The sequence below is a fragment of the Paraburkholderia sp. JHI869 genome (assembly GCF_038900775.1).
In the GTDB taxonomy this organism is placed as follows: domain Bacteria; phylum Pseudomonadota; class Gammaproteobacteria; order Burkholderiales; family Burkholderiaceae; genus Paraburkholderia.
The window spans coordinates 1-57,671 of sequence record NZ_JAYMSC010000006.1; the positions used below are offsets into that span (position 1 = coordinate 1).

Here is a 57,671-nt window from a genome sequence, read left to right on the forward strand (position 1 = left end):
AAGCTGGAGCCGGCCGGAATGCCGGCCTGCTCCAGCTTCGCGTAGAGCGTCATGAGCTGCTTGTCGATCGACTGCAGCACCGACTCCGGCAGCGGCCGGCGCTGGTCGTCGACCACGCGGCCGCCAATGCGCTCGGCAAGCGACTTCGCGTAGTCGCACATCAGGCGGAACGGCAGGATGTCTTCGTCGGCCACGGGCACGTCGAGAATCAGCGTAATCAGCTCACCGCCCTTGTACGTGAGGTCGTCGCGCAGGAAGTTGGTGTCGCCGAACTGAAGCATGAACACGGGGCTCTGCTTCGCGTCGAGCTTCACGAAGCGCGTGCCGTCGCGCGAGAGCAGCAGGCCGTCCTGCGCGGCCACGGCCTGCACGTAGTTCGCCGACCACGGTGCGCCGTCCGACATCACGTTGATGGAAAGCTGCGCGTCGCACTGCGCCGCGAAGCCGTCCAGTTCGCGCGCCATCGCGACCGTTTCCATCATGTCCGGAAACTCGGGCGCGGCGTCGAGCGCGTCGGCAAACTGCTGAACGCCGGTCACGAATTCCGAGAACTCGAGTTCGTTGAGCGGGCCGTTGCGGTTCGCGAGTTGGGCAGCCGCACGCAGTTCCTCATAGCGCACGCCGCTTTGGAGCAGTTCCCAGCCGTCGCCACCTTCCGGTTTGCCTTCGATATGAACCGGCTTGCTGCCCGCACGGCGCAACCGCTGCGCAAACGGAATCACTCGCTCGCCGGCCACCGGCGCGCCGAGCCGGATGGGCACGATGCAGTCGATGCGGCAGTCAACCACGGCCGGCGGCGCCGAAGAGATCGTCGTGGCGGCCGGCATGACCGGCTCGATTCGTTCGGCTTCGTCGGCGTCGTCCTTCCTGGATTCCGGAGCGGCGGCCGCGCTTACGGCCGGCGCCGCGTCAGCGCCCTCGTCCGCAATGGATTCAGCTTCCGGAAAGCCGTTAGGTGTCGTCGTTTCCGCCTGGATGTCGGCCGGTGTATCGAGCGGCGCGGCAGTTCCGAAACCCGGCTCCACGCGCTCGGCTTCCGTGCCACCCGCGAGCGAAGGCTCGCGGCGCGACGGAGCATGTGCCGGTTCGATGAACGGGCTTTGCTCCTGGAACTCGTCGCGCTGCGGCGCTTCGACTGCCTCTTCGGGCATCGGGCGCGGCATGCGCCGGCGCACCCTCGCGCCCTGCCACGCGTTGTACACCACCACGCCCCCGACTACCACGGCGCCCGCGCCGATCAACCCGAGAGTCAACTCGTCCATGCATGCTCCATCAGCAATTCTTATTCAACGGCGCGCTCGTTGTGCGCGCCGTTTCTCTGGCGAGCGCGTTGCACGCGGCGGCTGCCTGACCGATGGCGCCGCCGGCCGCGCAACGCGCGCCGTCCGTTAGACCGTATAAATCGATTAGACCGTATTCTGGGCGAAACCCGCCGCAGTTTCCATGTCGACCGCGACGATGCGCGAAACGCCCTGCTCCTGCATCGTCACGCCAATAAGCTGCTGCGCCATCTCCATGGCGATCTTGTTGTGCGAAATGAACAGGAACTGTGTTTTGTCCGACATCGCGCGAACAAGGTTCGCGAAACGCTCGGTGTTCGCGTCGTCGAGCGGCGCGTCCACTTCGTCGAGCAGACAGAACGGCGCCGGGTTGAGCTGGAACATCGCGAACACGAGGGCCGTGGCCGTGAGCGCTTTCTCACCGCCCGAGAGCAGGTGAATCGTCGAATTCTTCTTGCCGGGCGGCTGCGCCATCACCTGCACGCCCGCGTCGAGAATCTCGTCGCCGGTCATGATGAGCTTCGCCTGGCCGCCGCCGAAGAGGCGCGGGAACAACTCGCCGAAATGACGGTTCACTTCGTCGAACGTGCCCTGCAGCAGCGTGCGCGTTTCCTGGTCGATCTTGCGGATCGCGTCTTCGAGCGTTTCGATCGCGCTCGTGAGGTCGGCCGACTGCGCGTCGAGGAACGTCTTGCGCTCCTTCGCCGCGGCCAGCTCGTCGAGCGCCGCCATGTTCACGGGCCCGAGCGCCGCGATTGCATTGTTGATGCGCGTGACTTCGCCTTGCAGATACGACGGCTTCATGTCCGCCGTGAGCTTTTCCTGCAGCGCGGCTTCGTCGACACCCGCCGCCTGAAGCTGCTCGACGAACTGCTCGCCATTCAGGCGCGCCGCCTGTTCCTTCAACTGGAGCTCGGTGATGCGGTCGCGCAGCGGCTGCAGCGCACGCTCCGCGGCGAGGCGCGTTTCGTCGGCGGCGCGCAGCCTGGCTGTCAGGTCGTCGAGTTCAGCGCGCGCCGCGCGCAGCGTTTCTTCCTTCTGCGCGCGGATTTCCAGCGCGTCCTGAAGGCCCGTGTGCGCGGTCTGCTCGTTGATCGTTTCCAGCTCGGCGCGCGCGTCTTCGAGCGACGCGGCCACGCGTTCGCTCTGATCGTGCGCGACCTGAATGTTGCGCCTCAGCTCTTCGATGCGGTTCGCCATGTTGCGCGCGGCGAAGCGCGCGTCGGCGGCAGCGCGTTCGAGGTCGCGCGCCTGATTGCGCGCCGCGCCCAGCTCCTCGTCGAGGGCTTCGAATGCGAGCTGGTTGTCCTCGAAGCGCGCTTGCAGTTCGGCAAGCTCGGCGTCGTGGCGTTCGAAGTTTGCTTCCGACTCCGCTCGCAGCGCGCGCTGCTCTTCGATCTGCGTGCGAATCTCTTCCAGTTCTTCGCGGATCTGCGTGCTGCGTGCCGTGTAGCGCTCATGCGCCTGCGTGAGCTTCAGCACGTCCATCTGCAGCGCGTGCACGCGCTGCGTTGCGCGCTCGGCCTGCTGGCGCACGTCCGTGAGCACCTGAGCGGCCTGCGTGTGTGCCGCTTCCGCGCGCACGACAGCGGTGCGTGCCTCGTCGGCGAGCAGCGCCTGAGCGCGCACTTGCCGCTCGAGATTCTCGATCTCCTGCTGACGCGCGAGCATGCCGGCCTGCTCGGTGTCGGCGGCGTACAGCTGCACGCCCACGCGCGTCACCATGTGGCCGGCCTTAACGACGAACGCGCCGCTGCCCGGCAGTTGCGCGCGCTGGGCAAGCGCCTCGGCGAGATCGTTGGCAACGAAGGTCGAGCCGAGCCATTCGGTGAGCACCGCACGCAGGCCCGCGTCGTCGATACGCACCAGCGAAAGCAGCGGCGTGAGGCCCGCGGGCACGGCGCTTGTCTGTCCCGCGGCAGGCGGCGAATAGAATGCGAGCTTCGCGGGCGGCGCGTCGCTTGCGAATGCCTTCACCCAGTCGAGGTTCGACACTTCGAGCGCGGCGAGCCGCTCACGCAGCACGGCTTCGAGCGCCGTTTCCCAGCCCGCTTCGACGTGCAGCTTCTTCCACAGCCGCGGCAGCGCGCCCAGTTCGTGACGCTCGAGCCACGGCTGGATCTTGCCTTCCGTCTGCACGTTTTCCTGCAACTGCTTGAGCGCGGCGAGACGGGCTTCGAACTGGTGAATCTGCGCGTTTTCGGCCTGCACGCGATCGTGTGCGGCGCGGCGCTCCGCGTCGAGGCGCGGCACCGTTTCCTGCGCATCGGCAAGACGCGCCTGCGCCTCGTGCAGCACTTCTTCTTGCTCGGCAAGCTGCATGCGCAACTCTTCGAGCTGGGTTTCGTCCGGCGCGTCGAGACCGCCTTCCTCCGACTTCAGCCGCTCATGGCGTTGCTGAAGCTGCTGGAGCATCTGATCGGCGTTGCGCTGGTGCGCGGCTTCGAGCTTGATGGCCTGCTCGGTGCGCGCGATACCCGCGCGCTCGTCGTTCAGTTGCGCTTGCGCGTCGCGCCAGCGGTTTTCGAGTGCGGGCAGCGCTTCCTGCTTCGCCGCCGCATCTTCCTCTGCGAGCGCCGCCTTTTCTTCGGCGATCGCCAGTTGCTCTTCGGCGTCTTCGATGTCGTCCTGCGCCTTCTGCGCCTGGACTTGCCACTGCTCGCGCTGCGCGCTCAGCGCGGCGATCTGTGCCTGCACGCGGTTGCGCGACTCGACGATGAACTTGATCTCGGCTTCGAGGCGGCTCACCTCGGCGTTCGCTTCATAGAGCGAACCCTGCGCGCCCTGCATGGCGTCGCTTGCCGAGTAATGGGCCACGCGCAGCGTTTCGAGCTGTGCTTCCACTTCGCGCAGTTGCGCGGTATGGCGCTCCAGGTCGATCTGCGCCTGCTCGATCGCGCGCTGCTGGCGTTGCTGCTCGCCCGCCGCCTCGTTCTTGCGCAAGAGCCACAGAAGGCGCTGCTTTTCCTCTCCCTCGGATTGCAGCTCGCGGAATTTCGTGGCGACGACGGCCTGGCCTTCGAGTTTTTCGAGGTTGTTGGACAGCTCGCGCACGATGTCTTCGACACGCGTAAGGTTCTCGCGCGTATCGTGCAGACGGTTCTCGGTCTCGCGGCGGCGTTCCTTGTACTTCGAAACACCCGCAGCTTCTTCGAGGAACACGCGCAGTTCTTCGGGCTTCGCCTCGATGATCCGCGCGATCATGCCCTGCCCGATGATCGCGTACGCGCGCGGACCCAGGCCCGTGCCGAGGAAGATGTCCTGGATATCGCGCCGGCGCGCCGGCAGGTTGTTGATGTAGTAGCTCGAAGTGCCGTCACGCGTGAGCACGCGCTTCACAGCGATCTCGGCATACTGGCCCCACTGGCCGGCGGCGCGGCCGTCCGCGTTGTCGAACACCAGCTCGACGCTCGCGCGGCTGCCCGGCTTGCGCGCGGTGGAACCGTTGAAGATGACGTCCTGCATCGATTCGCCGCGCAGCTCGGACGCCCGGGATTCACCCAGCACCCAACGCACCGCGTCGATGATGTTGGACTTCCCACAGCCGTTAGGCCCGACCACTCCGACGAGTTGGCCCGGAACCTGGAAATGCGTGGGATCGACGAATGATTTGAAGCCAGCGAGTTTAATCGAGGTCAGACGCACGGCGATATCGCTGTTTGAATAGTGGTGAACGGGACCGCCCGTGCCGTACGTCGCTTGCCGCCGCGAATCCGGAATCGATCGCACGGCGGCGCAGTGCGCACAGGACAGGCGCCACGGCTCGCCGCACGAACGCGCATGCGCGCGAACGCTCGGCGGGAATCAGCGGCAATCATACCATCGCACGCGCGCCATTCCGCGCGCGGGAAGGCCCTGGGCCCGTGCCGCCGCCCGCGCTGCCATCGCCGTTGCCGCCGCCGTTGCTGTCATCGCCGCCTGGGCCGTTGCCGTCAGCGTCGTCCGGGTCATCGGTGCGGCTCGCGTCCGCGTGGGTCATGACGCTCGCGTCGGCGCTCACGTGCGCGCCGCCCTTGCGCGCGTCCTGCGCGCGATGCACCCAGCTCGACAGCAGCGAAGCCAGCACGATACACGCGCCGCCCGCCCATTCGCGCGGGCCCGGCGTCTCGCCGGCGAAGAGCCACGACGTGAGCGCCGTCACGACGATCTCGAACAGCATGATGATCGAGGCGCGGTTCGCCGGCACGCGGGCGAGCCCGTACTGAACGAGCATGTTGTTGGTGCCGAGCACGATGCCGAGCGCCAGCACTAGCAGCACGACGCGCGCGAGATGCTCGCCTGCCGGGGCAGCCGACATCGGCTCGAAGCAGGAGGTCAGCGCGCCGAACAGCGCCGCGCCCGCGAAGATCGTTGCAGTGCGCATCTCCGGCTTCATGTGCGGGAGCACGCGGCTCGTCTTCACGACCAGCACGTTGCTCATCGCGAACCCCATGCCCCCGATCAGCCCCGCCCATTCGGCGGCGTTGGCGGGCAGCGGCACGCCGAGCTTCGGCGACCACAGCATCAGCACGGCACCGAGGAGCGAGAGCGCCGAGAGCGCGCCGCCCGCCCAGTTCAGGCGCTCGTGCAGGATGAAGTGCGCGAAGATCGCCGTCCACGCCGGGGTCAGATAAAAGAGCAGCAGCACGCGCATCACTTCGCCGTGGATCGCGCCCCACACGAAGCCCACGTTGGTCACGCCCGCGGCAAGCCCGAGCATCGGCAGGACCCAGTGCCAGCGCACCGTCGCGAGCGAGCGCCAGCGCAGCACCAGCACGAAGAGGCAGCCGGCTGCGCTCGTCGCGGCGCTGGAGGCCGTGCCGGTGAGACCGGCGGCCGCCAGCATGCGCAGTGGATACCAGACAAAACCCCATACGGACGCGCCAATCATGATGGCGAGCGTCGGCCAGGCGGCGCGCAAGCCCGTGCTCTGGCTCATTGCTTGTGCTTCCCTTGGCGCGGCCGCGTGTTCGCAGCGCCTACGTTGCCGTTCGAAAATTCCATGCTTTTCCTTTGTTTCGTCGTCCGGCAAGCACCGGCATGGCCATGGCGGGGCCAGGCCGGTGCCCGCAGCGACAGCGGCACCACGCTATAATCGAAAGCTTGCAGCCGCGAGGCCGCGCCGCGCTTTCCGTGTTTTTCGCCCAGCCGAGCGCCGCGCAACTGGCTCGCCGGCCCGCATTGGCCGCTCCAATCCCGCGCGCCGCGCCATCCGTCTTTCGCCCACGCCTGTTCGACGCCCAAGTGAATCCGCTACTCGACACCCTTCAGTCCTATCCCTTCGAAAAGCTGCGCGTCCTCTTCAAGGACGTCGCGCCGAACGCCGGCCTGCGCCACATCAGCTTCGGGATCGGCGAGCCGAAACACCCGACGCCCGCGCTGATTCGCGACGCCATCGTGGCCTCGCTCGACGGCCTCTCGTCGTACCCGGCTACGGCGGGCACGCCGGCGCTGCGCGAATCGATTGCGAACTGGGTGAAGGCGCGCTACGGGCTGCCGGCCATCGATGCGACCACGGAAGTCCTGCCCGTCTCGGGCTCGCGCGAGGCGTTGTTCGCGCTCGCGCAGGCCGTCATCGACCCGACAGCGGGCGTGAAAGACCCGGCAAAGCGGGCGATCGTACTCTGCCCGAACCCTTTCTACCAGATCTACGAAGGCGCCGCGCTGCTGGGCGGCGGCGAGCCGTACTTCGTGAATAGCGATCCGGCCCGCAACTTCGCCTGCGACTATTCGCAGGTTCCCGAAGAAGTCTGGGCGCGCACGCAGCTGCTGTACGTGTGCTCGCCGGGGAACCCCACGGGCGCCGTGATCACGCTCGATGACTGGCGCGAGCTGTTCGCCCTCTCCGACCGCTACGGCTTCGTGATCGCCTCGGACGAGTGCTACTCGGAAATCTACTTCGACGAAGCGAATCCGCCGCTGGGCGGTCTCGAGGCCGCGCACAAGCTGGGCCGCGGCTTCGAGCGCCTCGTCATGCTGTCGAGCCTTTCCAAGCGTTCGAACTCTCCGGGCATGCGCTCGGGCTTCGTGGCCGGGGACGCCGCCATCCTCAAGCAGTTCCTGCTGTACCGCACGTATCACGGCGCGGCTTTGTCGCCGGTGTGGCAGTCCGCCAGTATCGCGGCCTGGAACGACGACGCGCACGTGCGCGAAAACCGTGCGAAATACGTGAAGAAGTTCTCGACCGTCACACCCATGCTCGCCGACGTGCTCGACGTGAAACTGCCCGACGCAGCGTTCTACCTCTGGGCCAACGTCGCGCGCACCGGCATGACGGACACCGCGTTCGCCCGGCGTCTCTACGCCGACTATAATGTGACGGTTCTGCCCGGCTCGTTCCTCGCGCGCGAGGCGCACGGCACGAATCCCGGCAAAGACTTCGTCCGCATGGCGCTCGTCGCCGACGTCGAGGAGTGCATCGAGGGCGCGCAGCGCATCGTCGAGTTCTGCCGCTCGCTCAAACCGTAAAGCCTTTGCGTGCGCGCCGGGGTCCTGCACCTCGCTGCGCGCAACACCGCTTTCCACCATCAATCTCACGAAATCACCACCATGTCGCAACAACTTCAGCAGATCATCGACACCGCCTGGGAAAACCGCGCCGACTTTTCGCCCAAGTCGGCCCCGAACGACGTGCGTGAAGCCGTCACCCACGTCATTGCCGAACTGGACCGTGGCGCGCTGCGCTGCGCCGAGAAGAAGGACGGCGACTGGGTCGTCAACCAGTGGGTGAAGAAGGCCGTGCTGCTGTCGTTCCGCCTGGAAGACAACGCACCGATGCCCGCCGGCGGCTACAGCCAGTTCTACGACAAGGTGCCCTCGAAGTTCGCGAACTACACGGCCGAAGACTTCGCCGCGGGCGGCTTCCGCGTCGTGCCGCCGGCCATCGCGCGCCGCGGCTCGTTCATCGCGAAGAACGTCGTGCTGATGCCCTCGTACACCAACATCGGCGCGTATGTCGATGAAGGCACGATGGTCGACACGTGGGCCACGGTCGGTTCCTGCGCGCAGATCGGCAAGAACGTGCACCTTTCGGGCGGCGTGGGTATCGGCGGCGTGCTGGAGCCGCTGCAGGCCAACCCGGTCATCATCGAAGACAACTGCTTCATCGGCGCGCGCTCGGAAGTCGTGGAAGGCGTGATCGTCGAAGAAAACTCGGTCATCTCGATGGGCGTGTACCTCGGCCAGTCGACCAAGATTTACGACCGCGAAACCGGCGAAGTCACGTACGGCCGCATTCCGGCGGGCTCGGTCGTGGTCGCGGGCAACCTGCCCTCGAAGGACGGCTCGCACAGCCTGTACTGCGCCGTGATCGTCAAGAAGGTCGACGCCAAGACGCGCGCCAAGGTCGGCCTGAACGAGCTGCTGCGAGGCGACTGATGGCGAAGTCCGCCAAGACCGTTGTCTACGGCATTCCGAACTGCGACACCGTGAAGAAGGCCCGCGTGTGGCTCGAAGAGCACGGCGTCGAGTTCGAGTTTCACGACTTCAAGAAGGCTGGCGTCTCGAATGCGCTCGTCCAGGACTGGCTCAAGGACGTGTCGCTCGATCAGCTCATCAACAAGCGCGGCACCACCTGGCGCGGCCTTTCGGACGTGCACAAGGCCGAAGCCGACACGACCGCCGGCGCGATCGCGCTGATGATCCACAAGCCGTCGATCATCAAGCGGCCCGTGGTCGTGGTGAACGGCCGCGTGAAGACGCTCGGTTTTTCCGCCGACCAGTATGCGGAGCTGTTCGCTTGAGCGCCGCATGAGACCCGTGCGCCCGATCTGCTTCTTGGCAGGTCGTGCGCACATGGTCATGACAAGTTGTTGCCGGCCCCTGCTCCATCAGCGGCGCCGGCATTTTTATTGAAAGTGGTCTTTTTATGTCCGCCACCCTCGCCCTTACCGAAGCCCTGATCGCGCGCGCGTCCGTCACGCCCGACGACCAGCACTGCCAGCGCATCATGACCGAACGCCTCAGTGCGCTCGGCTTCACGTGCGAAACGATCGAATCCAACGGCGTGACGAACCTGTGGGCCGTGAAGCGCGGCACCGCGGGTGCGCAAGGCCCGTTGCTGGCCTTCGCGGGCCACACGGACGTCGTGCCCACCGGCCCCATCGAACAATGGAGCTCGCCGCCGTTTCAGCCCTCGCACCGCGACGGCGTTCTCTACGGCCGCGGCGCCGCCGACATGAAGACCTCGCTCGCGGCCTTCGTGGTGGCGAGCGAAGAGTTCGTGGCGGCCCAGCCGAAGCATCGCGGCGCCATCGCGTTCCTCATCACGAGCGACGAAGAAGGCCCGGCCACGGACGGCACCGTGAAGGTCGTCGAAGCGCTGCAGGCGCGCGGCGAGAAGATGGATTACTGCATCGTGGGCGAGCCGACTTCGACGAATACGCTCGGCGACTGCGTGAAGAACGGCCGCCGCGGCTCGATGTCGGGCAAGCTCGTTGTGAAGGGCGTGCAGGGGCATATCGCCTATCCGCATCTCGCGAAGAACCCGGTGCATCTGCTGGCTCCTGCGCTCGCCGAACTCGTCGCAGAGAAGTGGGACGACGGCAATGAATACTTCCCGCCCACCACGTGGCAGGTGTCGAACATGCACAGCGGCACGGGCGCGAGCAACGTGATTCCGGGCCATGCCGACGTGATGTTCAACTTCCGCTTCTCGACTGCGAGCACGGTGGAAGGTTTGCAAAAACGCGTGCACGCGATCCTCGACAAGCACGGCCTCGAATACGACCTGCACTGGAGCGTGAGCGGCCTGCCCTTCCTCACGCCGCGCGGCTCGCTCTCGAACGCACTCGAAAAGGCGATCCACGACGAAACCGGCGTGAAAACCGAACTCTCGACCACGGGCGGCACGTCCGACGGCCGCTTCATCGCGCGCATGTGCGAGCAGGTGGTGGAGTTCGGGCCGCCCAACGCCAGCATCCACAAGATCGATGAGCATATCGAAGTGAAATTCATCGATCCGCTCAAGAATGTATATCGCCGCGTGCTCGAACAGCTGATCGCCTGACCGGCCAACCGAACACGCTCTGGAGTCCAGAACATGACCCATCCGCTAGCCGCTACCTTCGTCACCGTTCGCGACCTGCTGCGCTACGGTGTCTCGCGCTTTTCGGCCGCGCAACTCGCATTCGGCCACGGCTCGAGCAACGCCTACGACGAGGCCGCGTACCTGATCCTGCATACGCTGCATTTGCCGCTCGACCTGCTCGACCCGTTTCTCGACGCGCGCCTGACGGCCGAGGAAATCGACAAGGTGCTCGGCGTGATCGAGCGCCGCGCGACCGACCGCGTGCCCGCCGCCTACATCACGCAGGAAGCGTGGATGCACGGCCTGCGCTTCTACGTGGATGAGCGCGTCATCGTGCCGCGCTCGTTCATCGGCGAGCTGCTCGCAGACGGCCTGCAACCCTACGTGGAAGACCCCGAGCAGGTGACTGCGGTGCTGGAACTGTGCACCGGTTCGGCAAGCCTCGCGATTCTCGCGGCGCACGCATTCCCGAACGCCGATATCGACGCCGTCGACCTTTCCGCGCCCGCGCTCGAAGTCGCGAAGCGCAACGTGCACGAACACGATCTCGACGAGCGCATCGCCCTTTTCGAAGGCGACCTGTATGCGCCGCTGCCCGAGCGCCGCTACGACGTGATCATCACGAACCCGCCGTACGTGAACGCCGATTCGATGGTGGCGCTGCCGCCCGAGTACAAGCACGAGCCCGAAATGGCGCTCGCGGGCGGCGCGGACGGCATGGACATCGTGCGCCGCATCGTCAAGGACGCGCGCAACTGGCTCACCGACGACGGCGTGCTGGTGATCGAGATCGGCAACGAGCGCGAGAACGTGGAAGCGGCGTTCGGCGGCCTCGACCTCGTCTGGCTCTCGACGAGCGCCGGCGACGACCAGGTCTTCCTGATTCAGGCCTGCGACCTGCCGGTCTGATTGTCCTGCGCGAGCGAGCCGCGGTGCCCGTGCGCCGTTTTTTGACGCAGGTCGCCGCATGCAGGACAGGGACGATAGCCGTCGTCGCAGCGGGTTCGGTAAGATTGAGCCCTCCGGCCGTGCGCTTCCCGGCGCGCGCCGGCCCTGCGTCCGGCTGAAGGAGCGTCCCACGCATTTATGCGATTCGACTGGTCACACCTCGGCACGCTGCTAGCGATCATCCACCTGCTTGGACTGATCGCAGCGTGCCACGCCATTCTCAATACGCGCACTTCGCAAGGCGCGATCGCCTGGGCCGTCTCGCTCGCGACGATGCCCTACCTCACGCTCGTCCCGTATCTCTTTCTCGGCCGCAGCAAGTTCGCGGGCTATGCCGACGCGAGGCGCCTGCGCAACGAAACCTTGCGCTCTCGCGCCCACGCGCCCGAGTGGGACAAACTCGTCTCCGCGGGCGAATGGCCGTCCGACGAACTGGGCGTACGCGTGATCCGCACATTCGCTCGGCTGGGCGGCATGCCGCTCGTGCCCGGCAACGCCGTGCGCACGCTCGTGAATGGCGAAGCGACCTTCTCCGCCATCTTCGATGCAATCGAGCAAGCCCGGCACTACGTGATCGTGCAGTTCTTCATCGTGCGCGCCGACGCGCTCGGCGACATGCTCAAGGACGTGCTGCTCGACTGCAGGAAACGTGGCGTGCGCGTGTACTTCCTGTACGACAGCATCGGCTCGTTCGACCTGCCCGCGAGCTACGTGCACGAGTTGCAGGACGGCGGCGTGGAAGTCCACCCGTTCTCCACGAAGCGCCACTTCGTCAACCGCTTCCAGCTCAACTTCCGCAACCACCGCAAGATCGTCGTGGTGGACGGCCAGCACGCGTTCGTGGGCGGCCATAACGTGGGTATCGAATACCTCGGTGCGAATGCGCGGCTCTCGCCCTGGCGCGACACGCATATCGAATTGCGCGGACCGGCGGTTGCCAATGTACAGTTCGCCTTCACCGAAGACTGGTACTGGGCCACCCAGCAGCTTCCCGGCTGCGAGCCGCCCACGGTCGTGCCGCAGGACGGCGACGACATGTACTGCCTCGTCTTGCCCACGGGCCCGGCCGACCGCCAGGAGACCTGCTCACTCTTCTTCGTCGAGGCGATCAACGCCGCGAAAAAGCGCCTGTGGATCACCACGCCCTACCTCGTGCCCGACGAAGCCGTGTTCTCGGCACTGCGCCTCGCGGCGCTGCGCGGCGTGGACGTGCGCATCATGATCCCGAGCCGGCGCGACCATTACGTGGTGTTCGAGGCGTCCATGCTGTACGCCTTCGACGCGGTGCGCGCGGGCATCCGCATCTTCCGCTACAAGCCGGGCTTTTTGCACCAGAAGGTCGTGCTGATCGACGACGTGGCCGCGGCCATCGGCAGCGCGAATCTCGACAACCGGTCGTTTCGCCTGAACTTCGAGATCATGGTGCTGACCGTGCATCGCGGCTTCGCAGCCGAGGTCGAAGCGATGCTGCTGCGCGACTTCGCGCAGACGTTCGAGATCGACCGCAGTGAGTACCGCGACGCGCCCGCGTGGCGCAAGATCACCATGCACCTCGCGCGGCTCTTTGCGCCGATTCTCTAGCGCGCCTCTGCCACCCAGCGGCGCTCACAGCTGCTTTTCGATGTCCGCCGCAATGGCCTCAGGCTTCGTCACGGGCGCGTAGCGCTTGATTACGCTGCCGTTGCGGTCGACCAGAAACTTCGTGAAATTCCACTTGATGCCTTCGAGCCCGAGGAGCCCCGGCGCCTCGCCCGTGAGCCAACGATACAGCGGGTGCGCGTTCGCGCCGTTCACGTCGATCTTCTCGAACATCGGAAACGTGACGCCAAAGTTCTTCTCGCAGAAGCTGCCGATCTGTGCGGCGTCGCCGGGTTCCTGCTTGCCGAACTGGTTGCACGGAAAGCCGAGCACCGCGAGCCCGCGCGCGGCGTACTGGTCATAGAGCTTTTGCAGGCCGGCGTACTGCGGCGTGAATCCGCATTCGCTCGCGGTATTGACGATCAGGAGCACCTTGCCCGTATAGCGCTCGAGGCTCACCGGCTCGCCGCCGCCAAGCGGTTGCGCCGAAAACGAATAGATCGATGTCATCTGGCTCTCCCGTGGAAAAGCGCCAGTCTACGTGAGAAAAGGTGCAATTAGCACTCGACCAAACGGCTAGCCGTTCGGCCAATGCCGGCGAACGGCCGGCACAGTCTAAAATACCGCTTTCTTTCGTTTTCTTCCCGCCGGCGCCGTCGTGATCCGCTTCAACCAATTCAGTCTTGCCCGCGGCACCAAGCCGCTTTTCGAACAGACCTCGTTCACGCTGAACCCCGGCGAAAAGGTCGGTCTCATCGGCGCGAACGGCGCGGGCAAATCGACCCTGTTCGCCGTGCTGCGCGGCGAACTGCACGCGGACGCCGGCGACTTCTCGCTGCCGCCGTCCTGGCGCATCGCCCACGTGGCACAGGAAACCCCGGCGGTCGACCGCACCGCGCTCGACTACGCGCTGGACGGCGACGCCGCGCTGCGCGAAATCGAGGCCCGCATCGCCGCTGCCTCGGCGGCGCACGACGGCGCGGCCGAAGCCGAAGCGCACGGCGCCTTTGCCGACGCCGACGGCTACACGGCACCCGCACGCGCCGAGGCGCTGCTGCTCGGCCTCGGCTTCACGCTGGAGCAAACACGCCAGCCCGTGGCGAGCTTTTCGGGCGGCTGGCGCATGCGCCTGAACCTCGCGCAGGCGCTCATGTGCCGCTCCGACCTGTTGCTGCTCGACGAACCCACGAACCACCTGGATCTGGACGCGATCGTCTGGCTCGAAGACTGGCTGCACCGCTATCCCGGCACGCTCGTCGTGATCTCGCACGACCGCGAATTCCTCGACTCGATCTGCAATGTCACGCTGCATCTGGAGAACCAGCAGGTCAAGCGCTACGGCGGCAATTACTCGCAGTTCGAGATCCTGCGCGCGCAACAAATGGCGCTCCAGCAAAGCGCGTATGAGAAGCAGCAGCGCACCGTCGCGCACCTGCAAAGCTTCATCGACCGTTTCAAGGCCAAGGCCACCAAGGCGCGCCAGGCGCAAAGCCGCGTGAAGGCGCTGGAAAAGATGGAGCTGATCGCGCCCGCGCACGCCAGTTCGCCGTTCACGTTCGAGTTCCGCACACCCGACTCCGCGCCCAATCCCATGCTCGTCATGGAGGACGTGCGCTGCGGCTATCGGGCCGACGACGGCAGCGAAACGCCCATCGTCGAGCGCGTCACGCTCTCGATCCAGAACGGCCAGCGTATCGGCCTGCTCGGCGCGAACGGCCAGGGCAAGTCCACGCTCATCAAGACGCTCGCGGGCACGCTCGCGGCGCTCTCCGGCGAGTCGCACACGGGCAAGGGTCTGCAGATCGGCTATTTCGCGCAGCATCAACTCGAAACGCTGCGCCCCGACGACTCGCCGCTCCAGCATCTCGCCCGGCTCGCGCCCGACACGCGCGAGCAGGAACTGCGCGACTTCCTCGGCGGCTTCAACTTCCCCGGCGAGATGGCCACGGCGGCCATCGCGCCGTTTTCGGGCGGCGAGAAGGCGCGTCTCGCGCTCGCGCTCATCATCTGGCAGAAGCCCAACCTGCTGCTGCTCGACGAGCCGACCAATCACCTCGACCTCGAAACGCGCCACGCGCTCACCATGGCGCTCGCCCAGTTCGAAGGCACGCTGATCCTCGTCTCGCACGACCGGCATTTGCTGCGCGCCACGACCGATCAGTTCATGCTGGTGGCGAAACACCGTCTGCAGCCGTTCGATGGCGACCTGGACGACTACCGCGACTGGCTGCTCCAGCATGCGGCCGAACACCGGGCGGCGCTCAAGGAGGCCGCTTCCGGCACGGCGAATGCGGCGGATGGCATCAACGCTGGAGATGGCGTCAATCGCAAGGAACAGCGCCGCCAGGAAGCGGAGCAGCGCCAGAAGGTTGCGCACCTGAAAAAGCCGTTACAGGCGAAAATCGGCAAGATCGAAAAGGAAATGGATGCGCTCAACGGTGAAAAGAGCACGCTCGACGCTTTCGTCGTCGACCCGGCAAGCTACGAGCCGGAGCAGAAGAGCCGCCTGACCGAAGCGATTCGCCGCCAGGCCGAAGTCGCCTCGCGCCTCGAAACGCTCGAAGCCGAATGGCTCGATGCGCACGAGGAACTCGAGCAGATCGGCTAGCGCACCGTTTAGTCACTATCGAGCCATTAGGCGCTTTCGCCAGGTATTTTCGCCATGGAGCCACGAGTGTCGTCACCCGCCGCATTGCAGGGCCTTCGCGTACTGGATCTGACCCGCCTTCTGCCCGGGCCCGTGGCCACTTTGCGGCTCGCGGAAATGGGCGCCGACGTCCTGAAAATCGAGCCGCCCGGCGCGGGCGACGCGGCGCGCGTGATGATGCAGAGCGCGGTGGACGAAGTGGCCGCGCGGCCCGGTGCGTTCTATCGCCTCGTCAATCGAGGCAAGCGCGAAACGCGAGTCGACTTGAAGACCGAGAGCGGCCGCTCGGTATTGTTCGCGCTGGCACGTGACGCCGACGTGCTGGTCGAAAGTTTCCGGCCCGGGGTGATGGACCGCCTCGGCGTAGGCTACGAGGCATTGCGCAAGGTCAATCCGAAACTCGTCTACTGCGCAATCACCGGCTACGGCACGACCGGCCCGTTTGCCGGCCATCCGGGTCACGACATCAACTATGTCGCCTATTCGGGCGTGCTGGACCAACTGGCCGCCCGCGACGGCACGCCGGTGCTGCCCAATTTTCAGATCGCCGACCTGCTCGGCGGCGCACTCAGCGCGGTCACCCAGATTCTCGCGGCGCTCTGGCATGTGGCACGTGGTGGCGAGGGCCGTTTCGTCGATGTTTCGATGGCGCACGCGAGCTACGCGCATAACGTGGTCGCCCAGGTCGCGCTAGCCAACGACGACGCCGCGGCGCTACAGCCAGGCGGCGGCCTGCTCAACGGCGGCGTGCCCTGCTACAACCTCTATCGCACGCAAGACGGGCGGTGGCTTGCGGTCGGCGCGCTCGAACTGAAGTTCTGGCAGACGCTGTGCCAGGCCATCGGCCGCGACGACTGGGCCGAGCGCCACTGGAGCCTTGGTCAGGCGATCGGCGGTGCCGATGCCGCCGCGCTCACACGCGAACTGGCGGCCGTTATCGAGTCGGAGTCGCTGCAGACCTGGATCGACCGTCTGGAGGCGATCGACACCTGTGTTTCGCCAGTCCTCACGCCGGGCGAGGCTTCGCGCCACCCCCTCTTCAATGCCGAAGTGCTGCAAGCCATGATGGACGAAATGGCAGCGAGGCAAACTCAACAATCCGTGCCGGGTTTGCAGGCGGCGCAGTTTCAGCCCGGCGGTTCAACGCATGGCGCGCATTCCGGCCAAACAGGGCAGACGGTCCCACCCAGTCAGCCCGCCCAACCCGGCCAGGGGGCGGACACGTCGGGCGCGCCTGGCGGCAAGAAACCTTTCACCTACGGTCCCTGGGGCTAATCGCCACGGCCCGCGCCGCATCACCCGTAAGCACGATGAAAAATGGGCGCCACGAGGCGCCCATTTTTCGTTTAGCGTCGCGGCAGCGTTTGCCGCGGCAGCCGCTCGTCGTCGTACATCACATACTTGCGGCCTTCCACGTGGTGCGCGATGGTGCTGCGCACCTCCGCCGCTGTCACGTCTTCCGCTACGACGCGGCGCGAAATGCGTCCGTCACCGTCGATCCATTCGACGATGCGGCACGTGCTTCCCCAGGGTTGCATGAGCGGCTCGGAAACCCGGCAGCCGCGCACGACGATCGAACGACCGTCGAAGGACGTATCAGTCTGTTTCAAGTCGCTATCCTTTCCGCTCGACACGGGTTGAACATCGCGCCAAGGATAGGGAAATCGCAGTCTGAAATGGTTACAGCCGGAACCAGGGTTGTTACCAATCGTTACGTGCCAGTACAAGCCATCCGCACTCGCGCGCCGTGCTCAATCCAGCTCGCGAACCCGGTCGATTGCTTCCTCGAGACGCTCCACGGCAATCACCTGTAAACCTTCGATCGGCTGTTTCGGCGCATTGGCGCGGGGAATCAGCGCGCATGAAAAACCGAGCTTCGCCGCTTCCTTCAGACGGTCCTGGCCACGTGGCGAGGGTCGGATCTCGCCGGCAAGGCCGACTTCGCCAAAAACGATCAGACCCTTGGGCAACGCCTTGTTACGCATCGAAGAGTGAATGGCGAGCAGCACGGCCAGATCCGCGGCCGGTTCCGTGATCTTCACGCCGCCCACGGCGTTGAGGAACACGTCCTGATCGAAACACGCAATACCGGCATGGCGATGCAGCACCGCCAGCAGCATCGCAAGCCGGTTTTGTTCGAGACCGACGGCGAGGCGCCGCGGATTCGGCACGTGCGCCGTGTCGACGAGCGCCTGCACCTCGACGAGCAGCGGCCGCGAGCCTTCCTGGGTCACGAGCACGCAGGAGCCCGGCACGCTCTGCTCGTGCTGCGAGAGAAAGAGCGCCGAGGGATTCGCGACGCCGCGCAGGCCCTTCTCGGTCATCGCGAACACGCCCAGTTCGTTGACCGCGCCGAAGCGGTTCTTGAACGCGCGCACGAGCCGGAACGACGAATGCGTGTCGCCTTCGAAATACAGCACGGTGTCGACGATGTGCTCCAGCACGCGCGGGCCCGCGAGATTACCCTCCTTCGTCACGTGCCCGACCATGATGATCGCCGTGCCCGACTGCTTGGCGATGCGCGTGAGCTGCGCCGCGCACTCGCGCACCTGCGCGACGGAGCCGGGCGCGGAAGTCAGCGCTTCGGAGTAGATCGTCTGGATCGAGTCGATGACCGCGACGTCGGGCTTCTCGACCTCGATCGTCGCCTGGATCTTTTCGAGCTGGATCTCGGCGAGCAGTTGCAGCTCGCTCGCCATGGAGCCCGGATCGAGCAGCGCCAGTCGTTGCGCGCGCAACGCGATCTGCGCGGCCGATTCTTCACCGCTTACATATAGCGCCCGACGCTCAGCCGCGATCTGCGCAAGCGACTGCAGCAGCAACGTCGATTTGCCGATGCCCGGATCGCCGCCGATCAGCACCACACCGCCCGCCACGAGACCGCCGCCCAGCACGCGGTCGAACTCGCCCACGCCGGTCGTGAAGCGCGGCACGTCGGACGCCTCGATATCGGCGAGACGCCGCACTGGGGCGCTCTTCGCGAGCGACTGGAAGCGGTGGCTGCTCGCCGTTTCGGCAACGCCTTCCACGAGCGTGTTCCACGCGCCGCATGCGGGGCACTGGCCTTGCCACTTGGGCGCCTGCCCGCCGCATTCGGTGCACGTATACAGTGTCTTGACCTTCGCCATGCTCTTTGCCATGGCGTTATTCGGCCCGCACGGGAACACGCGGCGCAACAGCGCACATCAGCTCGTAGCCGATCGTGCCACAGGCTTTCGCGACGTCGTCGATGGGCAAGTTGTTGCCCCACAGTTCCACGCGCGCGCCCACACCCGCGCTATGGACGGGCGTGAGGTCGACGGTGAGCATGTCCATGGAGACGCGGCCCACCACATGCGTGAGCACGCCGTCGACGATGATTGGCGTACCTTCGGGCGCGACGCGCGGATAGCCGTCGGCATAACCGCACGCCACCACGCCGATGCGCATGGGCTTGCGCGCCGTGAAGATCGAGCCGTAGCCAACGGTCTGCCCTTCGGCGACATGCTGCGTGGCGATGAGTTCAGAAGCGAGCGTCATGGCCGGCTGCAAGCCCACGCCTTCGAGCGCCGAGGAGAAGCCCGAAGGCGATGCGCCATAAAGGATGATGCCTGGGCGCACCCAGTCGAAGTGCGTAGAAGGATGCCAGAGCGTGGCCGCCGAATTGGCGAGACTGCGCGCGCCCGCAATGCCTTGCGCGCCGCGCTCGAACGTCGCCATCTGCTCGCTGACGCCACGCGGCGTGTCGGCGTCCGCGAAGTGCGTCATCAGCGTGATCTGGCCGATGCCCGCGCAAGCGCGCGCACGCTCCCATGCGGCGCGGTACTTCTCGGGCGTGTAGCCGAGCCGGTTCATGCCGCTGTTCATCTTGAGCTGAACGTTGACCGGCTTCGAGAGCCGCGCCATTTCGAGCATGCGCATCTGCTCGTCGCTATGCACGACGGTCGTGAGGCTGTAGCGGTCGATCACATCGATGTCGGTGGGCCGGAAAAAGCCTTCGAGCAGCAGGATCGGCCCTGCCCAGCCGAGTTCGCGCAGCTTCACGGCCTCCTCGAGGTCGAGCAGGCCGAAACCGTCGGTTGCGCGCAAGCCGGGAAACGCGCGCGCAAGCCCGTGCCCATAGGCGTTGGCCTTCACCACGGCCCAGATTTTCGACTTTGGCGCGTACTTGCGGACGACGGCGAGGTTGTTGGCGAGAGCGGCGGTGTGGATCGTTGCTGAGAGGGGGCGCGGCATGGGATATTTTTTCGCAAAGACGCTTTCGAATCAGGAGCTTACAGGGTGTTTTCAAAACCCCGCAGGCCCGCCCGACGGGCGCTCAAGGATTGTGCTAGTCCGGATGCACCTATTTTCGTGATATAAAGCCCTGCGCACAACCCATTTCGAACGTAATAAGCCCGGATGCCTCCCACCCGTCCGGGGCGGACGGACCGCAGCGAGGAAAGCATCGCATCAGATGAAAAAAGGCTTTTACACCATCATGGCCGCGCAGTTTTTTTCGTCGTTGGCCGACAATGCGCTCCTCATCGCCGCGATTGCACTGCTTAAAGATCTCAACGCCCCGAACTGGATGACGCCGCTGCTCAAGCTGTTCTTCGTCCTCTCCTACGTCGTTCTTGCCGCCTTCGTCGGCGCCTTCGCAGATTCCCGCCCCAAGGGCCGCGTGATGTTCATCACGAACACGATCAAGGTCGTGGGCTGCGCCATGATGCTGGCCGGCACCCACCCCTTGTTAGCCTATGGCGTAGTGGGTTTCGGCGCAGCGGCCTATTCGCCCGCCAAATACGGCATCCTCACCGAGCTGCTGCCGCCTGAGCGCCTCGTCGCCGCCAACGGCTGGATCGAAGGCACGACAGTCGGCTCGATCATTCTCGGCACCGTGCTCGGCGGCGCGTTGATCAGCCCCCACATCGCCTCGCACGTGCTGCGCCATACGCCCGCCGCGATCAGCACGCCCGCTGAAGCCGCGATGGTCGTAATCATGGTGATCTACGTCATCGCCGCCCTCTTCAACCTTCGCATTCCCGACACCGGCGCGCGCTACCCGCGCCAGCAGCACGGTGTCATCCGCCTCATCACCGATTTCGCCGACTGTTTCAACACGCTCTGGCGCGACAAGCTCGGCCAGATCTCGCTCGCGGTCACGACGCTCTTCTGGGGCGCGGGCGCGACGCTGCAATTCATCGTGCTCAAGTGGGCTGAAGTCTCGCTCGGCATGTCGCTCTCCGAAGGCGCGGTGCTCCAGGCCGTGGTGGCCGTGGGCGTGGCGGCCGGCGCCATGATCGCGGCCGCGCGCGTGCCGCTCAAGAAGTCGCTCTCGGTGCTGCCGGTCGGCATCATCATGGGTCTTGCCGTCATGCTCATGGCGTTCTACACGCGCCATCTCTTTCCGCCGCATTGGGGCCTGCATATCGGCCATATGCGCATTCCCGGCTACCTGATTTTTGCGTACATCTTCCTGATGGTCGTGGGCGGCCTCTCAGGCTTCTTCGTCGTGCCGATGAACGCGCTGCTCCAGCACCGCGGCCACGTGCTGCTCTCGGCCGGCCACTCCATCGCCGTACAGAATTTCAACGAGAATCTTTCGGTGCTCGTGATGCTGTGCCTCTACGCCGTGCTCGTCTGGCTCGACGTGCCGGTGACCATCGTGATCGTGCTGTTCGGCACGTTCGTCTGTCTGATGATGTGGTTTGTGATGCGCCGTCATCAGGCGAATCAACGCTCGTTCGACTCGGTCGCGCTGATCGGCGAAAATCACAGGCATTGATGGGCGCCGGTCCGGAGGCAATCCGGCCGCCACGTCTGCTGAATCGATCCTTTCTCGCGCACGCGCGGCGGGGCTGTTCAACCCAGCCGCGCGCGACGCGCACCTGACGCTGCCATGACTTCACCGATTTTCAACGTTCTCACGATCGCCGGCTCCGACTCGGGCGGCGGTGCGGGCATTCAGGCCGACCTCAAGGCGTTCTCCGCGCTCGGCGCTTACGGCGCGAGCGTCATCACCGCGCTCACCGCGCAGAACACACGCGGCGTCACCGCGATCCACGCGCCCGACGCGGCTTTTGTCACCGCGCAGCTCGACGCTGTGTTCGACGACATCCGCATCGACGCCGTGAAGATCGGCATGCTCGCCAACGCGCAGATCGTGCGCGCCGTCGCCGATGCGCTGCGTCGCCACAAACCGGCGCGCGTCGTGCTAGACACCGTGATGATCTCGAAGAGCAACCATGCGCTGCTGGCGCCCGAAGCGGTCGCCGCACTGCGCGAGGAACTACTGCCGCTAGCGGGCGTCGTCACGCCGAATCTGCCCGAAGCCGCGGCGCTGCTCGGTGTACCACCTGCTGCCGATGAAGCCGCCATGGTCGAGCAAGGCGAAGCGCTGCGCGCGCTCGGTGCGCAGGCGGTGCTGATGAAAGGCGGGCATCTGGGCAGCGCGGACAGCCCGGACTGGCTCATCGAAGCCGGCGGCACGCTGCGCCTCGCCGGCCCGCGCGTGCCGGTCACGAATACGCACGGCACGGGCTGCACGCTCTCTTCCGCGATTGCCGCATTGTGGCCGCAGCACGGCGCACTTGCGCCCGCCGTTGGCGAAGCCAAGCAATATCTGACGGCGGCGCTGGAGGCCAGTGAACGGCTCGACGTCGGTCATGGCGTCGGGCCCGTGCATCACTTCTGGCGCTGGTGGTGAGCGTGCTTTCGCACGCTCATCGACGGGCAACTCATTGACGTGAAAATGCCGCGGCGCGCGCGGGCCAGTCGTCGGGAACGATGAAGCCGCGCGAGCGTTCGCGGTAGCCGCCTGTGCTGTCGGCGGTGAATGCCGCGACCAGCACGGGATCGTCTGGCCTGGCTAGTGCGGCGACCAGCGCGTCGGGGTCGACTGGTGGCGCGACGGCCATGTGTGCGTTGATTTGCACAGCGTCCAGGTTTCGCGGCGCGAGCCACGCGAGTCTCGGCAACGCACTCCACCCATCGGCAGCCTGCTGCCGCGCGAATGCCTGCCAATCCGAGCGCGTCACCCACCAGCCGCGCCCATGATCGGCGGCAAGCTCAACAGCGTCTTCCACCTGAGACGGCGCCGCCTCTCCCACCCGGTAGAAAAGCCAGCCCTTCACAAACATCTGCGCGAGCCACTGGCCTTCGTAACCGAGCGAGGCAAATTCTTCACGCGCGCTTAAACGCAGTTGACGATCGCGCAGATGCGTCAGCTTGAGATCGAAGCGATCGCGCAAATTCGGGCCGACAAATTCGGCGAGCGATGCGCGTGTGCCGCCGCCCGGTCCTGCGTGCAGGTAGCACTTCACCGCCAGTTCCCAATGCAGGCGCTCACCGGCACGCGTTCGCACGAGAAAATCGCACTCGCCGAGCGTTAATCCCTCGCTCCGCAGCGGCACATTCTGTGCGACGAGCTGCGCCGCGGGTCCATTCGCGAGAAACCATCCCAGCAGATTTTCGGCGTAGCGCCCGAGGCGATGCGTCGGCGCGGCCATGAGCGCTTCATGCAAACGCGCCGGGTCGCGATCGAGTTGCGCGAGCCAGTCGCGCGTGGCTTGGTCTTCGTCGGCGTCGGCGCACCATTGCGCCAGCGGAGCGAGCGGTGGTTGCGAGCGCAACAGATCGGCGCTGAAGAGCAGCCACGCGAGATCGCGCACGGCAGGATCGGTAAGGCGATCGATTACGTCTTGGTTTGCGCAAGTGCCGGGCACGCGCTCCGACCCGGCATCATGCCGCGGCCCGCCGTCGCCCCCGGCACAGTTGGCGCCGGATACGTCCGCGGGCCGCGCGGCGTTCATCGCTCGCCGCCGGATGCCGCGCGCCACGTGTCGCGCGCGAGACAGAGGTCGGTCCAGGCCTTCGCCTTGTCCTGCAGGCTGCGCAGCAGATACGCGGGGTGGTAAGTGACGATGACGGGCACACCCTCGTACTCGTGAACGCGTCCGCGCAGCGACGCGATGCTGCCGTCGGTCTTCAGCAGGCTCTGCGCCGCGAAGCGCCCGAGCGCGACGATGATCTTCGGCTTCACGAGCGCCACCTGACGCTGCAGATACGGCTCGCAGCGCGCAACTTCGTCGGGCTCCGGATTGCGGTTGCCAGGCGGGCGGCACTTGATGACGTTCGCGATATAGACGTTCTCGCCGCGCGCGAGCGAGAGCGCGCGCAGCATGTTGTCGAGCAGCTTGCCGGCCTGCCCGACGAAGGGCTCGCCCTGGCGGTCTTCGTTCTCGCCGGGCGCCTCGCCGATCAGCATCCAGTCGGCCTCGCGATCGCCTACGCCGAACACGGTGTTGGTGCGTTTCTCGCAGAGACGGCAGTGTGTGCATGAGGCCACGCGCTCGGCAAGCGTTTCCCAGTCGAGCGTCGCGACGTCGCTGCGCGGTGCGCCGCTCGCCTGAGCGAGTTCGGCGTCGGGTGGCAAAACCGGCTGGGCCACTGAGTCGAACCAGGCGAAATCGTCGTCGGTCGGGGGCGGCGGTTCGTCGGATGAATGCGGTGCGGGCTTCGCGGGCGAAGCGGCGCGCGCGGCGGGTTGCGGTGCTGGCGACAGCTCTGCGGCGGCCGGACGGGCCGCCTCGACTGCGGGCGGCACAGGCGCCTCGGTTTCGGCGCGCGCCACGGCGGGCGACAGCGCAACGGCCTCATCTTCACGAGCCGCGTCGAGCGGCGCTCCTGCGCTTGCCCCTTTGCGCACCCAGCGCGGCGCGAGCCCAAGCTCCTCCAGCGCGATTTCATCGAGCGACATCCGCGCCCTCCCCTGCAAAAGAAAAACGCATCACGAGTGCGTCCTCGCGGCTGTGATGCCGGGCCGGATAGTAGTTCTTGCGGCGGCCGATCGTGACGAAGCCGAACTGTTCGTAGAGCCGGATTGCCCGGTGATTCGAAGGCCGGACTTCGAGCAGCAAGCCTTCGAGGCCTTGCGTGTGCGCAATGCGTACCGCTTCGCGCAGCATCGCGAGCCCCGCGCCCGCGCCCTGCGCCAGAGGCGCAACGCACAGATTCAGCAGGTGCATCTCGTCGACCACGGGCATCAGCACGCAATAGCCGATCAGCGTGCCGGTGACGTGGCGCATGCACAGACCGTAGTAGCCGTTGCGCAGCGAGTCCTCGAAGTTGCCGCGCGACCACGGGAACTCATACGCCGAGCGCTCGACGATCGCAACTTCGTCCAGGTCGCTTTCGGTCATCGGCGACAGGTAGCGGTCGGTCATGAGCACGCCGCTCATCGCGTGCCCTCGCCACCCGCGCCACCCTGGGCGGCGGCCTTCGCGGCGAGCCGCTCGGCCGTAGTCTGCGCGACCTTGTTGCGCACGTATTCAGGCGCGGCCTGATCGGCGGGTTGCGTGCGGCCCGCGCGATACGCGCGCAACGCCGCATGCGCGAGCGGCAGCGCGTGCGGGAGCGCCTCGGCGTCGATCGTGCGCGCGGCGGCAGCGGCGGCGAGGCGAGCGCCGAAAGCGGCAGCGGCATTGCCCGCCAGCGTGAACGGCGCACCGGGCGCGGCGATGTGCTCCGGCGCGTCGAGCGATGCCGCCTGCAGCGTGCGCCAGTCGCCCCCCGCGGCGTCCCATTCGTAATCGGCCCAGTAGGCTTCGTCCATGCGCGCGTCGAGCGCGGCCAGCACGCGGGTGACAGCGGGATCGCGCAGCCGCGCGCTCTCCGCGCACACGAGCAGCGTGCCCACCGGCACCACGGGGATATCGAGGCCGAACGCGAGCCCCTGAGCCACGCCCGTCGCCGTGCGCAGCCCCGTAAAGGAACCCGGGCCCGCTCCAAACGCAATCGCGTCGCAGTCGGCAAGCGAAAGACCCGCTTCGTCGAACAATTCGCCGATTGCCGGCAGAAGGCGCGTACTGGAGACGGCGCCGGTGGCTTCGTGGCGCACCCAGACGCTGACTTCCGAGCGCGATCCGGAAGCGCTCTCGCCGCCAGTGGAGGGAGAACGATCTGCGCCGCCAGGGGCGACGCGAAGCAGCGCGACCGAACAGTATTCGGTCGAAGTATCGAGGGCAAGCAGCACAGTTTCGGTCATGAGCGCTATTGTAATGCCCCGCCCCCCACGCGGGCCCACGGCTCTCGCCATCGGGCGCATCCGCGGGCGTCACGGCCTCTTTTGGCGCATCCGTGCCCGGCACAAGTGGAGGAATCGCTCCAGCTTTTCCGGGGTTCGCGCTGCTACCATCGGCGCGCTGACCTGAACCAACATGCGGAGGAAACAACGATGAGCGACGTGAACACGCAGTTCGCCCAAGCCCAGCAAGACGTGCAGCTATTGCCCGAGCGCCCCGGCAACCTGACGCTGCTGCGCCTCTATGCACTCTTCAAGCAGGCCACCGAAGGCGACGTGCACGGCGACAAGCCCGGCTTCACCGACATCGTCGGCAAGTACAAGTACGAAGCGTGGGCCGCGCTGCAGGGCACGGCGCAGGACGCTGCCAAACAGCAGTATGTCGAGCTCGTCGAATCGCTCAAGAGCGGCGCCACGAACTGAGCCCGCGCGATTGAAAATGCGCGCGTGACGAGCCAGCGCTCCCCGGTCTGCTGCGTCACGCTGCCGCGCCCGCAGCTTTGCGGTGCGTCGCTCTGGCGCGCCGCAACAAAACGAGATATACTGCGTGCTGCGTTGCGCTCCGGTCGCTCGTTCGATCAGCACAACGCCTCGTAGCGTTAAGCTCCAATCCAGTTTAGAACCTGTCCCCTCCTGCCGTGGCCCTGTTTTCGGGCCGTCAAGTATCAGGCTGGCGACTGGCCAATCCCGGCCAAAGTCGCACCCAAAACAGCTTCTAACGAAAAAAATCCGCCCTTACGTGGTGCGGATTGCCCCCGTTTTTCGATTTGTTCGCAAAATCCGACGACTTGGGTATGCCGATTGGCGCCGACGTTCTATTTCCTGTGTAACAAGGATTTTCATGACTTCGAGCAATACCCAAAGCCCCCTGGACGCAATCGCCGATCAGGCCCTCGGTCTTCCCGCCGCCGCCGACGCTTCCGCTGAAGCCCCCGCGCAGGCCGCCGATGCTACCGACGGTTCGGCATTCGCGTCGCTCGGTCTGTCGCCGGAGATCGTCTCCGCGCTGATCGCAGCGGGCTACAAGGCCCCGACGCCCGTACAGGAACGCGCCATTCCTGTCGCCATCGCCGGCCGCGACCTGCTGGTCTCGAGCCCGACCGGTTCGGGCAAGACCGCGGCATTCATGCTGCCCGCCATCGAGCGCTTCGCGCAGATCCAGAAGGCCCAGGCTGCCCAGCCGCGCGAGCCGCGCCCGCAAGGTGCGAACGGCTCGCAAGGCGATCGCCGCCAGCGCCGTCCGCAGCCCGTGGCACGCCCCGGTCTCCTCGTCCTCACGCCCACGCGTGAGCTCGCGATGCAGGTGACCACGGCCGCTTCGACGTACGGCCAGCACCTGCGCCGTCTGCGCACGGTGAGCATTCTCGGCGGCGTGGCCTACGGTCAGCAGCTGATGCTGCTTGCGAAGAACCCCGAGATTCTCGTGGCGACGCCGGGCCGTCTGCTCGATCACCTCGAGCGCGGCCGTATCGACCTGTCCGAACTCAAGATGCTCGTGCTCGACGAAGCCGACCGCATGCTCGACATGGGCTTCATCGACGACATCGACACGATCGTCGCCGCTACGCCGGAAACGCGTCAGACGATGCTGTTCTCGGCCACGCTCGACGGCAAGATCGCTTCGATCACCGGCCGTCTGCTGAAGGACCCGGAGCGTATCGAGATCGTGCGCAAGGTCGAAGCGAACTCGAACATCGCGCAAACCGTGCACTACGTGGACGACCGCGATCACAAGGATCGTCTGCTGGACCACCTGCTGCGTGCCGAGAGCCTCGACCAGGCCATCGTGTTCACCGCAACGAAGATGGACGCCGACCAGCTCGCCGGCAAGCTTGCCGACGCTGGCTTCGAAAGCGCCGCGCTGCACGGCGACCTGCCGCAAGGCGCGCGTAACCGCACGATCCGTGCGCTGCGCGAGCGCCGCGTGCGCGTGCTCGTCGCGACCGACGTCGCGGCGCGCGGCATCGACATCCCCGGCATTACGCACGTGTTCAACTACGACCTGCCGAAGTTCGCCGAAGACTACGTGCACCGTATCGGCCGTACCGGCCGTGCAGGCCGCTCGGGTGTGGCGGTGAGCCTCGTGCATCACGCCGAGCAAGGCGCGCTCAAGCGCATCGAGCGCTTCGTGCGCTCGCCGCTGCCCGTGAACGTCGTGGAAGGCTTCGAGCCGCGCAAGGCGCCGCCGGCTAACCGCGGCTTTGGCGGCCGCGGCCGTCCGGGCGGTGGCAACGGCGGTGGCCGTCGCTTCGGCAACGGTGGCGGCAATGGCAAGCCGGGTGGCTACGGCGCCCGTGGCGGCAATGGTGGCAACAACGGCGGCGGCGATCGCAACGGCAACAGCTGGGGCAACAAGCCGGAAGGCTCGCGCGGCGGCTACGGCGCCCGCGAAGGCGGCTACGGTTCGCGTGAAGGCGGCTTTGGCGGCGGCTCGCGCAATGGCGAAGGCAACCGCGGCGGCTACGGCCAGCAACGCGAAGGCTACGGCCGCTCGCGCGAAGGCGGTGGCGGCTACGGCGCGCGCCGTAACGACGGCCCGCGTGGCGCACGTCGCGACAGCTAAATAGTCGATTAGCGGCGCATGGCGCGGCCTTTGAGCCGCCCCACCGCCGCAGCGAAATGCTCAGGACCGGTGCTCAGGCACCGGTCTTTTTTTATCTTCGCGCAAATTTCACGATATGAAAAATTTTTTTGCTTCGTAAAAAATCGTGCTGCGTGGCACAAAGGGACCTATTGCAAGATGGAAAATAGTTTTTCACATCGCAAAACACGTCATATAACGCGATGATTTTATTGAAATAAAAAACGCCGAAAAAGCCTGTTGGCTGTCTGTTGCCGGCCGACCGATTTGCCTAGACTCTTATATAAGAGTTCGCGAAACGAAGCACCCTAAAGTCAGCACCCGGCGCCTTCGTTTCACGAGATTCAGCGGTTCAGGAGTTTCGTTTCAGCGATCCACTTATCAGGCAAACGAAGGAGCACACCATGTCGACTCGTCAACAGCAGGCCCAGCAGCTCCAACAGCAATGGGAAACCGATCCGCGCTGGAAGGGCATCAAGCGCAACTACACCGCTGATGACGTGGTGCGCCTGCGCGGCTCGATCCAGCCCGAGCACACGCTTGCGAAGCACGGCGCCGAAAAGCTCTGGCAAGGCGTGAACAACGAGCCGTTCATCAACGCACTGGGCGCGCTCACGGGCAACCAGGCCATGCAGCAGGTCAAGGCCGGCCTCAAGGCGATCTACCTCTCGGGCTGGCAAGTCGCCGGCGACGCCAACCTCGCCGGCGAAATGTACCCGGACCAGTCGCTCTACCCCGCCAACTCGGTGCCGCAAGTGGTCAAGCGTATCAACAACACGCTCACCCGCGCCGACCAGATCCAGTGGTCCGAAGGCAAGAACCCGGGCGACGAAGGCTACACCGACTTCTTCCAGCCGATCGTGGCCGACGCTGAAGCGGGCTTCGGCGGCGTGCTCAACGCGTTCGAACTGATGAAGGCGATGATCGAAGCGGGTGCTGCCGGCGTCCACTTCGAAGACCAGCTCGCCTCGGTGAAGAAGTGCGGCCACATGGGCGGCAAGGTGCTCGTGCCGACGCGCGAGAACATCGCCAAGCTCACGGCCGCGCGTCTGGCTGCCGACGTCTGCGGCGTGCCGACCGTGCTGCTCGCCCGCACCGACGCGGAAGCCGCGGACCTCGTCACATCCGACATCGACGAGAACGACCGCCCGTTCCTGACCGGCGAGCGCACCGTGGAAGGCTTCTTCCGCACGAAGAACGGCCTCGAGCAGGCCATCTCACGCGGTCTCGCCTACGCGCCGTACGCCGACATGATCTGGTGCGAAACGGGCAAGCCGGATCTGGAGTTCGCGAAGAAGTTCGCCGAAGCGATCCACAAGCAGTTCCCGGGCAAGCTCCTCTCGTACAACTGCTCGCCGTCGTTCAACTGGAAGAAGAACCTCGACGACGCGACGATCGCCAGGTTCCAGCGCGAGCTGGGCGCGATGGGCTACAAGTTCCAGTTCATCACGCTCGCGGGCTTCCACTCGCTCAACTACTCGATGTTCAACCTCGCGCACGGCTATGCACGCCAGAACATGAGCGCGTTCGTCGAACTCCAGCAGGCCGAGTTTGCCGCCGCCGAAAAGGGCTTCACCGCGGTGAAGCATCAGCGCGAAGTGGGCACCGGCTACTTCGACGCGGTGACGCAGACGGTCGAGCGCGACGCCTCGACCACGGCGCTGCACGGTTCGACCGAAGACGAGCAGTTCTTCGACAAGAAGGTGGCATAAGACCACCGGCAGCAACGGCAGTATCGCCAGGATCGGCACGACCGGCGGCGCAAGCCGCCGCGCCCGGACCGGCAGCCGGCACGCGTACCTTGGCGGGGCGCGCCGGCCGCCTGCCGGCGCGCGTGCCGCGAGGCGTTTCAGGGAGGAAGCGGTAGAGGACACAGGCCTCGCGTGCTGGACAGAATCCGGCCCGTGGCTCGCCCAGCCAACGCACCGGGCGGGCATGGCCTTGTGCTTCTTCGCGAATCTATCGGAAAGCGCCCGCCTTGACTGGCGCCTGAAATCCGTAACACCCGCATCACACAAGCCTAGCGATACACGATCACCGGAATCTTCGTATGGGTGAGCACGCGCTGCGTCTCGCTGCCGATCAGCAGGCTGCCAAGCCCGCGACGCCCGTGCGAGGCCATGAAGATGACATCGCAGCCGCCGGATTCGGCGGCTTCGATAATGCCGAGATACGGCGATGGATGCACGCTCGTACGGCTGTCGCACGCGACGCCCGCGTTGCGCGCCGCCGCCTCGATTTCGTCCAGATGCACGCGCGCCTCTCGCTCACTGCGCGTCTGGAAGTCGCCGGGCGGCTCGATCACCACGTCGGCATAAGGCGAGTACGGATATTGCGGCAGACACGCGTAGGCCGTGACGCGCGCACCCACCGTGCGTGCGAGGTCGATCGCGCCGTCGATCGCTTTCTTGGACAACTCCGAACCGTCGGTCGGAACGAGGATGTGCTTGAACATGGCGCCCTCCGTGGTCTGTCGGAATACGGGCAAGTCAGGAGTCAAAGCCACGGGTCAAAACGCGGGGCAATCACTCAGAGCCGGCGTCTCGCGCGGGCGAGCGCCTCGACCCTCAGGTCGATTGTAGTGCGCGAAAAATCGACGCAAGCCGTGCGTGCGGGTCAACCCGCATATCGGAAACGCGCACCCCTATCCCCAGTAACCGGGTTGGCCGTAGGTATGCTTGAGATAGTCGAGAAAGAGGCGCACGCGCAGCGGCAAATGGCGGCGCTGCGGAAACACGGCATGAATGCCGATCGGCGGCGCGGCGAATGCGTCGAGCACGGTCGCGAGCCGGCCCGCCGCAATGTCCCCGCCGACTTCCCACCACGAGCGCCACGCCAGACCGTGGCCCGCGAGACACCACTCGTGCAGCACCGCGCCGTCGGAGCATTCCATCGTGCCCGCCACGCGAATCGACACCACCTTGCCGTCCTGCTGAAACGCCCAGCCGCGCTGCTGGTTCAGGCTCGCGCCAAAGGCGAGGCAGTTGTGGCGCGCAAGGTCGGCGGGCGTTTCGGGCTCGCCGCGGCGCGACAGATACGCGGGCGCCGCCACGCACACGCGCCGGTTCTCGCCGAGCTTGAGCGACACGAGGGACGAGTCGGGCAATTCGCCCAGGCGCACGGCGCAATCGAAGCCTTCGTTGACCAGATCGACGAGCCGGTCCGACAGATCGAGTGCGATGCTCACGTCCGGATGCGCGACCGTGAAATCGGGCACGAGCGGCGCGACGTGCCGCCGCCCGAAGCCTGCCGGCGCGGACACGCGCAGGTGCCCGCTCGCTTTCACCCCGCCCTCGGACACGCTCGCCTCGGCGTTCTGCATGTCGTGGATGATGCGCTGGCAGTCCTCGAGGAACGCCGACCCTTCGAACGTGAGCGTGATGCGCCGCGTAGTGCGCACGAGCAGCTTCACGCCGAGGCGCTCCTCGAGCGCATCGATGCGCCGTCCGATGATGGCGGGCGCCACGCCCTCGGCCTGGGCGGCGGCGGAAAGGCTGCCCTTGGCGGCGACGGTAACGAAGGTCTCGATCTGCTTGAAGCGGTCCATCGGCGGGCCCTGCACGCATTGGGCGACAGAAACAGTGGAAAAGAGAAGGCAAGCCGACAGATTAGGTGGGTAAAAGTAAAAGATCAAGTGATCAATCCCGCCTTTTTCAGTGATACGACTCATGAATACAATCGACCTCGACCTCTGAAGACGGAGTGCAAGGCTATGTCGGCCACAACGACACCATCGACAACACGATTTCCCAAGGCAGTGATCTTCGACGCGTACGGCACGCTCTTCGACGTGCATTCGGTCGTCGCTGCCGCCGAGCAGATGTTCCCCGGCCAGGGCGAAGCGCTCTCGCAGCTCTGGCGTCTGAAGCAGATCGAATACACGCAGCTGCGCACGCTCTCCGACCCGGCCGGCGCACGCTACCGCCCGTTCTGGGACATCACGCTCGACGCGCTGCGTTACGCCGCGCGCCGCCTGAACCTGCCGCTCACGGGCGCGGGCGAAAAACGTCTCATGGACGAATACGCCTGCCTCTCGGCGTTCCCCGACGTGCTGCCCGTGCTGCGCCGCCTGCGCGAGCCCCGCGAAGACGGCACACGCATGGGCCTTGCGATCCTCTCGAACGGCAATCCGCAGATGCTCGACATCGCGGTGAAGAGCGCCGGCATGAGCGGCCTCTTCGACCACGTGCTTTCGGTCGATGCCGTGCGCGCCTATAAGCCGGCCGCCGCCGCGTATTCGCTCGGCACGGCCGCCTTCGACGCCGCGCCGCACGACATGGTGTTCGTGTCGTCGAACGGCTGGGACGCCGCGGGCGCCGGCTGGTTCGGCTACACCACGTTCTGGATCAACCGCCAGCGACTGCCTGCCGAAGAGCTCGGCGTGGCGCCGCACGGCACTGGCGGCGGCTTGGCAGAACTCGCCGCCTTTCTCGAAACCGCTGCGCCCGAAAAGCCAAGCCGCCCTCGCCTCAGCCCAGGCGCGTGACGGACAACCCGCTCGACGCAGCTACAACAACCACACATTCACCATCTGACCGACCAAGGAGCTAGAAAATGACGACCACGTTGCAACTGCCGCAAGGCATGCAGATTACGGCTGAGATCCAGCCCGGCTTCGAAACGATCCTCACGCCCGAAGCGCTCGAACTCGTCGCGAAGCTGCACCGCGCGTTCGAGCCGCGCCGCCAGGAACTGCTGAAGGCACGCGTCGAGCGCACGAAGCGCCTCGACGCCGGCGAGCGCCCCGACTTTCTTGCCGACACGAAATCGATCCGCGAAGGCGACTGGAAGATCGCGGCGCTGCCGAAGGATCTCGAATGCCGCCGCGTGGAAATCACGGGCCCGGTCGAGCGCAAGATGATCATCAACGCGCTGAACTCGGGCGCGGACGCGTACATGACCGACTTCGAGGACTCGAACTCGCCGAACTGGGAAAACCAGATCGTCGGCCAGCTCAACCTGAAGGACGCAGTGCGCCGCACGATCTCGCTCGAGCAGAACGGCAAGACCTACAAGCTCAACGACAAGACCGCCACGCTGATCGTGCGTCCGCGCGGCTGGCACCTCGACGAAAAGCACGTGACGGTCGACGGTCAGCGTGTGTCGGGCGGCATCTTCGACTTCGCGCTTTACCTCTTCCACGACGCGAAGGAGCTGATTTCGCGCGGCAGCGGCCCGTACTTCTATCTGCCGAAGATGGAAAGCCACCTTGAAGCGCGTCTGTGGAACGACATCTTCGTCGCTGCGCAGGAAGGCGTGGGCATCCCGCGCGGCACGATTCGCGCCACGGTGCTGGTCGAGACGATCCTCGCCGCGTTCGAGATGGACGAGATCCTCTATGAACTGCGCGAGCACAGCTCGGGCCTCAACGCCGGCCGCTGGGACTACATCTTCTCGGCGATCAAGAAGTTCAAGAACGACAAGGACTTCTGTCTGGCCGACCGCTCGCAGATCACGATGACCGTGCCGTTCATGCGCGCCTACGCGCTCGAACTGCTCAAGACCTGCCACAAGCGCAACGCGCCGGCGATCGGCGGCATGAGCGCGCTCATCCCGATCAAGAACGACGCGGCCGCGAACGACAAAGCCATGGGCGGCGTGCGCTCGGACAAGGCGCGTGACGCAACGGACGGTTACGACGGCGGCTGGGTCGCGCACCCGGGCCTCGTGCCGATCGCAATGGAAGAGTTCGTGAAGGTGCTCGGCGACAAGCCGAACCAGATCGGCAAGCAGCGCCCGGACGTGAACGTTGCCGGCAAGGATCTGCTCGACTTCCGTCCGGAAGCGCCGATCACCGAAACGGGCCTGCGCAACAACATCAACGTGGGGATCCACTACCTCGGTTCGTGGCTCGCGGGCAATGGCTGCGTGCCGATCCACAATCTGATGGAAGATGCCGCGACCGCCGAAATCTCGCGCTCGCAGGTGTGGCAGTGGATCCGCTCGCCCAAGGGCAAGCTCGAAGACGGCCGCAAGGTCACGGCTGAACTCGTGCGCGATCTGATCCCGCAGGAACTGGACAAGGTGAAGGCATCGGTCGGCGGCGACACGAAGCCGTACGAGCGCGCCGCGCAGATCTTCGAGCAGATGTCGACGTCGGAAGACTTCGTCGAGTTCCTGACGCTGCCGCTGTACGAAGAGATCTAATCGATCGGCAGATCTAACGGCTAGCCAGCGAAAAAGGCCCGGCGGATGCGAATCCGCCGGGCCTTCGTGTTTTCATGCAATGCGCAGCGCGTGCACGATGCGCTGCATGCCGCGTGCTAAATGATCCGTGCGCGCCGATGCGCGACCCAGTCGCCGCCTTCGATCTCGGAGCGTCCTGCAACGGCGGCAGGCGCGACCGGATAGTAGAGGCAAGCGATGCGTTCGCCCTGCACCTCGATATCCACTTCCTCCGAAACGAAGAGATCGTCGACGCCCGGATAAACCTGCTCGATTTCGTCGAGCACGGCGAGCAGCGCGTCATCGATTTCGTAGACGTCGCCGACGACCGTCGACTGCGCATCCGCCGACTCGGCCACCATGCCGGGATAGGTGCCGAAGTCGAAGAGCCGGCCGGCGAGCGTGGTGAGACCGAGGTGACGCGGGCGCGCGATCCCGTTGCTATCCGCCGCGAGGTTGATGTCGTTGATCTCGCCCGCGCGAAGCGTGCCGTAGACGAACATGTATTTCATGGCTTTTCTCTCCTTCAAGACGGCTCGCGCCACACGAGCTTGCTGTCGATTCGTCCACATTATGCCCGGCCACAAATGCGTGCGGCCCAATCCCTCGAGCACGAGGCGTCTACAATGAGTGCGCCAAACCCGCTCGCCCCGCCCCTCATGCCCGTGGATCCGCTCAACACCGCACGCAACCAGGCGCTGCCGCGCGCCGAACTCATCGATATCCCGCCCGAGTTCGCGCCTACGCCCACGCATCCTATCCGCGTGCGCTCGCGGCCCATGCCGGCCGGGGTGTGCATTGCGCAGCACACGCACGCGTGGGCGCAACTCGCCTACTCGTCGCGCGGCGTGCTGCGCATGGCCACGCCCGGCACGACGTGGATGGTGCCGCCCTCACGCGCGATCTGGGTGCCGCCTCACATCACACACGAGGTCGCAATCGTCGAAGATGCGTACCTGCGCACGCTCTACGTGGACGAATCGGTGATTCCACCCGGTCTCGACGCGTGCCGCGTGGTCGAGGTGTCAGGCCTGCTGCGAGAAACGATCGCCGCACTCGACGAGCGCGGCATTCCCACCGCTCGCGAGCGCCTGCTAGGCGCCCTGGCGCTCGACGAGATCACGCGCTCGGCGCCGCTGCCGCTTGCTGTGCCGATGCCCGAGGAAAAGCGCCTGCGCGCGCTGTGCGAAGCGCTCATCGCCGACCCGGCCGGACCTGGCTCGCTCGAATACTGGGCCGCGCACGTGGGCGCGAGCACGCGCACGATCGCGCGGCTCTTTCGTCAGGAGCTTGGGGTGAGCTTTTCGCAGTGGCGTCAGCAGGCGATTCTCGCGCGCGCGATCCCGCTGCTCAATCAGGGGCGTCCAATGGCCGTCGTGGCGCAGGAACTCGGCTATCAGAGCCAGAGCGCGTTTTCGGCAATGTTTCGCCGCGCCTTCGGCGAAAGCCCACGCGCTTTCATTGCGCGCGGCACGGGCGACCGCGATGCAGACGAACCCGAAGACTCCGTGGCCGCCGAACGCGACGACAACGAGCGTTGAGAGGAAGAGCGGCCAGGTTCAGACAAGCCGCGTCATGTGGCGAATCGAGCCGAGGCGCGCAAGCCTCGGACCCGCCACGCGATAACCCATACGCAGATAAAGACGCGCAGCCGGGTTATCGACGAACACACGCAGTTGCAGCTCGCGCAGGCCGCGCTCGCGGGCCCATTGGTGCGATATGTCGAGCAAGAACGTGCCGGCTCCATTGCCGCGATACCCTTGGGCGATCTGCACATCTCGAATATGCAGCGAATCGCCCTCCTGCGTCACGCGCAGCACGCCGATTGCCTCGCCGTCGAGCTCGAGGATGTAATTCTCCGACTCGCGATAGCTCGCCAGAAAGAGATCGCCGCGCCAGACGAGGTGATGCCGCAGATAGTAGCCACCCATGTTGTTGCGCGTGAGCGTCTCCGCGAACTCGAAATCGTCCATGGTGGCGCGGCGCAACTGAAACGGCGACGGAATGTCGTTCGGTGCGAACATGTCGGCAAGCGGGGAAACGAAGTTTCGACAACGCTACGATAACGCGCGGCCGCCGGCAATCGCAGATTGTCCGTACGGCAAAGCGAAATGACGCGTAGGAAAAGAACGCAGATGGAAGTGGGAGAAACGTCTGCGGAAAAAGAAAAAGCCCGTTGGACGTATCCAACGGGCTTCATTCTGGCGGAGCGGACGGGACTCGAACCCGCGACCCCCGGCGTGACAGGCCGGTATTCTAACCAACTGAACTACCGCTCCAGCTTGCTGCTCACCGGCGGGCGTCGGTCGATTCCCGCTGGCGGCGTCGCCACATTGCATGCAGTGCTACTGCGCAGTGTTACTTCTTTGGCGCCGCATTTTGATTTGGCGTCCCCTAGGGGATTCGAACCCCTGTACTCACCGTGAAAGGGTGATGTCCTAGGCCTCTAGACGAAGGGGACAACACAGGCATAAGCGCAGGCTTACGCCTTGAACTACAGACCGCTCGATACTACCGAACGGCTTTGAATCTGGCGGAGCGGACGGGACTCGAACCCGCGACCCCCGGCGTGACAGGCCGGTATTCTAACCAACTGAACTACCGCTCCAACTCGACACAGTCAGATGGATGTTGATTCCATCTGATGCCTCGCCAATCTCATTGACGACGCTCATGTCTGGCGTCCCCTAGGGGATTCGAACCCCTGTACTCACCGTGAAAGGGTGATGTCCTAGGCCTCTAGACGAAGGGGACATGATCTTTTCAGATAATGCCTTTACCACACTCTACTGCCTACTGCATGTTCTGTTGGTGGAGGTAAGCGGGATCGAACCGCTGACCTCTTGCATGCCATGCAAGCGCTCTCCCAGCTGAGCTATACCCCCTTGCAGAACAGAAGCGAGATTTTAAACAGCAATTTCGCTTTCGTCAAGAGCTTTTGAATCGTTTTTTGTAGCGCTTCGAGGTTTCCTTGAAACATCGTTGCCCGATTCTGCGGCTCTTTGCGTGAGATTTGCTGCTCATTTGCAACTTTCTCGCGCCCCGTATTCAACGGAGCCCGAATACTACAAGAACGGCCGCCCGGGCGCTAGGGTCCGGGCGAAAAATTCTTTAAAAAATTTACTTTGCAGCCGAAATGCCCTTCTCGAGACGGCTCACCACCGCATCACGGCCGAACAGCACGAGCACAGCATCGACCGAAGGCGTATGCGTCGTACCCGCCACGAGCAAACGGGCCGGCATTGCGAGCTGCGGCATCTTGAGCTTGTGCGTGGCAAGCGTTGCCTTGAGCGCGGCAGAGACGCCCTCCTTCGTCCACTCCGCACCCTTGAGCGCAGCGGCGAGATCGGCGAGCGCGGGGCGCACGGCGTCCGTAATGTGCTGCGCAAGTGCTTCAGCTTCCGGCTGCGGCTCGCGGTAGAACATCATTGCGCTCTCGGCGATCTCCTTGATCGTGTTCGCACGGTCCTTGAAGAGCGCGACCACGCCTTCAAGCGAGGGGCCCTGGGCGAGCGCCGCTTCGTCTACGCCGAGCGCAGCGAAAAACGGCTTCGAGAGCTCCGCCAAACGCGCGCTGTCCACTTCCTTCAGGTAGTGATTGTTGAGCCAGTTGAGCTTGTTGTGGTCGTACTGTGCGGGCGACTTGCCCAGATGATCGAGGTCGAACCACTCCACGAACTGCTCGCAGGTAAACACTTCAGCGTCGCCGTGCGACCAGCCCAGACGCGCGAGATAGTTGAGCACCGCTTCAGGCAGATAGCCCGCGTCGCGATAGCCCATCACGCTCATCGCGCCGTGGCGCTTGCTCATCTTCTCGCCCTGCTCGTTGAGCACGGTGGGCAGGTGCGCATAGACCGGCGGCTCGCCGCCGAGCGCGCGCAAGATGTTGATCTGGCGCGGCGTGTTGTTCACGTGGTCGTCGCCGCGAATCACGTGCGTGATCTTCATGTCGAGGTCGTCCACGACCACGCAGAAGTTGTAGGTCGGCGTGCCGTCCGGGCGCGCGATCACGAGGTCGTCGAGCTCTTCGTTCGAGATCTCCACGCGGCCTTTGACTGCGTCGTCCCATGCCACCACGCCCGTAAGCGGGTTACGGAAGCGCAGCACCGGCTGCACGCCCTCTGGCGGCGTGGGCAGCACCTTGCCCGGCTCCGGGCGCCACGTGCCGTCGTAGCGCGGCTTCTCGCCGGCGGCGCGCTGGCGCTCGCGCAGCGCGTCGAGCTCTTCGGTCGACATGTAGCACGGGTAGACGAGGCCCTGCTCCTGCATCTCCTTGAGCACTTCGCGATAACGGTCCATGCGCTGCATCTGGTAGAACGGACCTTCGTCGAAATTCAGGCCGAGCCACTCCATGCCTTCGAGGATCGCATCGACCGACTCCGACGTCGAACGTTCGAGGTCGGTGTCTTCGATCCGCAGCACGAAAACGCCCTTGTTGTGGCGCGCGAACGCCCACGGGTACAGCGCGGAACGGATGTTGCCGAGGTGGATGAAGCCGGTCGGGCTCGGCGCGAAGCGGGTACGGACGACAGAGGTAGTCATGGGCGATTACTCGAGGACGATGCCATCCGGGGCGCGGCGCAGGCGACAAATCAGTCACGGCGGCAGCCACGGCGGCGGATGGCCAGGGTTCGCGGCGCATTCGGCCCGCGCGGCAAGCGCGGGAGCGCCGGGGCGCACAAGCTCGCGCGCGAACGGGAATCCGGAAAATTAGAGACGGGATTATACCCGCCATGCACCGCTTCGGCCTGGCGGGCGAGGTCCGGCGCGCGCCTGTGAATGCCGCGCTTCTCTCGTGCAAATGGCCGCACGCTCGCAAACCGGCAAGTGCCTTGTCATCTATCGACACATCGCGTTACATGCACGCTCGCTAAACCGGCCGCGCTTTGCCTTATGATGTCGGCGCGCCGCCACCACGATCCGGCGCCGCGCGCGCAAACACAGCAACTCGACCGCCCGCGCGCGAGAGACCGGGGTACCGCGTCGTTCTTTGTCGAACACGCACGCGGACCGCATGGAGAACCTTCTTGAAGCAGTCATCGCCCTCGTTGAGCCGCCGCCACTTTTCGCTTGCGGCCGCCTCCACCGTCCTTGCCGCCTGCACGACCGCAGGCACGCAGACCGCCAGCGCTCCGCCGCCTGTCACGACCGCGCCAGCGCTACCGCCGGTCGCCAAGCCAACGCGCCCGATCCGCGTGGGACTCGCGCTCGGCGGCGGCGCGGCGCGCGGCTTCGCGCACATCGGCGTAATCAAGGCGCTCGAGGCGCGCAATGTGCAAGTCGACTTCGTTGTCGGCACGAGCGCGGGCTCGGTCGTCGCGGCGCTTTACGCCTCGGGCATGAACGGTTTCGCGCTCAACAAGCTCGCACTGACGATGGACGAAGCCTCGATCAGCGACTGGGCGATGCCGTTTCGCACGCGCGGGCTCCTGCAGGGCGTCGCGCTGCAGAACTATCTGAATACGACGCTGCACGACCGCCCCATCGAAAGAATGGCGAAGCCGCTCGGCGTCGTCGCGACCGACCTGCGCACGGGCCAGCCCATCCTGTTCCAGCGCGGCAACACGGGCATTGCCGTGCGCGCGTCGTGCAGCATTCCGTCGATTTTCGAGCCGGTGAAGATCGCGGGCCATGAATACGTGGACGGCGGCCTCGTAAGCCCCGTGCCCGCCTCGTTCGCACGCAAGATGGGCGCCGATTTCGTGATCGCCGTCGATATCTCGGCGCGCCCGGAAACGGCCGCGACGCTGAGCCAGTTCGACGTGCTGATGCAGACCTTCACGATCATGGGCCAGACGATCAAGACCTACGAGCTCGACAAGTACGCCGACGTCGTGATCCGCCCGAACCTCAACGCGATGTCGAGCAGCGACTTCACGCAGCGCAACGCGGCGATTCTCGCGGGTGAGGAAGCGGCGGCGCGGATGATGCCGGAACTCGAGCGCAAGCTTTCGGCCGCGCGCCTGACGGCCTGAGCGTCAGTCGAAGGCGCCCCCTTTTGGGGCGGCGCCTGAACGCAAAAAAGCCCGCTTTCGAAAGAAGCGGGCTTTTTGTGCTACGAGAGCGCAGCAAAACCGGCGATCAGTTGCCGCCGTTGCCGTCGAACTGTGCGCTCACGCGCTTGAGGTTTTGCTGCTGGTCCGGCGTGAACGACGTTTCGACACGGCGTGCACCCGTGAAGCGCTTTTCCCAGTAGCCGTCGTCGAGGTCGTCGACACGGATCGTGCTGCCGGTGGACGGCGAGTGCACGAACTTGTTGTCGCCAATGTAGATGCCGACGTGCGAGAACGTGCGGCGCATCGTGTTGAAGAACACGAGGTCGCCCGGCTTCAGGTTGCTCATGCTGACCTTCTCGCCCACGCGGCTCATTTCTTCGGCGCGGCGCGGCAGCGACATGCCGAGCGTGTCCTGGAACACGTAGCGCACGAAGCCGCTGCAGTCGAGGCCAGAGTCGGGCGTGTTGCCGCCCCAGCGGTAACGCACGCCAATCATGTTGAGTGCACCGACAACGACGTCGCCGGCTTTGCCGGCCATGCCGGAAAGGAACGCCTTGGCGCCGCCTTCGGTCGGGGCCGGAGCCGCCGCCGGGGTCGCCTGGTTGGCATTCTGGAGTGCGTTCTGCACCGCAGGGATGGACTGCGGATTCGCCGCGTTGCTCGGCGAAAATGAGGCATTCTGGTTAAAGCTGCTTACTTCGTCGGCGAACGCGCCGGGAGCTGCGGCCATCAGTACGCCGATGAACATCCCGGCGACGACGCGCGTGCAAGCCTGGGTCAGGTATCGGTGCTGCATTGGTCGGTAGAAATTGCCCGTAAATCAGGGAGTTAGTAGAAAAGTTTGGACGATACTAGCCAGTAAGTATTTGTGTGTCAAAACAAATAGAAAAATTCAATCGCGACATTCACCTCATTGGTGAATTTCACCGAAATTCACCCTAAAGTTCCGCCAAAGCCTAGCGATCGAATGCGGCTTTCAATAATTTTCGGGTGTAAGGATGGGCCGGTCTATCGAAGATATTCGAGACCTCGCCGGACTCGACGATCGCCCCGTTCTGCATCACCACGACGCGGTGCGCCATCGCGCCGATCACTTCCAGGTCGTGGCTGATGAACACGTAGCCCAGGTTGTACTTGCGTTGCAGATCCGTCAACAATCTCAACACCTGTTGCTGGATCGAAACGTCGAGCGCGCTGGTCGGTTCGTCGAGCACGATCACGCGCGGCTCGAGTACCAGCGTGCGCGCAATGGCGATGCGCTGGCGCTGGCCGCCCGAAAACTCGTGCGGGTATCGTTGCAAAGCCGTGCGATCGAGGCCCACTTCGCGCAGCACGCCGACAACGCGCTTGCGCCGCTCTTCGGTGGAAAGATCGTGCCGATGGAGCGCGAGCCCCTCCCCCACGATGCGCTCGATGGTCTGGCGCGGAGAAAGCGAACTGAACGGGTCCTGAAAGACAACCTGCAGATGCGAGCGCAACGAAAGACGCTCGCTCCCCTGATAGCTCGCGATCGGCCGTCCCTGGAACTCGACGACACCGCCCGCCGTGCGTTGCAACCCGAGCATCGCCATCGCAAGGGTCGTTTTGCCGGATCCGGACTCGCCGACAATACCGAGCGTCTCGCCCTGGCGCACCGCGATGTTCGCGTCGTTCACGGCGCGATAGCGCCCTTTCTGCCACCAGCCGCGAAAACCCGGCAGCTTCGTAGCGAAGTCGACGATCACGTCCTTCGCCTGCAGGAGCACCGGCGCGATCGGCAACACGGGCAGCACATGACGCTCGGGCCGGCTCGCGATGAGCCGCTGCGTGTACGGGTGTTGCGGCGCTTCGAAAATCTGCTCGACGCTGCCCGACTCCACGAGCCTGCCCTTCTCCATTACCGCCACGCGCTGCGCGAAGCGGCGCACGAGGTTCAGATCGTGCGTGATGAGCAGCACCGACATGCCGCGCCGCGCCGCCTCTTCCTGCTGCAGTTCGAGCAGCAGGTCGACGATCTGACCGCGGATCGTCACGTCGAGCGCCGTGGTCGGCTCGTCGGCGAGCAACAGGCGCGGACGGCACGCGAGCGCCATGGCGATCATCACGCGCTGGCGCTGGCCGCCCGAAAGCTGATGCGGATAGTTCGACACGCGCCGCCTCGCCTCGGCAATGCCGGTGCGCTCGAGCAACCCCACCGCCTGTTCGTAGGCCTCCTTCTTCGACACGCCGTCGTGCAGCACGATGGTTTCCGCGATCTGCTCGCCGATCGTGTAGAGCGGATTGAGCGCCGTCATCGGCTCCTGGAAGATCATCGCGACGTCGTTGCCGCGCATTCCCCGCATCGCGCGCTCGCTCTTCGCGAGCAGATCGTCGCCGTCGAGGCGGATCGTTCCGCTGATCTGCGCGTCCTGCAGGAGGCGCAGAACCGCGAGCGCCGTGACGGTCTTGCCCGAGCCCGATTCGCCGACGAGCGCCACGCGCTCGCCGCGCCCGATCGCGAGCGTGACGTCGTCGACGGCGAGCGTCTCGTGAAAGCGCACGCTCAAATGCTCGATCGAGAGAAGCGGCGCGGCGATGTCCTGAGGCACGGCGCTCACTGGTTGCCTCCGGCCTTCATGGCGTCGGAAATGCGCGTGTCGAGCGCGTTGCGCAGCGCGTCGCCGATGAACGTGAGCAGCAGCAGCGTCGCCACGAGCACGCCGAAGGTCGAGAGCGCGATCCACCACGCGTCGAGATTGCGCTTGCCCTGCGCGAGCAGTTCGCCAAGGCTAGGCGTAGGCGCGGGCACGCCAAGACCGAGAAAGTCGAGGCTCGTGAGCGCGAGAATCGCGCCGCTCATGCGAAACGGCAGGAACGTGATGACGGGCGTGAGGCTGTTGGGCAACACGTGATGCCAGATGATCTGCCAGTTCGAAAGACCCATCGCGCGCGCGGCCAGCACGTAGTCCTGGTTGCGGTTGCGCAGGAATTCGGCGCGCACGTAGTCGGACAAACCGATCCAGCCGAACAGCGAAAGCAGCACGATCAGCAGCACGAAACCGGGCTCGAAGATCGCCGCGAAGATGATCAGCAGATAAAGCTCCGGCAGCGAACTCCAGATCTCGATGAGACGCTGCCCGAAGATATCGACCTTGCCGCCGAAGTACCCCTGCACCGCGCCCGCCAGCACGCCGAGCAGCGTGCCGATGACGGTCAGCACGAGCGCGAACTCCACCGACACGCGAAAGCCGTAAAGCAATCGCGCGAACAGGTCGCGGCCGCTCTCGTCGGTACCGAGCCAGTTCTGCCGAGACGGCGGAGCGGGATTCGGCACTTTCGCGAAATAGTTGAGCGTGTCGTAGTAGTACGGATTCGGCGGATAGAGCGCGAAGTTGCCCGGCGCGTCGAAGCGGTGGCGAATGTACGGATCGAGGTAGTCGGCGGGCGTGGGGAAATCGCCGCCGAACGCGGTCTCGGGATAGTCCTTGAACAACGGGAAATACATGTGCCCCTCGTAGCGCACGACGATCGGCTTGTCGTTGCTCCAGAGCGGACCCGCGAGACTCGCCGCGAACGCGACGAGAAACACGATCAGGCTCCAGTAGCCAAGGCGCTGCTGCTTGAAGCGCAGCCACACGCGGCGCCTCGGTGTGGGCGACTTGAAGGCGCGTACGCTCTCGGTACGCAGTTCGGGCTCGGCGCCGGCGCGGACTCGGTTCAACTCAGCGCTCCAGTTGTTCGAATTGGATGCGGGGATCGACCCACACATAGCACAGATCGGAAATCAGTTTGGTTAGCAGTCCGATCAACGTGAAGAGATACAGCGTGCCGAGCACGACCGGATAATCGCGCCGCACGACCGATTCGTATGAAAGCAGCCCGAGACCGTCGAGCGAAAAAAGCGTTTCGATCAGCAGGCTGCCGGTGAAGAACGCGCCGATGAACGCCGCCGGGAAGCCCACCACGAGCGGCAGCAAGGCGTTGCGAAACACGTGCTTCCAGAGCACGGTGCGCTCCGAAAGCCCCTTGGCGCGCGCGGTCAGCACGTATTGGCGGCGGATCTCTTCGAGGAACGCGTTCTTGGTCAGCATGGTCGTGACGGCAAAGCTGCCCACCACCGAAGCCGTCACCGGCAGCGTGATGTGCCAGAGATAGTCGAGAATCTTGCCGCCGAGCGAAAGCGTGTCCCAGTTATCGGAAGTGAGATTGCGCAGCGGGAAGAGTTGCAGGAACGAGCCGCCGCCAAACAGCACGAGCAGCAGGACGCCGAGCACGAAGCCCGGAATCGCATAACCGACGAGCACGACGAGACTCGTCAGGAGGTCGAAGCGCGAGCCGTTGCGCACCGCTTTGGCGATGCCCAACGGCACCGATATCAGGTACGTGAGAAAGAAGGTCCACAGGCCAATGCTGATCGACACCGGCAGCTTGGAAATGATGAGCGACCACACGCTCTGGTGATGGAAGTAGCTCTGCCCGAGATCGAAGCGCGCGAAGCGCCCGAGCATCAGGAAATAGCGTTGCAGCGGCGGCTTGTCGAAGCCGTAGAGCTGCTTGAGCTGCGCGATCTGCTGCGCGTCCACGCCCGAATGCGCGCGCATGCCGAACGGCATGCCCTGCTCCGCGCCGCGCCGCAATTCGCGCACCGCCTGCTCGACGGGGCCGCCCGGCACGAACTGGATCACGCCGAAGGTCAGCGTAAGCACGCCGAGCAGCGTCGGGATCATCAGCAGCAGGCGTTTGACGATGTAGCTCCACATGATTCGTTGCTTCCGTCGTGTCCGTGGTTAATGACCAGCCGCTTGTTGCTCGGGCTGCGGCCCGGGTTGTGACTTCAGCCACCAGGTCGAGATGATCCAGTCGTTCGCGCCATAGTACAGCGGCAGTTTCGCTGGATACGCCAGCGTGTTCTTGTACGCCACGCGGTGCGTCCCGCTGTACCACTGCGGCACCACATAGTAGCCGTGCATCAGCACCCGGTCGAGCGCGTGCGTGGCGTCGAGCAGTTGCTGGAGCGTTTGCGCCTGCGTGAGCGCCTTGAGAATCGCATCGACGGCGGGCGACTTCAGGCCCAGCAGATTGCCGGAGCCCGGCTCGTCGGCGGCCTTGCTGCCGAAGCGGTCGACCTGTTCCGCGCCGGGCACCTGAACGTCGGGGAACTTGATGGTCGTCATGTCGAAGTCGAAGGCGTCGAGCCGCTTCTGGTAGAGCGCGAAATCGACCGAGCGATAGTTCACCTGGATGCCAAGGCGCCTGAGCGCCTGCGTGTACTGCGCCATGATCGGCGCCCACTGCGCCGAAGCGCTCGTGTCGTCGAGCACTTCGAACGTGAACGGCTCGCCCTTCGCGTTGCGCAGCGCGCCGTCGCGATAGGTCCAGCCCGCTTCGGCGAGCAGCGCGCGCGCCTTGAGCAGGTTCGCGCGCAGCGAGCCCGGCGGCGTCGTATCGGGTTGCACGGGCATCGGGCCGAACACGGCGGGGTCGAGCGAATCGCGCCACGGCTCAAGCAACGCGAGTTCGCCTGGCGACGGCAAGCCCTTCGCCTGTAGCTGCGTGTTCGCGAACCAGCTGTCGATGCGACGGTACTGGCTATAGAACAGCATGCGGTTGAGCCACTGGAAGTCGAGCGCGAGATCGAGCGCACGGCGCACGCGCGGGTCCTGGAACGCGGGCTTGCGCAGATTCATGACGAAGCCTTGCATGCCGGTGCCGTTGTGCTGCGGAAACTCTCGCTTGATGAGCTCGCCGCTGTCGAAGCGTTTGCCGACATCGCGCCGCACCCAGTTGCGAGCGACATATTCGACGAGTGCATCGTACTCACCCGCCTTGAAGGCCTCGAGGCGCGCCACGTCGTCCGAATAAAGCTTGTAGGTAATGCGTTCGAAGTTGTTGGTGCCCACGCGCACCGGCAGGTCGCGGCCCCAATAGTTAGGGTCGAGTTTGTAGGTGATCGTGCGGCCGTTCGAATAGCGGTCGATCACATACGGGCCGCTGCCGATCGGCTGCTCGAACGCGAGCTGATCGAAGGCGATGCGGCTGCCGTCTGGGCGCAGCCCCCACTTGTGCGAGAACACCGGCATACCGCCCGCGATGAGCGGCAGCTCGCGGTTCTTACTGCGGAAGTCGAAGCGGATCGTCGCGGGATCGACCACTACCGCACGCGTGATCTCGCTGAAGTACGCCTGCATGGAAGGCGCGGCCTGGCGGCTCTTGAGCGTATCGAGCGAGAACTTCACGTCTTCGGCCGTCACCGGGTCGCCGTTCGAAAACCGCGCCTTCGGATTGATGTGGAACGTCACCGAAAGCCCATCCGGCGCGATGCGGATATCGTCGGCCAGCAGCCCGTAGGCCGAGGCCACCTCGTCGAGGCTGCCCGTCGTGAGGCTCTCGAACAGCATGCCGAGTCCCGGCGCCGCGTTGCCGCGCAGTGTGAACGGGTTGAACTTGTCGAAGCTCGTGAGGCGGTCGGGATTGGCGAGGACGAGCGTGCCGCCCTTGGGCGCATCCGGATTCACGTAGTCGAAGTGCGCGAAACCCTGGCGGTATTTGGGCTCGCCATACTGTGCGATGGCGTAGACCGCGTGCGCGGAGGGCATCGCCATCAGCCCGAACGCGAGCGCCAGACATGTGGCCGCCAGCCTCCTGGCAAGCGCGGGCCGTGCCACAGGAACGATTGCTCCAAACGCGCCGAGCGCCGTCCTGTCTCGCGTTCCTGTCGTCATAGATTGGTAATTGTCCAGGCTGCCTTGTCAGTTGTGAGAGAATTCTACCCAAACCACGCGGCGCCGCCCCTACAGGCGCCTGGCGCAATGACCTGATTTAGGAGAATTCATGGGCTTCCTCGCTGGCAAACGCATTCTGTTGACCGGCCTGCTGTCGAACCGTTCGATCGCATACGGCATCGCGCAGGCATGCAAGCGCGAAGGCGCGGAACTGGCGTTCACGTACGTCGGCGACCGCTTCAAGGACCGCATCACCGAGTTCGCGCAAGAATTCGGCAGCGACCTCGTATTCCCCTGCGATGTGGCAGACGACGCGCAAATCGAAGCGCTCTTCGTCGACCTCAAGAAGCACTGGGACACGCTCGACGGCCTCGTCCACTCGATCGGCTTCGCACCGCGCGAGGCGATCGCAGGCGACTTCCTCGATGGCATGACCCGCGAAAACTTCCGCATTGCGCACGATATTTCGGCGTACAGCTTCCCGGCGCTCGCCAAGGCCGCCAAGCCGATGCTCGCCCAGAACGCTTCGCTCCTGACGCTGACCTATCTCGGCGCCGAGCGCGCCATCCCGAACTACAACACCATGGGCGTCGCGAAGGCCGCACTCGAAGCGAGCGTGCGTTATCTCGCGGTGTCGCTCGGCGCGCAAGGCGTGCGTGTGAACGGCATCTCCGCCGGCCCGATCAAGACGCTGGCTGCAAGTGGTATCAAGGGCTTTGGCAAGATTCTCGATTTCGTCGCGCAGAACGCCCCGCTGCAACGTAACGTGACCATCGAGCAGGTCGGCAATTCGGCCGCGTTCCTGCTCTCCGATCTGGCAGCCGGCGTGACCGCTGAGATCATGCACGTCGACTCGGGCTTCAACGCCGTGGTTGGCGGCATGGCCGGCCTCGAATAAGTCTCTCTTCGCGTTACACACGCCTCGTTGCGTGTGCAACGGCAAGAATGCAAAAGCCGCCCATTGGGCGGCTTTTCTTTTGGCGCGGCACGCGATGTGCGATGCGCGCCGTGTCACGCGCATCACGCCAGCAACGAGCCTCGCGGCTTAGTGCCAGTGTCCCGGAGGACCGCCGTGATCGCGGTCATAGTGGCCACGGCCCGGGCCGTCGTAGCCGCCGTGGTGGCGATACCAGTCGTCGCGGCCCCAGTAGCGGCGGCCGTCCCAATAACGGTCGCCGTGCCAGCCGATGAAGACGGCCGGCGGCGCTGCATAAACCGGAGCCGGCTGATAGACGACCGGCGGCGGGGGCGGCGGCGCGTAGACCGGCTGCGGAGCGACATAAACCGGGGCCGGAATACCGATGTTGACACCAACGCTCACGCCAGCCATAGCAGCGCTCGATGCGCCGATAGCCACGCCCCCGAGCAGCATTGCAACAACACGTGGGAACTTCATGGACTCACCTTTCGGGTTTGATGTTTTGTTGAAACCAATATAACGCACGGCTTTCGCCCGCGTATTTCAAACTTGTAAGAACTGATGCACAAACCTGGCCCGCGTTCGATGTCGTTACGTCTCGTTACACCGGCACGAAGCCTTGGGGCGCGCAACACAATGCGAATGCGCGAATCAGGCGCCTGCGTCTCGCAACCCGCTTCTTGCGATGAACGCTGCGGCGAACTACGGCGCAGCGGAGGATATCACCGCTGGCGTCAAAACGTGCGGGCCTCAGCATTCACGCGACAAATCCCATTTCATTCGCATTACGAACGACTTTCTGTGCGCCCCACTCTCCCGCGAAGCGTTGCGCACGAAACTGCCATGGAACCCCTATCGATGATCGGTTCAGCGAGACCATTCATCGCATTCCTAATCAAATGGATCAGAAAATCGCAGGCCGATAATGAAGTAAGCAGGACGACTTGAAGCGGCAATTGGCTTTTCACGTGACGCGAGCCAAAAGCGGACGCCAAAAAACAAAAACCCCGCAAGCCGAGACTTGCGGGGTTTCGCCGCCATTACTGGCGGAGACGGAGGGATTCGAACCCTCGATCCAGGTTTTGGCCCAGATGCTCCCTTAGCAGGGGAGTGCCTTCGACCTCTCGGCCACGTCTCCCGAAAACTTCGTTCGCGCCAGGGAGGCAGCGCAACGAAGCCAAGATAATAGCGGGTTAGCGCCTTTCGGTCAATTCATACGACGCTTTTTTGCAAAGTTTTTTCTGCAAGCGCACAACGAATGTCGTGCACGGCATCGCGAATCCAGATCGAACCGAAAAAACGCGTCACACCCGCGTCATACAACCTGAATAACCGCGCGATTTACGCGTGCTCGAGGTCGAACGCCTTATGCAGCGCACGCACCGCCAACTCCATGTACTTCTCGTCGATCAGCACCGAGATCTTGATTTCCGAGGTCGAGATCATCTGGATGTTGATGCCCTCTTCCGAGAGCGTGCGGAACATCTTGCTCGCCACGCCCACGTGCGAGCGCATGCCCACGCCGACCACCGAAACCTTCGACACCTTCGGGTCGCCCAGCACCTGCTCGGCGCTCACGTGACCCTTCACCGTGTTGTTGAGAACATCCATGGCGCGCTGATAATCGCCGCGCGGCACCGTGAACGTGAAGTCGGTCTTGCCGGCCACGCTCTGGTTCTGGATGATCATGTCGACGTCGATGTTCGCATCCGCCACCGGGCCGAGGATCTGATAAGCGATGCCCGGCTTGTCGGGCACGCCCATCACGGCGATGCGGGCCTCGTCGCGCTGGAACGCGATACCCGAGATGACTGCTTTTTCCATGGTCTCGTCTTCTTCAAAAGTAATCAGGGTGCCCGAGGACATTTCCTCGTCGAGGTTCATCATCGGGTCGGTCAGGCTGGAGAGCACACGCGTCTTCACCTGATACTTGCCCGCGAATTCCACCGAGCGGATCTGCAGCACTTTCGAGCCGAGGCTGGCCATTTCCAGCATCTCTTCGAACGTTATGCGGTCGAGACGGCGTGCGTCGTCGACCACACGCGGGTCGGTCGTGTAGACGCCGTCGACGTCCGTATAGATCAGGCATTCGTCGGCCTTAAGCGCCGCTGCGACTGCGACCGCCGAAGTGTCCGAGCCGCCGCGGCCGAGCGTGGTGATGTGGCCTTCCGGGTCAATGCCCTGGAAGCCCGTGATCACGACCACCTTGCCGTCGTCGAGGTCGGCCAGCACGCGCTCGCCGTCGATGTCGTTGATGCGGGCCTTGGTGAACGAGCTGTCGGTTTTGACCGGTACTTGCCAGCCGGTGTAGCTGATGGCGTCGACGCCTGCGTCCTGCAGGGCGATCGACAACAGGCCGACGCTCACCTGCTCACCGGTCGACGCAATCATGTCGAGCTCGCGCGGGCTGGGCTGCGGCGAAATTTCTTTCGCGAGACCGAGCAGACGATTGGTTTCGCCGGACATCGCCGAGGGCACGACGACCATCTTGTGGCCAGCCTTGTGCCATTTGGCGACGCGCTTGGCGACGTTCTTGATGCGCTCGACCGAGCCCATCGAGGTGCCGCCGTATTTGTGTACGATGAGTGCCATTGTCGTTCTGAACTGGAGATGTTACCGCGCTGGCGCGCTGAGAGACTGGACCGCCCGGAAGCTTATGGCCGTGGCGGCGGCTTCAGCGCGTGCAGCACGCGCGGGTTTTGCCCTCAGGGGCGCGAAGGCCGGCGCATCGGTATCGATGCGCGCTTCTGACACGTTTGTGACACCGCTGGTGACAAACCCTGTGCCTTGCACTTGCGCCCTGCCCGCATGCCGCTACGACGTCCCTGCAACCGTCGGATACCGCTCGAAGGAAAAATCGCGCCTTCATGGCACACGCCGCTTTTGACGGCGTCCGTGAACGCGAAAAAGCGGGCTGGACAAACGACTTACACTACCCGATTGACGTCAAAATTACAAGACGAAACAAGCTTGCGGAGGGCGAAAAAGGCTTGCGGGGCAAGGATTTGCGGGGGAACGATCGCAACGTTGCCGCAGACTTCAAGCGATCAGCAAATCCTCGCGCCATTCGATGCGACGCCAGGCCGCGCCCGGCTCGCTCTGCGCCGCACCGAACGCCGACCGGTTCACACCAATACGGGGCACGAACAGCAGCGTCTCACCCGCGAAAAGCAGCGGCACGTCGCGCTCCCATGCGGGCACACCGCGCGCCTGGAACAGGTTCTTGAGCGTGCGGCTCACGTTCGCGGCTTCATCGCGCAAGCGCTCGCCGCCGCTGCGCTCGCGCGCGATGAGCGGCGCGCTCGCGAGCACGTGCTCGGGAACGGCATCGGCATCGTCGGGGGTGGCGGGCGCGAAAACGTAGGTCCCGCGCCATGACGGCAGACGCCAAACTTCTTCACCGCGCCAGGCCAACGTCACGGGCGCACGAGTAAGCGGAGCGCCCTCGCCTGCGCGTTCTTCACGCGCACGTACGGCTTCCCACGAGACGATTCCGCGATACGACCGCAAGCGGTGTCCCGCGTGATCGACGCGCAATGCGTGAGCGCTCACGTCGTCACGCGCGACCTCGCGCAACTGCCGCAGTATATCCGCAAGCCGCGCAGCCGATGACGCCGGCAGGCCGAGCGAGCGCATCCAGTAGCGCAGCAAATTGAGTGCTCGCGCGTCGTCGAGCGCGAGCAGCGCGGTGTGTGAAAGCGTACTGTTTCCCTCGCGTCCAACCTCGCGCAAATCGACCCGCGCAAGATCGTCGAGCAAACGCTGCGAAGAAGCCGCATGCGCTGCCGTGCGTGCGAGCGCATCGCGATAACCGGGGAAATGGGCCGAGAGCGCCGGCATCACGTCGTGACGCAAGGCGTTGCGTGCGTAGCGCGTGTCGTCGTTCGATTCGTCGTCGATCCAGTGCAGAGCATGCGCGCGCGCGTAGCGCTCCAGTTGCGTGCGCAACAACGCAAGCAACGGCCGCATGCGCGCTACGCCATTCACCGGCGCGCGTGCAGGCGCCATCGCCGCGAGGCCCGCGAGACCCGCGCCGCGCAGCAACTGCAGCAGCACCGTTTCCGCCTGATCATCTGCGTGCTGCGCGAGCCAGAGCGCCTGCACGCCGTGCGCCGCGCACATCGCGTCGAGCGCGCGATAGCGGGCCTCGCGGGCGGCCGCCTCGACGCCGGCCGCATCGTCGCGCGCCAACTCGACGCGCCTTGCGTCGAACGTCACGCCGTAAGCACGTGCAGTCGCCTCGCAATGGGCAAGCCATGCGTCGGCATTCGGGCTCAGGCCGTGATGCACGTGCAGCGCGACGAGACGCGCCGCCCCAGCCGCGCGCACCGCGGCATCGAGCAGCACCGACGAGTCGAGCCCGCCGCTATACGCGATCGCGATGCGTGCGTCGTTCGGAAACGTGGAAAGCACAACGCCGAGTGCATCGAGAACGATGCGCCCGGCGTCGGATTGGGGATGGTCGGTCACGGCGCGACGGCGCTCACGCGCCGGCAGACGTTGACGTCGCGCGCCTTACGCGCCCGGCGTCGTTTCCTTGAACTTGCCGTAGGCCATCAGGCGCTCGAAACGGCGCTGCTTCAGGTCGGCGATGCTCATGCCCTGGAACTGGCGCAGCGAGTCGGCAAGCGCACGGCGCAACAGCGCGGCCATGCCCTTCGGGTCGCGATGCGCGCCGCCGAGCGGCTCGTTCACGATCTTGTCGATGAGGCCCAGCGCCTTGAGACGGTGCGCCGTGAGGCCCAGCGCTTCGGCGGCTTCAGGCGCCTTCGCGGCGCTCTTCCAGAGAATCGACGCGCAGCCTTCCGGCGAGATCACCGAGTAGGTCGAGAACTGCAGCATCATGACCGTGTCGGCCACGGCGACTGCGAGCGCGCCGCCCGAACCGCCTTCGCCGATGATCGTCGTGATGATCGGGGTCTTGAGTTCGGCCATCACATAGAGATTGCGGCCGATTGCTTCAGACTGGCCGCGCTCTTCCGCGCCAATGCCCGGGTACGCGCCCGGCGTGTCGACGAACGTGAAGATGGGCAGGCCGAACTTCTCGGCGAGGCGCATCAGGCGCTCGGCCTTGCGATAGCCTTCCGGGCGCGGCATGCCGAAGTTGCGCGCGGCGCGCTCCTTCGTGTCGCGGCCCTTCTGATGGCCGATCACCATGCAGGCCTGACCATTGAAGCGAGCGAGGCCGCCGACGACGGAAAGGTCGTCCGCGAACGAGCGGTCACCATGGAGTTCGTGAAAATCGGTAAACAGCTCGTGCACGTAATCGAGCGTGTACGGACGCTGCGGATGACGCGCGATCTGCGAAACCTGCCACGGGCTCAGGTTCGCGTAGAGGTCCTTCGTGAGTTGCTGGCTCTTCTTCGACAGCCGCTCGATTTCTTCCGAAATATCGACGGCCGAATCGTCCTGAACGAAGCGCAGTTCTTCGATCTTCGCTTCCAGTTCAGCGATCGGCTGTTCGAAATCCAGAAACGTGGTCTTCATGTGTGGGAATCCTTCACTTTGCGGCAGCGCGTATTCTAACCGCGCCAGCCCGCGCCGAAATCGGCTCAGAACTATCGATTTCTTGGATCGATAGGATTTTTCTTAATAACTGACGGCCGACGTAGGCCTCACGACGGCTCGAGGCTGCGCCACATATACCAGGTCGCGACAGTACGCCACGGCTCCCAGTTGGCGGCGACTTCGCGCGCTTCGCTGCGCGTGACCGGCTCGCCACTGAAATAGTTGACGCTGATTGCGCGGATCAGGCCGAGGTCGTCAAGCGGCAGCACATTGGGGCGCGCGAGATTGAAGATCAGGAACATTTCGGCGGTCCAGCGGCCAATACCGCGAATCGCCGTGAGCTCCGCGATCACATCTTCGTCGTCCATCGACGTCCACTTGCCGACGTGCAGCGCGCCCGAAACGAAATGCTGTGCGAGATCGAGAATGTATTCCGTCTTGCGTTTCGAGAGTCCGCACGCGGCGAGCTTTTCGTGACCGAGTTTCAGAAACTGCTGCGGCACGAGTTTCGGACACGCGGCTTCCACACGCTGCCAGAGCGCTTGCGCCGCCGCCGTCGAAATCTGCTGGCCGACCACCGAGCGCGCGAGCGTGACGAACGGATCGTCGCGGCTCAGCAAATGTACGGGGCCGAACTTCGGAATCAGCTTCTTGAGAATACGGTCGCGCTTGACGAGGTCCGCGCAGGCCTTGTCCCAATAGTCGGGACGCTGCACTTCGAATTCGAGATCGCCCAGCGCATTCGCCGCGGGCTCCACGGCTTCGAGCGCCGCCGGACCATTGGCGAGCGCGGCATCGATTGCCGCGCCGTCGAGTGCCTCGTGCGATGCCGACGCGCCGTTGGTCTTTCCACGCGCCGCCTTCGCAGCCGGTTTTGTCGCAGCCTTGCCGCCCGCTCCATTGAGCGCACGCTTTGCACCTGCGGGCGCGCCCGCAGTTCCGCCCGTTAGCGACGCAGACCGCCTGGTCTGCGTCTTCGTGGCCGTTGCCATCCTGCCTCCTGCCTCGCGAATCGATCAGTGGAAACTGGACAGCCCGCTTACACGCGGCGCCACTCGGTCAACCCGCCCGGTTTGTCTTCGAGCGCGACACCGGATTCGAGCAGTTCGGCCCGAATCCGGTCCGCCTCCGCATATTGCTTCGCCTGCTTGGCCGCCGTGCGCGCCGCGATCTTCGCTTCGATCGCGTCCACGTCGAGCGCACCTGCATCCTGTGCACCCGCGGCTTGCTGCAGGAACACGCGCGGCTCGCGCACGAGCAGCCCGATCACACGTGCGAGGCGCTGCAACTGACGCGCGAGCACGGCGTCGCGCGTGCGGTTCACCTCGCTCGCGAGTTCGAACAGCACGGCGATCGCCACCGGCGTGTTGAAGTCGTCGTTCATTGCCGCGCGAAAACGTTGCGCGTACGGTTCATTCCAGTCAAGCTCGCCCGCGTCCGGCGTCACGTCCTTCAACGCCGTGTAAAGACGCGTGAGCGCGTTGCGTGCGTCGTCGAGATGCACGTCGCTGTAATTCAGCGGCGAGCGGTAATGCGCGCGCGCCATGAAGAAGCGCACCACTTCGGCATCGTACTTCGCCAGCACTTCGCGGATCGTGAAGAAGTTGCCGAGCGACTTCGACATCTTCTCGTTGTCGATATTCACGAAGCCGTTATGCATCCACGTATTGACGAACGTCTTGCCGGTTGCGCCTTCGCTCTGTGCGATCTCGTTCTCGTGGTGCGGAAACTGCAGGTCCTGGCCGCCGCCATGAATGTCGAAGTGCTCGCCGAGCAGCGTGCAGCCCATGGCCGAGCATTCGATATGCCAGCCCGGACGCCCACGGCCATACTTCGAGTCCCAGCTCGTGTCGGCCGGCTCCTGCGGTTTTGCCTGTTTCCACAGCACGAAGTCAAGCGGATCCTGCTTGGCATCGTTCGTCGCCACACGTTCGCCCGCGCGCAGGTCTTCAATCGATTTGCCCGAGAGTGCGCCATAGTTCGCGAACTTGCGCACCGCGTAGTTCACGTCGCCGTCCGTACCCTGGTACGCGTAGCCGTTGCGCTCGAGCTTGCCGATCATGTCGAGCATCTGCGGGATGAACTGCGTCGCTCGCGGCTCGAGATCGGGACGCTCGATGCCGAGCGCGTCCGCGTCTTCGTGAAGCGCTGCGATGAAACGGTCGGTGAGCTGCTTGATCGTCTCGCCGTTTTCTACCGCGCGACGAATGATCTTGTCGTCGATATCGGTAATGTTGCGCACGTAGGTCACGTTGTAGCCAATCGCGCGCAGCCAGCGTTGCACGATATCGAACACCACCATCACACGCGCATGCCCGACGTGACAATAGTCGTACACCGTCATCCCGCAGACGTACATACGCACGACGCCGGGCTCGAGTGGCACGAAATTTTGCTTGTCACGCGCGAGCGTGTTGTAGATGCGCAGTGATTCCATAAAGGCGATGGATACGTGGGTCGAAAGAAATCCGCGGCAGCGCCGACCGCAGCCAGCGGGTGGTGGCCCGCATTGCTCAGGCTGCTGCTTGTCGGCGTCCGGACTGCAAACAGGTTGCTATCTGGGCGGAGACGACCACGAGTGGCGTTGGAAAGCCCGGCGACTCGCGCAAGCACCCGTAATGCAAACGAAACGGGCGAGGGACAAAGCGCGCGACGAAAACGCACAGACCTTTTGTTAGAATGGCTCGGAGTATAACACCGCGACCTCACCCTATGAAACCTTCCAGCGGCCGCGCGCCCCGTGCTGCGACCCTTGCCGCGTCGGCTCTCTCGAGCGTCGCGATCGTGCTGTGCAGCGTGAGCATTGCGCATGCCGCGCCCCCCGCAACGTCCGACGCGACGCCAGGCGCCGACGCCGCGATCAGCCAGCACGACTGGGCTGGCGCGCTCAGCCAGCTCGACGCACGCATCAAGACCAACCCGCGCGACGTGCAGGCGAAGTTCAAGCGCGCGACGATTCTCGCGCGCCTGAACCGCGACGACGACGCGATCGAGGCGTTCACCGAACTCACGCAGCTCTACCCCGAATTGCCCGAGCCTTACAACAATCTCGCGGCGCTCTACGCAAAGCATGGCCGCTACGACGAGGCGCGCGTCGCGCTCGAAACCGCGGTGAAGGCGAACCCGTCGTACACGCTCGCGTGGGAAAATCTCGGCGACCTGTACCTGCGCCTGGCCGATACGTCTTACCGCCACGCGCAATCGCTCGGTCACACGAGCGGCGCAACGTCGCAGCGCCTCGCCGACATCGCGAAGATCATCTCGCCGCCGCCCGCGCCGAAGAAAGCGGGCACCGCAGCGGCAGCGTCAGAAGCCGCGTCGGCCGCAACCCCGACGGCCGTCGTGCCCGCGTTCACGAACCCCGCGTACCAGTTTGGCGGCTCGACGGGCTCGCTCGCGATGCCGCCTTTCGTGGCGCCGTCGAACTAACCTATGGCGCGCTGCCCGCGCGCCGCAACACGTTTTTCCCGCACTTCCGAGGATACTCATGAAATGGTTGATGTTGGCGCTCGGCAGCGCCGCTCTGATCGCGAACGCACCCGCCTTTGCGCAAAACGGCCAGCCGGCCGCCGCGCACCCGCAAGTGCTCTTCAAGACCAGTGAAGGCGACATTCGCGTCGAGCTCTATCCGGAGAAAGCGCCGAAGACCGTCGACAATTTCCTGCAGTACGTGAAGGCTGGCCAATACAACGGCACGATCTTTCATCGCGTGATTCGCGGCTTCATGATCCAGGGCGGCGGCTACACGCAAAGCTTCGTCGAGAAGCCCACGCGCGCCCCTATCGCACTTGAAAGCAAGAATGGCCTGAAGAACCTCACGGGCACGATCGCGATGGCGCGCACGAGCGACCCGAATTCGGCCACCGCACAGTTCTTCATCAACACCGTCGACAACGCCGGCCTCGACTACCCGAACCCGGACGGCAACGGCTATGCCGTGTTCGGCAAGGTCACGCAGGGCATGGACGTCGTGAAGAAGATCGAAGCGGCACCCACCACCTCGCGCGGCCCGATGGCCGATGTGCCGCAAAAGGAAATCGTGATCGAGTCGGCGACCGTCGTCGGCAAGTAAAGCGCCGGCAACACGCCAGTTAATCATCGACTAACCGGGCGGCAGCGCCGCCCTCACCCGTCGCACGTCGCGGCGCCGGCACACGCGTTGGGCACCACGCCCCGCCTCTTGCCGATGCAGCGACGTTCACTCCCCCAGCCACAGGCAAAGGATCCCATCATGGTCGAACTGCACACGAACCACGGCGTCATCAAGCTCGAACTGAACGCCGAGAAGGCCCCGAAGACGGTCGCCAACTTCCTCAACTA

General features: G+C 65.0%; 48 protein-coding genes and 6 tRNA genes (1 of these 54 running past the window's edge). 21 read left to right on the forward strand and 33 right to left on the reverse strand.

Annotated features, from left to right (window positions below):
* From VSR72_RS12815 to VSR72_RS12825, 3 genes are all read right to left on the reverse strand, one after another.
* A partial coding sequence (locus VSR72_RS12815; protein WP_342952739.1) for a cell division protein ZipA C-terminal FtsZ-binding domain-containing protein occupies positions 1-1,262 on the reverse strand: 1,262 nt, incomplete at its 3' end.
* A 144-nt stretch (positions 1,263-1,406) separates the two neighbouring features.
* On the reverse strand, positions 1,407-4,925 hold the full coding sequence (gene smc, locus VSR72_RS12820; RefSeq protein WP_342952968.1) for a chromosome segregation protein SMC: 3,519 nt from the start codon (positions 4,923-4,925) through the stop codon (positions 1,407-1,409).
* Between the two features lie 169 nt (positions 4,926-5,094).
* Positions 5,095-6,198, reverse strand: a complete 1,104-nt coding sequence (locus VSR72_RS12825; protein WP_342952740.1) for a DMT family transporter — start codon at positions 6,196-6,198, stop codon at positions 5,095-5,097.
* 290 nt (positions 6,199-6,488) lie between these two features.
* On the opposite strand from VSR72_RS12825, the gene dapC reads away from it, so the two are divergent.
* The 6 genes from dapC (at position 6,489) to cls (ending at position 12,816) form a co-directional block, all read left to right on the forward strand.
* Entirely contained in the window at positions 6,489-7,727 is a 1,239-nt protein-coding gene (gene dapC, locus VSR72_RS12830) for a succinyldiaminopimelate transaminase (protein WP_342952969.1), read from the forward strand.
* An 81-nt stretch (positions 7,728-7,808) separates the two neighbouring features.
* Entirely contained in the window at positions 7,809-8,636 is an 828-nt protein-coding gene (gene dapD, locus VSR72_RS12835; protein ID WP_342952741.1) for a 2,3,4,5-tetrahydropyridine-2,6-dicarboxylate N-succinyltransferase, read from the forward strand.
* A complete protein-coding gene (locus VSR72_RS12840; RefSeq protein WP_028204073.1) occupies positions 8,636-9,001 on the forward strand; it encodes an ArsC family reductase in 366 nt (121 codons plus the stop codon). Before dapD ends, VSR72_RS12840 begins: the two co-directional genes overlap by 1 nt.
* A gap of 125 nt (positions 9,002-9,126) precedes the next feature.
* Positions 9,127-10,266 carry a succinyl-diaminopimelate desuccinylase gene (gene dapE / locus VSR72_RS12845; RefSeq protein ID WP_342952742.1) on the forward strand — a complete coding sequence of 380 codons (1,140 nt, stop codon included), beginning with the start codon at positions 9,127-9,129 and terminating at the stop codon, positions 10,264-10,266.
* Positions 10,267-10,299: 33 nt separating this feature from the next.
* Complete coding sequence (gene prmB, locus VSR72_RS12850) at positions 10,300-11,196, forward strand: 50S ribosomal protein L3 N(5)-glutamine methyltransferase (protein ID WP_342952743.1); 897 nt, start codon at positions 10,300-10,302, stop codon at positions 11,194-11,196.
* Positions 11,197-11,373: 177 nt separating this feature from the next.
* A complete protein-coding gene (gene cls, locus VSR72_RS12855; protein ID WP_342952744.1) occupies positions 11,374-12,816 on the forward strand; it encodes a cardiolipin synthase in 1,443 nt (480 codons plus the stop codon).
* 24 nt (positions 12,817-12,840) lie between these two features.
* Here cls and VSR72_RS12860 read toward each other — a convergent pair whose 3' ends face one another.
* Positions 12,841-13,323 carry a glutathione peroxidase gene (locus tag VSR72_RS12860; protein WP_342952745.1) on the reverse strand — a complete coding sequence of 161 codons (483 nt, stop codon included), beginning with the start codon at positions 13,321-13,323 and terminating at the stop codon, positions 12,841-12,843.
* 148 nt (positions 13,324-13,471) lie between these two features.
* On the opposite strand from VSR72_RS12860, the gene VSR72_RS12865 reads away from it, so the two are divergent.
* Both VSR72_RS12865 and VSR72_RS12870 read left to right on the forward strand, forming a co-directional pair.
* The gene (locus VSR72_RS12865; protein ID WP_342952746.1) at positions 13,472-15,421 is read left to right on the forward strand and encodes an ATP-binding cassette domain-containing protein; all 1,950 of its coding nucleotides are present in this window, start codon (positions 13,472-13,474) and stop codon (positions 15,419-15,421) included.
* 66 nt (positions 15,422-15,487) lie between these two features.
* Positions 15,488-16,735, forward strand: a complete 1,248-nt coding sequence (locus VSR72_RS12870) for a CaiB/BaiF CoA-transferase family protein (RefSeq protein ID WP_342952747.1) — start codon at positions 15,488-15,490, stop codon at positions 16,733-16,735.
* Positions 16,736-16,806: 71 nt separating this feature from the next.
* Here VSR72_RS12870 and VSR72_RS12875 read toward each other — a convergent pair whose 3' ends face one another.
* The 3 genes from VSR72_RS12875 to alr form a co-directional block, all read right to left on the reverse strand.
* Positions 16,807-17,070 (reverse strand): DUF2866 domain-containing protein, encoded by a 264-nt coding sequence (locus VSR72_RS12875; protein ID WP_201697171.1) that lies wholly within the window; start codon positions 17,068-17,070, stop codon positions 16,807-16,809.
* Between the two features lie 141 nt (positions 17,071-17,211).
* Entirely contained in the window at positions 17,212-18,588 is a 1,377-nt protein-coding gene (radA, locus tag VSR72_RS12880; protein ID WP_342952970.1) for a DNA repair protein RadA, read from the reverse strand.
* Between the two features lie 16 nt (positions 18,589-18,604).
* Complete coding sequence (gene alr / locus VSR72_RS12885) at positions 18,605-19,675, reverse strand: alanine racemase (RefSeq protein WP_342952748.1); 1,071 nt, start codon at positions 19,673-19,675, stop codon at positions 18,605-18,607.
* A 220-nt stretch (positions 19,676-19,895) separates the two neighbouring features.
* On the opposite strand from alr, the gene lplT reads away from it, so the two are divergent.
* On the forward strand, positions 19,896-21,206 hold the full coding sequence (gene lplT / locus VSR72_RS12890; RefSeq protein ID WP_342952749.1) for a lysophospholipid transporter LplT: 1,311 nt from the start codon (positions 19,896-19,898) through the stop codon (positions 21,204-21,206).
* 114 nt (positions 21,207-21,320) lie between these two features.
* A complete protein-coding gene (gene thiD, locus VSR72_RS12895) occupies positions 21,321-22,127 on the forward strand; it encodes a bifunctional hydroxymethylpyrimidine kinase/phosphomethylpyrimidine kinase (RefSeq protein WP_342952750.1) in 807 nt (268 codons plus the stop codon).
* Between the two features lie 31 nt (positions 22,128-22,158).
* On the opposite strand, the gene VSR72_RS12900 is transcribed toward thiD, so the two are convergent.
* The 4 genes from VSR72_RS12900 to tsaB all read right to left on the reverse strand — a co-directional run bounded on the left by VSR72_RS12900 (position 22,159) and on the right by tsaB (position 25,466).
* A complete protein-coding gene (locus tag VSR72_RS12900; protein ID WP_342952751.1) occupies positions 22,159-23,091 on the reverse strand; it encodes a DUF1853 family protein in 933 nt (310 codons plus the stop codon).
* A 137-nt stretch (positions 23,092-23,228) separates the two neighbouring features.
* Positions 23,229-24,179: a uracil-DNA glycosylase gene (locus tag VSR72_RS12905; protein WP_342952752.1), complete on the reverse strand. Its 951-nt coding sequence runs from the start codon at positions 24,177-24,179 to the stop codon at positions 23,229-23,231.
* Entirely contained in the window at positions 24,166-24,660 is a 495-nt protein-coding gene (gene rimI, locus VSR72_RS12910) for a ribosomal protein S18-alanine N-acetyltransferase (protein ID WP_342952753.1), read from the reverse strand. Before rimI ends, VSR72_RS12905 begins: the two co-directional genes overlap by 14 nt.
* Positions 24,657-25,466, reverse strand: a complete 810-nt coding sequence (tsaB, locus tag VSR72_RS12915) for a tRNA (adenosine(37)-N6)-threonylcarbamoyltransferase complex dimerization subunit type 1 TsaB (protein WP_342952754.1) — start codon at positions 25,464-25,466, stop codon at positions 24,657-24,659. Before tsaB ends, rimI begins: the two co-directional genes overlap by 4 nt.
* A 189-nt stretch (positions 25,467-25,655) precedes the next feature.
* Here tsaB and VSR72_RS12920 point away from each other — a divergent pair, with 189 nt between their 5' ends.
* From VSR72_RS12920 to aceA, 3 genes are all read left to right on the forward strand, one after another.
* On the forward strand, positions 25,656-25,925 hold the full coding sequence (locus VSR72_RS12920) for an acyl-CoA-binding protein (protein ID WP_342952755.1): 270 nt from the start codon (positions 25,656-25,658) through the stop codon (positions 25,923-25,925).
* A gap of 418 nt (positions 25,926-26,343) precedes the next feature.
* Positions 26,344-28,065, forward strand: coding sequence for a DEAD/DEAH box helicase (locus VSR72_RS12925; protein ID WP_342952756.1), 1,722 nt, complete (start codon positions 26,344-26,346; stop codon positions 28,063-28,065).
* Between the two features lie 422 nt (positions 28,066-28,487).
* Complete coding sequence (aceA, locus tag VSR72_RS12930; protein WP_342952757.1) at positions 28,488-29,795, forward strand: isocitrate lyase; 1,308 nt, start codon at positions 28,488-28,490, stop codon at positions 29,793-29,795.
* Positions 29,796-30,103: 308 nt separating this feature from the next.
* On the opposite strand, the gene VSR72_RS12935 is transcribed toward aceA, so the two are convergent.
* On the reverse strand, positions 30,104-30,538 hold the full coding sequence (locus VSR72_RS12935; RefSeq protein WP_342952758.1) for a universal stress protein: 435 nt from the start codon (positions 30,536-30,538) through the stop codon (positions 30,104-30,106).
* 189 nt (positions 30,539-30,727) lie between these two features.
* The gene (locus VSR72_RS12940) at positions 30,728-31,630 is read right to left on the reverse strand and encodes a LysR family transcriptional regulator (RefSeq protein WP_342952759.1); all 903 of its coding nucleotides are present in this window, start codon (positions 31,628-31,630) and stop codon (positions 30,728-30,730) included.
* Positions 31,631-31,795: 165 nt separating this feature from the next.
* On the opposite strand from VSR72_RS12940, the gene VSR72_RS12945 reads away from it, so the two are divergent.
* Positions 31,796-32,569 carry a haloacid dehalogenase type II gene (locus VSR72_RS12945; protein WP_342952760.1) on the forward strand — a complete coding sequence of 258 codons (774 nt, stop codon included), beginning with the start codon at positions 31,796-31,798 and terminating at the stop codon, positions 32,567-32,569.
* 68 nt (positions 32,570-32,637) lie between these two features.
* Complete coding sequence (gene aceB / locus VSR72_RS12950) at positions 32,638-34,230, forward strand: malate synthase A (protein ID WP_342952761.1); 1,593 nt, start codon at positions 32,638-32,640, stop codon at positions 34,228-34,230.
* 116 nt (positions 34,231-34,346) lie between these two features.
* On the opposite strand, the gene VSR72_RS12955 is transcribed toward aceB, so the two are convergent.
* Positions 34,347-34,760 (reverse strand): gamma-glutamylcyclotransferase family protein, encoded by a 414-nt coding sequence (locus tag VSR72_RS12955; protein WP_342952762.1) that lies wholly within the window; start codon positions 34,758-34,760, stop codon positions 34,347-34,349.
* Between the two features lie 147 nt (positions 34,761-34,907).
* On the opposite strand from VSR72_RS12955, the gene VSR72_RS12960 reads away from it, so the two are divergent.
* Positions 34,908-35,789 (forward strand): helix-turn-helix transcriptional regulator, encoded by an 882-nt coding sequence (locus VSR72_RS12960; RefSeq protein ID WP_342952971.1) that lies wholly within the window; start codon positions 34,908-34,910, stop codon positions 35,787-35,789.
* Positions 35,790-35,807: 18 nt separating this feature from the next.
* On the opposite strand, the gene VSR72_RS12965 is transcribed toward VSR72_RS12960, so the two are convergent.
* The 7 genes from VSR72_RS12965 to gltX form a co-directional block, all read right to left on the reverse strand.
* Positions 35,808-36,272: a GNAT family N-acetyltransferase gene (locus VSR72_RS12965; RefSeq protein ID WP_342952763.1), complete on the reverse strand. Its 465-nt coding sequence runs from the start codon at positions 36,270-36,272 to the stop codon at positions 35,808-35,810.
* Between the two features lie 178 nt (positions 36,273-36,450).
* Positions 36,451-36,527 (reverse strand) — tRNA-Asp (locus VSR72_RS12970).
* Between the two features lie 106 nt (positions 36,528-36,633).
* A tRNA-Glu gene (locus tag VSR72_RS12975) sits at positions 36,634-36,709 on the reverse strand.
* 70 nt (positions 36,710-36,779) lie between these two features.
* Positions 36,780-36,856: transfer RNA gene (locus VSR72_RS12980), tRNA-Asp, on the reverse strand.
* Positions 36,857-36,926: 70 nt separating this feature from the next.
* Positions 36,927-37,002: transfer RNA gene (locus VSR72_RS12985), tRNA-Glu, on the reverse strand.
* Positions 37,003-37,057: 55 nt separating this feature from the next.
* Positions 37,058-37,133, reverse strand: a tRNA-Ala gene (locus VSR72_RS12990).
* Between the two features lie 235 nt (positions 37,134-37,368).
* Positions 37,369-38,790: a glutamate--tRNA ligase gene (gene gltX / locus VSR72_RS12995; protein WP_342952764.1), complete on the reverse strand. Its 1,422-nt coding sequence runs from the start codon at positions 38,788-38,790 to the stop codon at positions 37,369-37,371.
* Between the two features lie 485 nt (positions 38,791-39,275).
* Here gltX and VSR72_RS13000 point away from each other — a divergent pair, with 485 nt between their 5' ends.
* Positions 39,276-40,223: a patatin-like phospholipase family protein gene (locus VSR72_RS13000; RefSeq protein WP_342952765.1), complete on the forward strand. Its 948-nt coding sequence runs from the start codon at positions 39,276-39,278 to the stop codon at positions 40,221-40,223.
* A 106-nt stretch (positions 40,224-40,329) separates the two neighbouring features.
* Here the strand turns inward: VSR72_RS13000 and VSR72_RS13005 are convergent, their stop codons facing one another.
* The 5 genes from VSR72_RS13005 to VSR72_RS13025 form a co-directional block, all read right to left on the reverse strand.
* The gene (locus VSR72_RS13005; protein ID WP_342952766.1) at positions 40,330-41,040 is read right to left on the reverse strand and encodes a C40 family peptidase; all 711 of its coding nucleotides are present in this window, start codon (positions 41,038-41,040) and stop codon (positions 40,330-40,332) included.
* Between the two features lie 160 nt (positions 41,041-41,200).
* Entirely contained in the window at positions 41,201-42,820 is a 1,620-nt protein-coding gene (locus VSR72_RS13010) for a dipeptide ABC transporter ATP-binding protein (RefSeq protein ID WP_342952767.1), read from the reverse strand.
* Positions 42,817-43,923, reverse strand: a complete 1,107-nt coding sequence (locus VSR72_RS13015) for an ABC transporter permease (protein WP_342952768.1) — start codon at positions 43,921-43,923, stop codon at positions 42,817-42,819. Before VSR72_RS13015 ends, VSR72_RS13010 begins: the two co-directional genes overlap by 4 nt.
* A gap of 1 nt (position 43,924) precedes the next feature.
* On the reverse strand, positions 43,925-44,962 hold the full coding sequence (locus VSR72_RS13020) for an ABC transporter permease subunit (RefSeq protein ID WP_342952769.1): 1,038 nt from the start codon (positions 44,960-44,962) through the stop codon (positions 43,925-43,927).
* Between the two features lie 27 nt (positions 44,963-44,989).
* Entirely contained in the window at positions 44,990-46,804 is a 1,815-nt protein-coding gene (locus VSR72_RS13025; protein ID WP_342952972.1) for an extracellular solute-binding protein, read from the reverse strand.
* Positions 46,805-47,033: 229 nt separating this feature from the next.
* On the opposite strand from VSR72_RS13025, the gene fabI reads away from it, so the two are divergent.
* Positions 47,034-47,822: an enoyl-ACP reductase FabI gene (gene fabI, locus VSR72_RS13030; RefSeq protein ID WP_342952770.1), complete on the forward strand. Its 789-nt coding sequence runs from the start codon at positions 47,034-47,036 to the stop codon at positions 47,820-47,822.
* Positions 47,823-47,969: 147 nt separating this feature from the next.
* Here fabI and VSR72_RS13035 read toward each other — a convergent pair whose 3' ends face one another.
* From VSR72_RS13035 to cysS, 7 genes are all read right to left on the reverse strand, one after another.
* A complete protein-coding gene (locus VSR72_RS13035) occupies positions 47,970-48,320 on the reverse strand; it encodes a hypothetical protein (RefSeq protein WP_342952771.1) in 351 nt (116 codons plus the stop codon).
* Between the two features lie 567 nt (positions 48,321-48,887).
* Positions 48,888-48,981: transfer RNA gene (locus VSR72_RS13040), tRNA-Ser, on the reverse strand.
* A gap of 203 nt (positions 48,982-49,184) precedes the next feature.
* A complete protein-coding gene (locus tag VSR72_RS13045) occupies positions 49,185-50,435 on the reverse strand; it encodes an aspartate kinase (RefSeq protein ID WP_342952772.1) in 1,251 nt (416 codons plus the stop codon).
* A 447-nt stretch (positions 50,436-50,882) separates the two neighbouring features.
* Positions 50,883-52,313, reverse strand: a complete 1,431-nt coding sequence (gene tilS, locus VSR72_RS13050; RefSeq protein ID WP_342952773.1) for a tRNA lysidine(34) synthetase TilS — start codon at positions 52,311-52,313, stop codon at positions 50,883-50,885.
* A gap of 45 nt (positions 52,314-52,358) precedes the next feature.
* The gene (locus VSR72_RS13055; RefSeq protein WP_028204107.1) at positions 52,359-53,330 is read right to left on the reverse strand and encodes an acetyl-CoA carboxylase carboxyltransferase subunit alpha; all 972 of its coding nucleotides are present in this window, start codon (positions 53,328-53,330) and stop codon (positions 52,359-52,361) included.
* Between the two features lie 128 nt (positions 53,331-53,458).
* A complete protein-coding gene (locus VSR72_RS13060) occupies positions 53,459-54,343 on the reverse strand; it encodes a DNA-3-methyladenine glycosylase (protein ID WP_342952774.1) in 885 nt (294 codons plus the stop codon).
* Between the two features lie 47 nt (positions 54,344-54,390).
* Positions 54,391-55,788, reverse strand: coding sequence for a cysteine--tRNA ligase (cysS, locus tag VSR72_RS13065; RefSeq protein ID WP_342952775.1), 1,398 nt, complete (start codon positions 55,786-55,788; stop codon positions 54,391-54,393).
* A 275-nt stretch (positions 55,789-56,063) separates the two neighbouring features.
* Here cysS and VSR72_RS13070 point away from each other — a divergent pair, with 275 nt between their 5' ends.
* The 3 genes from VSR72_RS13070 to VSR72_RS13080 form a co-directional block, all read left to right on the forward strand.
* Positions 56,064-56,780 carry a tetratricopeptide repeat protein gene (locus VSR72_RS13070; RefSeq protein ID WP_342952776.1) on the forward strand — a complete coding sequence of 239 codons (717 nt, stop codon included), beginning with the start codon at positions 56,064-56,066 and terminating at the stop codon, positions 56,778-56,780.
* A gap of 58 nt (positions 56,781-56,838) precedes the next feature.
* Positions 56,839-57,423 carry a peptidylprolyl isomerase gene (locus VSR72_RS13075; protein WP_324141487.1) on the forward strand — a complete coding sequence of 195 codons (585 nt, stop codon included), beginning with the start codon at positions 56,839-56,841 and terminating at the stop codon, positions 57,421-57,423.
* Between the two features lie 159 nt (positions 57,424-57,582).
* On the forward strand, positions 57,583-57,671 hold the 5' end (the start) of the coding sequence (locus VSR72_RS13080) for a peptidylprolyl isomerase (RefSeq protein ID WP_342952777.1). It continues 406 nt past the right edge of the window; 89 of the gene's 495 nt are visible here — the first part of the coding sequence; it begins with the start codon at positions 57,583-57,585; the stop codon falls past the right edge of the window.

Bases quoted from the DNA above. Each gene is read 5' to 3' on its own strand.
- VSR72_RS13055 (WP_028204107.1), bottom strand. From the start codon at position 53,330: ATGAAGACCACGTTTCTGGATTTCGAACAGCCGATCGCTGAACTGGAA.
- gltX (WP_342952764.1), bottom strand. From the start codon at position 38,790: ATGACTACCTCTGTCGTCCGTACCCGCTTCGCGCCGAGCCCGACCGGC.
- cls (WP_342952744.1), top strand. From the start codon at position 11,374: ATGCGATTCGACTGGTCACACCTCGGCACGCTGCTAGCGATCATCCAC.
- rimI (WP_342952753.1), bottom strand. From the start codon at position 24,660: ATGAGCGGCGTGCTCATGACCGACCGCTACCTGTCGCCGATGACCGAA.
- VSR72_RS13035 (WP_342952771.1), bottom strand. From the start codon at position 48,320: ATGAAGTTCCCACGTGTTGTTGCAATGCTGCTCGGGGGCGTGGCTATC.
- VSR72_RS12945 (WP_342952760.1), top strand. From the start codon at position 31,796: ATGTCGGCCACAACGACACCATCGACAACACGATTTCCCAAGGCAGTG.
- VSR72_RS13075 (WP_324141487.1), top strand. From the start codon at position 56,839: ATGAAATGGTTGATGTTGGCGCTCGGCAGCGCCGCTCTGATCGCGAAC.
- cysS (WP_342952775.1), bottom strand. From the start codon at position 55,788: ATGGAATCACTGCGCATCTACAACACGCTCGCGCGTGACAAGCAAAAT.
- VSR72_RS13045 (WP_342952772.1), bottom strand. From the start codon at position 50,435: ATGGCACTCATCGTACACAAATACGGCGGCACCTCGATGGGCTCGGTC.
- thiD (WP_342952750.1), top strand. From the start codon at position 21,321: ATGACTTCACCGATTTTCAACGTTCTCACGATCGCCGGCTCCGACTCG.
- VSR72_RS12860 (WP_342952745.1), bottom strand. From the start codon at position 13,323: ATGACATCGATCTATTCGTTTTCGGCGCAACCGCTTGGCGGCGGCGAG.
- VSR72_RS12920 (WP_342952755.1), top strand. From the start codon at position 25,656: ATGAGCGACGTGAACACGCAGTTCGCCCAAGCCCAGCAAGACGTGCAG.
- dapD (WP_342952741.1), top strand. From the start codon at position 7,809: ATGTCGCAACAACTTCAGCAGATCATCGACACCGCCTGGGAAAACCGC.
- VSR72_RS12840 (WP_028204073.1), top strand. From the start codon at position 8,636: ATGGCGAAGTCCGCCAAGACCGTTGTCTACGGCATTCCGAACTGCGAC.
- VSR72_RS12940 (WP_342952759.1), bottom strand. From the start codon at position 31,630: ATGGACCGCTTCAAGCAGATCGAGACCTTCGTTACCGTCGCCGCCAAG.
- VSR72_RS13020 (WP_342952769.1), bottom strand. From the start codon at position 44,962: ATGTGGAGCTACATCGTCAAACGCCTGCTGCTGATGATCCCGACGCTG.
- dapE (WP_342952742.1), top strand. From the start codon at position 9,127: ATGTCCGCCACCCTCGCCCTTACCGAAGCCCTGATCGCGCGCGCGTCC.
- VSR72_RS12955 (WP_342952762.1), bottom strand. From the start codon at position 34,760: ATGAAATACATGTTCGTCTACGGCACGCTTCGCGCGGGCGAGATCAAC.
- VSR72_RS13070 (WP_342952776.1), top strand. From the start codon at position 56,064: ATGAAACCTTCCAGCGGCCGCGCGCCCCGTGCTGCGACCCTTGCCGCG.
- fabI (WP_342952770.1), top strand. From the start codon at position 47,034: ATGGGCTTCCTCGCTGGCAAACGCATTCTGTTGACCGGCCTGCTGTCG.
- tsaB (WP_342952754.1), bottom strand. From the start codon at position 25,466: ATGACCGAAACTGTGCTGCTTGCCCTCGATACTTCGACCGAATACTGT.
- lplT (WP_342952749.1), top strand. From the start codon at position 19,896: ATGAAAAAAGGCTTTTACACCATCATGGCCGCGCAGTTTTTTTCGTCG.
- VSR72_RS13005 (WP_342952766.1), bottom strand. From the start codon at position 41,040: ATGCAGCACCGATACCTGACCCAGGCTTGCACGCGCGTCGTCGCCGGG.
- VSR72_RS13025 (WP_342952972.1), bottom strand. From the start codon at position 46,804: ATGGCGATGCCCTCCGCGCACGCGGTCTACGCCATCGCACAGTATGGC.
- aceA (WP_342952757.1), top strand. From the start codon at position 28,488: ATGTCGACTCGTCAACAGCAGGCCCAGCAGCTCCAACAGCAATGGGAA.
- VSR72_RS13060 (WP_342952774.1), bottom strand. From the start codon at position 54,343: ATGGCAACGGCCACGAAGACGCAGACCAGGCGGTCTGCGTCGCTAACG.
- alr (WP_342952748.1), bottom strand. From the start codon at position 19,675: ATGCCGCGCCCCCTCTCAGCAACGATCCACACCGCCGCTCTCGCCAAC.
- prmB (WP_342952743.1), top strand. From the start codon at position 10,300: ATGACCCATCCGCTAGCCGCTACCTTCGTCACCGTTCGCGACCTGCTG.
- VSR72_RS12905 (WP_342952752.1), bottom strand. From the start codon at position 24,179: ATGTCGCTCGATGAAATCGCGCTGGAGGAGCTTGGGCTCGCGCCGCGC.
- VSR72_RS12935 (WP_342952758.1), bottom strand. From the start codon at position 30,538: ATGTTCAAGCACATCCTCGTTCCGACCGACGGTTCGGAGTTGTCCAAG.
- VSR72_RS12825 (WP_342952740.1), bottom strand. From the start codon at position 6,198: ATGAGCCAGAGCACGGGCTTGCGCGCCGCCTGGCCGACGCTCGCCATC.
- VSR72_RS12925 (WP_342952756.1), top strand. From the start codon at position 26,344: ATGACTTCGAGCAATACCCAAAGCCCCCTGGACGCAATCGCCGATCAG.
- VSR72_RS12960 (WP_342952971.1), top strand. From the start codon at position 34,908: ATGCCCGTGGATCCGCTCAACACCGCACGCAACCAGGCGCTGCCGCGC.
- radA (WP_342952970.1), bottom strand. From the start codon at position 18,588: ATGGCGAAGGTCAAGACACTGTATACGTGCACCGAATGCGGCGGGCAG.
- VSR72_RS12965 (WP_342952763.1), bottom strand. From the start codon at position 36,272: ATGTTCGCACCGAACGACATTCCGTCGCCGTTTCAGTTGCGCCGCGCC.
- aceB (WP_342952761.1), top strand. From the start codon at position 32,638: ATGACGACCACGTTGCAACTGCCGCAAGGCATGCAGATTACGGCTGAG.